Here is a 57,671-nt window from a genome sequence, read left to right as displayed (position 1 = left end):
CCGGGAAGGACTCGAAGTGGTCCGAATCCTCGAGCTGGCCTCCCAATCGTTGCGCAAGGGCGGTGTCCCCGTGGAGGTCAACGGCCACGGTGCACCTCCGCCCTTGTTCGAATCCCCGCAACCTCTGGCCGCCACCGCGGCCGCCTCCTGAACTTCACCCAACATGGCGCCCGGCAACCGCCAACCTCACATGCGTGGCATGCCACGGGCCCAAATAGCGCCATCAACCCCGGCGGTCGGCCCACTTTGGCGCATAATTTGCTTCCACCGGACCTCCGAGAGACCACAACGTCAACTTCGTCATGAACCAGCAACCCATCAAAGTCCCGTTCCTGGACCTGAAGGCGCACCACGAGCCCATCCGGGACGAAATCCGCCAGGCCATTGAACGTGTCATCGATGCCAATGCCTTTGCCGGGGGACCGTTCGTGGAGGCTTTCGAGAAAGACTGGGCCGCCTTCTGCGGGACTCGCCACGCCATTGGCGTCGGCAACGGTACCGATGCCCTCTGGCTCACCTTGCTGGCCCTGGGCGTCGGTCCCGGCGACGAAGTCATCACCGTCCCCAGCACCTTCATGGCCACGGCCGAGGCTGTCTCATTTTGTGGCGCCCGACCCGTCTTCGTGGACATCGAGCCGGTGACCTACACCATGGACCCCGCCCGGCTCGAGCAGGCCATCACCCCCCGCACCAGGGCCATCATCCCTGTCCACCTCTTTGGCCAGGTGGCGGACATGGACCCCATCCTCGAGGTCGCGCGCCGGCACGGCATCCCCGTGGTTGAAGACGCTGCCCAGGCCCACGGCGCCACCTACAAGGGCCGTCGCGCCGGCACCTTCGGCATCGCCGGCTGTTTCAGCTTTTACCCCGGCAAAAACCTGGGTGCCTTTGGCGAAGCCGGCGCGGTCGTCACCAATGACGCCGAATTGGCCGACCGCATTCGCTGCCTCCGCGATCACGGTCAGGTCCGGAAGTACCACCACGACCACATCGGCTGGAACGCGCGCATGGACGGCATCCAGGGCGCCGTCCTGCAGGTCAAGCTCCGCCGATTGGCCGCCGCCAATGAGGCACGCCGCAACCATGCCCGCCAGTACGCCCGGTTACTGGCCGACGTCGAACAGGTGGTCCTGCCCGTCGAAGCCCCGGGGCGCACCCACGTTTACCACGTCTATGCGGTGCGGGTGTCCGACCGGGACGAGGTCCTGCAACGGATGGGCCGGCGCGGCATCGCCTGCGGCATTCATTACCCCATCCCCGTACATCGTCAGAAGGCCTACCAGCACCTCGGTTACGGCGAGGGCAGTTTCCCCGTGGCCGAGCAATGCGCCCGGGAGTTTCTGTCCCTCCCCATGTATCCCGAGCTCCGGCCCGAGCAGGTCGAACTCGTGGCGACGGAACTTCGGGCCTGTTTGGATGAACTGCGTCCCCGATCTCATGCTTGTGCAGTCTGAACCTGCTCCTGCTGCAGCCGCGTACCCCGGGTCTGAACCGCCCCCCAAGGGGGAACCGGCTCTCACCGACGCGGTTCGCGTTTGCGACCCGCGGGAGGACCCTGACTGGGACGCTCAGGTGGCGCGCTTCCCGGAAGCCACCATCTTCCACACCCGCGCCTGGTGCCGCGTGTTGGCCGATTCATACGGCCACAGGCCGGTCTACCTCCTCCTTCGCAACAACGAGCCCACATGGGACGCCTGCCTGCCCGTCCTGGAGGTCCGAAGCCCGCTGACCGGTCGCCGCGGCGTGAGCCTGCCCTTCACCGATTTCTGCCCCTGCCTGTCCCGCAACCCGGCCCACGGGCCCGCCCTGTTGACCGCGCTCCTCCGCCAGGCCCGGCTCCGCCACTGGCGTCACGCAGAATTGCGTCAGCCGGGTCCGGTCATCCCCATCAGCCGGCCCTCCCTCCAATACCTGGCCCATACGGTGGACCTCTCCGGCGGACCGGAAGCCATGCGGGCCCGCATGGACAGCGCCGCCCGACGCAACCTCCGCAAAGCCGAAACCAGCGGACTCCGCGTGGAAATCGCCACCACCGAGGCCGCCCTGGCCGACTACTACAAGCTCCATTGCCTGACCCGGCGCCGCCACGGTCTGCCTCCACAACCGTGGCGTTTCTTCCAGAACATCGCCCGCCACCTCCTCCAAAACGACCTCGGCATGGTCGTCCTGGTTAGAAAAGACCAAACCGTGGTCGCCGGAGCCGTTTTCCTTCACTTCGGCCGCCAGGCGGTTTACAAGTTCGGCGCCTCCGACCTGGCCGCCCAACAATGGCGCCCCAACAATCTGGCCATGTGGACCGCCATGCGCTATTATGCACTGCGTGATTTTAGCCGGTTGCATTTGGGACGCACCTCCGTGGCCAACGAGGGCCTGCGCAGGTTCAAAACGGGCCTCGGCGGTCGGGAAGAGCCCTTGCCCGTCCTTTGCCTGGAGTCGGCCACCGGCAGTACGATTCCCAAATCCGACCGGACCGAGGGTTTCCACACCATGATCTTTCGCAGACTTCCGCTGCCCTGCCTCCGTTGGGCTGGGCAGCTCCTTTACCCGCACATGGATTAACCGATAACCAGCATGAAGCTGCCGCACTGTAGAACTGAGAGAGCGATATGAGTGATCCGATTCCCGTTCAGGCCCGGCCCGTCCACGCCAGCCCCGTCCCGGGGCTGAACGCCGCCGACCTGACCTACATGTTCTTCCGCCACAAGTGGAAGATCCTGTTCTGCTTCCTGCTCGGTGTCGGTGCCGCCGGCTTCATCTATTTCCGAAACCCGCCGTCCTACGTCACCGAGGCCAAGATCCTCGTCCGGTACATCCTCGAAAACCGGCCGGCCCTCACCAAAACCGAGGACGCTGACATCAAAACGCCCGACAGCCGCGGCGAGAACATCATCAATTCCGAAATTGAAATCCTCACCAGCCTCGACCTTGCCCTCCAGGTGGCCGACGCCGTCGGCCCGCGCAACGTCCTGGCCGCCTACGGCGGGGGCGAGGACCGCAACCGGGCCGCCGCCTACATCCGCCGTGGTCTCACCGTGAACGTGCCGCGCCGGAGCAACATCATCCTCGTCCAGTTCCGTCACCCCGACCCGGGCGTGGCCCGCCAGGTCCTCGATACCCTCCTCAAGACCTACCTCGACAAACACGTCAGCATCCATCAAGGGATCGGTGTCCTCGACGATTTCTTCGCCCAACAAGCCGACCAGATCCGCGCCCGCCTGGCCCAGACCGAGGAGGAAATCAAACGGCTCAAGGCCGAGGCCGGCATCATTTCCCTGGCCGATGCCAAGGCCGCCACCCTGGCGGAACTGGCCCGACTGCGTTCCGACCTGCTGACCACCGAAGCCCAGTTGGCCGAACAACGCGCCGCACTCAACCATCTGCTGGGCAGCGTCGGGACCAACGCGCTCGCCGCGGTCACCAACGCCTCCACCGTACCCCCCGAGATCGCCGAACAATACCGCACCGCAGTGGCCGAGCTGGAAGCGTACCGCCGCCGCGAAAGCGAGTTGCTCCTCCGGTTCGGACCGGAACACCCCTTCATCCGGCGTGTCCGGACGCAAATCGCCGAGGCCGACACCCGCAAGCGGTCCCTGGAACAGGAACATCCCGAGCTCCTCACCGCGCCGGTCGTGCCCGTCGCCGCCCCCACGAACACCAACGACCTTGCCCAGGCCGTGGCCCGTGTCTTGTCGTTGGAGGCCAAAATGGCCGTCCTCTCCAACCAGATCGCCCGGGTCACCGAAGACGCCAACCGCATCGCCGCGGTCGAACCGCGCCTGGTCGAACTGGAACGACGTCGCGAACTGGACGAGGCCAATCTGCGCTATTACTCCGCAACACTCGAAAAAGCCCGGGTGGAGGAATCCCTCGGCCCCGGCAAAATCACCAACATCAGCATCGTACAATCCCCGTCCCCGGCCGCCCGCGACGTCTTCGAGTTCGCCAAACCCATGGCCCTTTGCCTCGGCGGCGGGCTCGGTCTGGGCCTGGCCCTGGCCTTCGCCCTCGAACGCCTCTTCGGCATGGCCATTCGCAGACCGGTGGACATCGAGCGCAACCTGCGCCTGCCGCTCCTGGTCAGCATCCCCTACCTGAAACGCCGGGGACGCGGCTGGGGCAGTGCCCGCCCGGCCCGGAACGGACATGAGCCCACCCCCCAACCCGGCGGCAATGGTGCCGCGGCCGAATTACCCGTGCCCACCGGCCAGCGGGGCGGTCCGCTGGCAGTTGCCTCCGATCAGGATCCGCTCCGACCCTGGTTCGACGGACTGCGGGACCGCATCGTCACCTACTTTGAGATCCGCAACATGACCCACAAACCCAAGCTGGTCGCCGTCACCAGCTGTCACGAGGGCGCCGGCGTCAGCACCCTGGCCGCCGGCCTGGCCGCGTCCCTTTCGGAAACCGGCGATGGCAACGTGCTGTTGGTGGACATGAACGTCGACGGCGGGGCCACCCAACATTTCCAACACGGCAAACCCGTGGTGGGGCTCCTGGAGGCGATTGAAGAGGGCAGGGCCGACGATGCACTGATCCAGGACAACCTCTACGTGGTGTCGGCGGCCGCCACCAACGACCAGAAACTGCCCCGCGTCCTGCCCCGCCGCTTCGCCAACCTGGTCCCCAAAATGAAGGCCAGCCAGTTCGATTACATCATTTTCGACATGCCACCGGTTTCCCAGACCACCATCACCGCCCGATTGGCCGGGTACATGGACATGGTGTTGATGGTCGTGGAAGCCGAACGAACCGGCCAGGACCTGGCCCGGCGCGCTCACACCCTGTTGCAGGAATCCAAAGCCAACGTGACAGCGGTGCTGAACAAGAAGCGGGATTACGTCCCGGAACGGCTCCGGCAGGAGCTTTGATCCGGAAGCGCGGGCCGGGCACGCGGGTGCCGGCCGCGTGGCGCAGGTACGGTCCGGACGCGTCCGTCCGGGCCGGCCCGAGTGCATGGGACGCCCCGAAGTCCCACCGAACGCAGGACACGCGCAGGACACGGTCTGCGGCGGAGCGGACCCGGGGGCGTCAACAGCCCATGAGACAGACCAAGGGTTCGGGATTGGGTCAATCGCAGGACAGCCTGCGAATTGACGGGGGCGGAGCCCGCCCTTTTCCCGCCACCGGGACCGCGACAGACACCGCCCTCTCGTGCCCGGTATTCTTGCGGACGGCGGGGAAGGCCTTCCACCCGTCGAAACATCATGGGCGGGGCACAGTCCCCCGCGCCCGTTTATTGGGCGGCGCACGCCGCCCGGGAGGGGCGCAGTCCCCTGCGCCCGCGTTCTTGCGGACGGCGGGGACGCCGTCCCTCCCGTGCCTCTGGCGGAACTCCGCGCCCCTCTCTGTGTCCTCCGTGTCTCCGTGGTGAAACCAAAAACCTGCGTGTGCCCGCCAATTCTTGCAGACCGCGGGGACGCGGTCCCTCCCAGGGAACCATCGTGGGTGGGGCACGGTCCCCTCTGCCCGGTTATTGGGCGGCGCACGCCGCCCGGGAGGGGCGCAGTCCTCTGCGCCCGTGTTCTTGCGGACCGCGAGGACGCGGTCCCTCCCGTGCCTTTGGCGGAACTCCGTGCCCCTCTCTGTGTCCTCCGTGTCTCCGTGGTGAAACCAAAGACCTGCGTGCGCCCGCCAATTGTTGCGGACGGCGAGGACGCCGTCCCTCCCGGGGAACCATCATGGGAGGGGCACGGTCCTCCGTGCCCAATCATGCAACGCACGGCTTGGGCCCCGTGTCTTCCCGGGCACGGATCGCGGGTTCACCCCCGACCTTGTATTTGCGATTCCCGCTTGTTCTTCCGGGAAACGGATCTCTCCGGTTCAACCCGGGGCGGTGTGTGTCTCCGTCGTGAATCAGGGAAAAACCTTGGTGTCCTTCGGGGTGGACCATTGATCGCATGCTGCGCAATCGTATTTGGTACACCCTGAAACCGTTCCTCCCCTACGGTTTGAGGCTCGCCCTCCGGCGCTGGTATTCCCGACGTCGGCGCCGGCGCATGGCCGATTGCTGGCCCATCCTGCCGGGCTCCCAACACCCGCCGCAGGGCTGGCCCGGCTGGCCCATGGGCAAACAGTTCGCCTTCGTCCTCACCCATGACGTCGAGGGCTTCGACGGCATCGGCAGGTGCGAAGCCCTGATGGAGCTTGAAAAAAACCTCGGCTTCCGCTCCTCGTTCAATTTCATCCCCGAGGGCGAGTACCATCTCTCGCCCATGCTACGGGACCGGTTGGAACGGAACGGCTTCGAGATCGGCGTCCACGACCTGCACCACGACGGTCACCTCTTCCGCAACCGCCAGCACTTCCAACAGGCCGCCGCCCGGATCAACCGCTACCTGCGCGAATGGCGCGCCGTGGGATTCCGCGCCGGTTTCATGCTCCACCGACTCGAATGGCTGCACGAACTGGACATCCTGTACGATGCGTCGACGTTCGATACCGATCCCTTTGAACCCATGCCGGACGGGGCGGGCATGATCTTTCCCTTTTGGGTCCCGGCCCCCACAGATCCCAACCGTGGCTACGTCGAGTTGCCCTACACCCTGGTCCAGGACTCAACCCTCTTCCTGCTGCTGGAGGAAAAGTCACCCGAAATCTGGCTCCGGAAACTGGATTGGATCGCCGAACACGGCGGCATGGTGCTGGTCAATGTACACCCGGACTATATCCGGTTCCCGGACGAACCGGATGATCCGTTCACGTTCCCGGTCGAGTATTACGAACGCCTGCTGACCTATGTTCGGGACCGTTACGCGGGCCGGTACTGGCACGCCCTGCCCCGGGAGGTCGCCCGATACGTACGCGATCTGCCACGCCGGCCGCAGCATCGTCGGCCTCTCCGCGTCGCCATGGTCACGCATTCTGTCTACCGGAGAGACAACCGCGTGATCCGCTACGCCGAAGCACTGGTGGAGGCCGGCAATGAAGTCGAGGTGCTGGGACTGCGGTCCTCCCCCGACCTCCCCAAATCAGAACGGCTCCAAGGCGTGCAGGTGCGGCGGCTCCAGGACAGGTTCAGCAAAACGGAAAAAGGTCCCTGGCCGATCCTCCGGAGCACGACCGGTTTCTTCATCAAAGCCGCCCTGCACCTGGCTCGCGAACATCATCGCCGGCCCTACGACCTCATCCATGTCCACAACGTGCCGGATTTCCTGGCGTGGACCGCCTTGTACCCGCGCCTGCGCGGGGCCCGCGTAATCCTCGACATCCACGACATCCTGCCGGAATTCTTCTGCGGCCGGTTCGGGTACTCCACCTCCTCTCCGCTGTTCCGGCTCCTGACATGGATCGAACGTCTCTGCGCCCGGTGCGCCGACCACATCATTGTCAGTAATCACCTCTGGCACGCCACCTATGCCGCCCGTACCGGTACGGCGGATCGATCCTCCGTGTTCATCAACCACGTGAACATGAGGGTGTTTCGGCCCGACCTGCGGGTGAAATCGCAGCCCGGCCGGGCGCCCATCCTGATCTTTCCGGGCGGCCTGCAGGAACATCAAGGGCTGGACATTGCGATCCGTGCCCTGCCCAAAATCCGACAGCGCTTTCCCGGGGCGGAATTGCACATCTACGGTGAAGGCCCCATGCGGGAACCCTGGGAGCAACTGGCCCGGTCGCTGCACCTGGAGGGTGCCGTCCGATTTCATCCACCCGTCACGGTGCAGGAAATCGCGCGCATCATGGCCGGCGCAGACGTCGGGATCGTGCCCAAACGTGCCGACTCCTTTGGGAACGAGGCCTACAGCACCAAGATCATGGAATTCATGGCCTTGGGCGTGCCCGTGGTGGCCTCCGAAACGCGGATTGACCGGTATTACTTCAGCGACGACGTGCTGCGGTTTTTCCGTTCCGGCGATCCGGACGCCCTGGCGGAGGCGGTGGTGGACGTGTTGGAAAACATGGAGGAAACACAGCGGCGGGTGGAACGTGCGCTGGCCTATGCCCGGGCTGAGAGCTGGGAGGTCAAAAAGCACGAATATCTCGCCCTGGTCAGCCGCCTTTGCGGCTGTGCCGGGCCCCTCCCGGTAGCCGACGGTCCGGGCCATAGCCCACCGGGAGGGGCACAGTCCCCCGTGCCCGCGTTGTCGCGGACGGCGAGTACGCCGTCCTTCCCATGAAAGTATCATGGGAACGGCACAGTCCCCTGTGCCCGATCTTTGTGGCCTCCGTGTCTCTGTGGTGTTGATGAAATGAATGCCGCCGACCTGCTCGCGACTGTTCTGCGCCCTCACTGACGCGCCGCTCGGAGCTGGCACATCTTCTCTTTGCCCCAGAACCTCTGTGGTTGATCTCCGGGTCTCGGTGATGCCCCAATGCGATGGGATCGGTTGATCACAATTCTACTTCACCGCCTGCGGCGCACGTCCCGCGCCCCGCGCGGGGACCGCGTCCTGCCGATCCTCATGTACCACAGCATCTCGGACGATCCTGAACCGGGTGTACCACCCTACTACCGCCTCTGCACCAGCCCCTCGCGATTTGCCGAGCAAATGGACTGGCTCGCCACACATGGGTACCGCGGCGTGACGCTCTCCGAAGGGTTGGCCTGGTTGAAAGGGGATGATACGGAAACGAAGGACGCTGCCGGCGGGGATGGAACCCGACCGGTCGCGATCACCTTCGACGACGGTTTTCAGGACTTTTACACGTCGGCCTGGCCGGTTCTGCGCCGGTATGGCTTCGGCGCCACGATGTACCTGGCCACGGCATTCGTGGGTGACGAACGAAAGCCGTTTCGACCCCGGGGCGCCTCCGGGGTGCCGGGGGCGGCCGGCCGACCCTGCCTGACCTGGGCCGAGGTAAGGGAACTTGCCGATGGGGGCATCGAAATGGGCGCACATACGGTCTGGCATCCGGAACTGCCCCAACTAAGCGCTGCCGAACGGGAAAAGGAAATGCGCACGTCCAAGGAAGAGATCGAGGCCCGGCTGGGGCGTCCCGTGCGGAGCTTTGCCCATCCCTACGCCTTCCCCCGGGAACAACCCGACTACGTCCGGTGGTTCGGCGGGGCGTTGCGGCGGATCGGTTACGCCCATGCCGTCACCACCCGGGTGGGCCGGGCCCGGCCGGACGCGGACCCGTTTACGCTGCCCCGCTTGCCGGCAACGACGCCGACGACCCCCAACTCCTGGTTGCGAAGTTGGAGGGTGCCTACGATTGGGTCGGCCCCGTGCAGGCTTTGGTCCGACGACTGCGCCGGGGCAGGTCCAGCCGGCGGCGGTCGACCGCAAGTATCCCGGCAGCGACTGCGGATTCACCCGGTCCAAAATCGAGGCCGCATGAGTGACTACGTCGTCATTACCCCGGTGCGAAACGAGGCCGGACGATTTGGTCGTACCATTGAGTCCATGGTGCGACAAACCCGTCGCCCCGCACGCTGGGTGATCGTGGACGATGGTTCCACCGACGGCACGGCCGACCTGGCAGACGCGGCTGCGGGGCAACATGGCTGGATCCGCGTTTTGCACCGGCCCGACCGCGGCCGTCGTCTGCCCGGAACCGGGGTCATGGAGGCCTTCCATGAGGGTTGCCTGTTGGTTGCGGATCTCTCGTGGGACTTTCTGGTGAAGCTGGATGGGGACCTGGCCTTCGGACCGGACTATTTTGCCAGATGTCTGGAGCATTTTGAGCGCGACCCCCGACTGGGCATTGGAGGCGGATTGATCTGCCGTCGTGTGCAAGGGCGATTGGTACCGGAGGTCCTGGACGACCCTGCCTTTCACGTGCGCGGTGCCACCAAGATCTATCGGCGGGCGTGCTGGGAGCAGATCGGAGGGCTGGTCCGATGGCCCGGCTGGGACACCGTGGACGAGCTGAAGGCCAACATGCTGGGCTGGCGTACCCGCACGTTCCCCGAGTTGCCGGTGGAACAGCTCAAGGACACCGGGAGCGGGGATGGTCGCTGGCCCAACTGGGTAAAGAACGGCGTGGCCAATTACGTGGCTTGTTATCATCCGTTGTTCATGCTGGCCAAGTGCCTCCGACGCTCGTTCCGAAGGCCGCTGCTGCTTGCCGGGATTGCCCTCGGATGGGGCTACCTCAGCGGTTACCTGCGACGCCTGCCCCGCGTAGAGGAACCGGCCTTTCGGCACTACGTGTGGCGTCAACAGTGGAACCATCTCCTTGCCCGCCCCAGCCTGTGGTCCGAGCGGCTGCGGCTGCACGACGATGGGCCTCCGCCCCCTGAGTTGTCTTCCGGTGCCGCCTCGAAATCCACCCTGACCGCACACTAATTTGTCCACGGCCCGGTGCACGATCGCGCCCGGGCAAGAACATGCCCGATCTGTTACTGGATACCCGCCCTGTGGAACGCCGCTCTCCCCCGGACCCCTCGACCTTGTTCCGGTGGTCGCCACGACTTAGGGCGCGTGCGATAGATAACGAACAGTTTCGACTGATACTGACCTGGTGCGAACCGGACGCGCTTTGGGAACCTGCGACGAACAGAGAAGGGGCAGTGTGTGCCGTCACCGGATTCCTTGCCCTCGACGAAGAAGAGTGGACCAGCGCAGAGGCAGGAAGCTCGGACGATCTTTGTGGTGGCTTGGCAGCCCGCGCGGTTCACCATCGGTACCGTGAGCGGGGCACCCCGGGGTGGGATCATTTGAGCGGCAACTGCGCCATTGTGTTGTTCGATCCGGTTCAAAGCGTGCTCCATTTGCGCACCGATCCCGCCGGATGTTTTCCCGTCTTCGGTTGTGTGGTGGACGGCTACCCCGTCTGGGCGTCCCATCCGGACGTTCTTGCAGCCGTGGTGGACCGGGCCCATCGTGTGGATGAGGTTTCACTGGCTGAATTCATTCAGGCGAGCACCGTGACGCCGCCCTGGACCTACTACCAGGGGATCGAGGCGTGTGAAGCAGGCTCCGTTTTCACACTGGATTTGCGCACGCGACGATTGACCTCCCGACGGTATTTTTCGTTCGAGTACCGGGCTGACCCAAACCCTGATCCGGACGCGCTGGCGGAGGAGCTTGCTGCTGCATGGCGCAAAGCCGTCCGACGACGATCGTTGCCCCGTCTCGGGCGAATTGCGGTGGCTCTCAGTGGCGGGCTTGATTCGCGACTCGTCCTCGGCTGCATGAACGATCCCTCCCGCGCATTTGCATTCACCTGCTACGACGCGCCCAACCGCGAGTTGGCCACCGCCCGGGCCATCGCCCGAGCCGCCGGAGCCGGGTTCCATCCCATTCAGCGGCCCACCGATTACTACGGAGAACACGCCCCCATGGGGGTGCGCGTCTCCGGAGGGATGGGAACATTCGCCAACAACCACTTCCTCGGGGTGTTGGAGCCCCTCCAGGCTGCCGGCCAGCAGATGCTGTTGACCGGCTGTTACTGCGATTATTTGTTCAAGGGCCTGCCGCTCAACCGCAGGATTCGTTTTTGGGACGGGCATGAGGTCCTGGCCCCATACCGCCATCAGTTCTACTTCGACCACTGGGTCTTTGATACGGCGCTGGCAACCCGGGCCAGGGAACGCTGGGACGTCCGCTTCCCACCGGAACTCCGTCAGGATCGCAGCGACCCTGCGCTTTTCCGGATCGAAACCTTGCGCACCTTCCCTCTCTACCATGAAGGCGACAATCAGCAGCGTCTTGTGCCCCAGCGGCTCGTGGGGTGGTCCCCGCCCGCCACCGATCTCGAGGTGCTGAAGGTGTATTGCCGGGTTCCCTCACGACTGAAACTGAACCGCGACCTGTTCCTGCGGACCGCCCGGCGTTTGCTGGCCAACTCCCCGTTGATCCGCGTTCCGGATGCGAACACGGGCGCCCCACTGAACGCGCCAGCGTGGCGGGAAGCCCTGAGCTGGCAGTGGCTCCGATTCCAACGCAAGTTGAGGTTTCTGCGAACGTCCATTGCCTCGGACGGTTCCTGGCCCGATTGGACCCGGTATTACCGGCAGAGCCCCGCTCTGGAACACCATTGGCGATGCGCCGGGACCGACCTGCACGACCTCATCCTGTGCGTCACCGGCTGGCGACGTCTGCCGGAGCGGCCCGCCGATTTCCCGCCGGAACAGTGTTTTCTTTTCGTTCCTCTGTTGACCCTCAAACTTTGGTGGGCACACCGGGCATGCTCCGGCGGTTCGCCAAACTGACGATCAGTCTCGGGCTGGGCTTGGTCGACCGGCTGCAACCGCGGAGAGCTGGTCGGGGCGTGGTGCTCTACTACCACGCCGTACCCGGCCGGCACCGGCACCGCTTTGCCCGCCAGATGGACCAGCTCCGCAAGCGGGTACAACCCTGGGCTCTGGATCAGGAGCCGCCCCGCGCCGCCCATTGGGTGGGCATCAGTTTCGATGACGCGTATGTATCCGTTTTGGAAAACGCGGTGCCGGCCCTCCTGGAACGGGGCCTTCCCTTTACGGTGTTCGTGCCGACCGGCAGCCTGGGGGATCGACCGCGGTGGATCCGGTCCCCTGCACACCCGCTCTGGAACGAGCAGGTAATGTCCAAAGCGGACCTGCGCAAACTGGTTCGCTTACCCGGCGTGACCATCGGCTCGCACACGGTCAATCATCCGCGGCTGACCCGGCTGACACCCGGAGAGTTGGAATCGGAGTTGCGGGGCTCGAAAGCAGCCCTGGAAGACCTCGTCGAACGTTCGGTTGAGTTGCTCAGCTTTCCCCATGGCGACTGGAACGAAGCGGTGGTGGAGGCAGCCCGGGCGGCGGGGTACAAGCGCTTGTTTGGTATCCAGCCGGCATGCCTGGATGGCGGCCCGTTGCCGCCCGTGGTGGGCCGGGTGGCGGTCGAGCCCGATGAGTTCCTCCTGGAGCTCCTTCTTAAACTCCGGGGTTGCTACCGCTGGTTGGCCCGGGGATCGGAGTTCCAGACCAAGGGGCAAGGCGAATGAGTGTTCCTGCACTGAGTAAACACGTGTCGAGTCGCACCGGGTTGCACTCCTCATTCCAGCGGCTCGAGCCGAAGGTCTGGAGCCCGTTGCTTGCGGAATTCGCAGACGGCAATTTTTATCAGACCTGGGCTTACGGCGCCGTTTCCTGGGGCCGGAACAACCTCCTCCACCTCGTCATTCGGAACGGACAGCAATCCCGGGCCATTGCCCAGGTGCGCACCATACGGCTGGGCCGGTTTTGGGGCGTTGCCTACGTGCGTTGGGGCCCCTGTGTGCAACGGCGGGGGGAGGCTTGGGACGCCGTGGCATTTCGGGAAGCACTGGCGACACTGGCAGCCGAATTCGTTCAGCGCCGTCGCTGGGTATTACGAGTGATCCCCAATGTCTTTTGGGAGGACCCGGCGGCCGGGGAAGCTGCGCACGTCTTTCAAGATCTCCACTTCAATGCGGTTGGTGTGAAGGCCGTATATCGCACCGCCCGTGTGGACCTGACACCTCCCCTGGAGGTGGTTCGGAAGCGCCTGGACGGCAAATGGCGCAATCAGCTCAACGCTGCCCAGCGCAACGCACTCCAGGTGGTGGAGGGAGATGCCACGGACCTCTTCGACCGTTTCATCCAACTTTACGACTCCATGATGGAGCGGAAGAGGTTTGAAACGACGGTGGATGTCCGGCAGTTCGCCCGCATGCAGGAGCAGTTGCTTCCCACCGAAAAGATGAGGATTGCCCTCGCCACGCGCGGGGACGAATTGCATGCCGGCGTGGTCGTGACCGGCGTGGGTGAAACCGGCATCTACCTCCTGGGCGCCACGGGGGAAGCCGGCCTCAAAAGCAAGGCATCCTACCTCCTCCAGTGGAGGATGATCGAGTTCCTGAAGGCACAGGGATGCCACTTTTATGACCTTGGAGGGATTAACCCGGAGGGAAACCCGGGCGTGTATCACTTCAAATCCGGTATGGGAGGTCAGGAGGTGCGCCAGTTGGGTCGGTATGAACTCGCAGCCTCTGAGGCCCGGCGCAGGCTCTTGCATTGGGCAGAATCGCTCCAGCGCCTCCTCCGACGTTGGCGCAAGCGATGAAATCCTCGGGCCGAAGTCGGCCATCTCTCCCGATGTCCACCATGCCCTCGACATCCACCGCCCTGACCATCATCATTGTCAACTGGAACGGAGGGGAAAAGCTTTTGCGGTGCCTTCGCTCCATCCGTGCCAGCCGAACTTCTTTTCCCGTCAAGGTCATCGTGGTGGACAACAACTCGACCGACGGGAGCCGGGAGCGGGCCGCCGCGGAGTTTCCCGAATACCACATCGTAAACACCGGTGCCAACCTCGGGTTCGGGCGCGGAAACAATTATGCTCGCCCCTGGGTGGACACGCCGTTGGTGCTGTTTCTCAACCCGGATACCGAACTCTTCCCGGATACATTGGAGAAGGCCGTCCACTCGCTCCTGAGCCGCCCACGGGTCGGCATTCTGGGATGCCAGATGCGGGATCCGGACGGCACCGTCCAGGAACTGGGCCTGCAGTGGTTTCCGACCCCGGGCCGCGTGTTTCTGGAACTAATGGTGCCCGGCTGGTTGCGCCGCGGCCTGCCCGGTCGGTGGCTCTGCCACGACCCCCTGCGGAGCGGGCCGGTCCGCAAGCTGTACGGTGGGTTCATGCTGGCACGGAAAGAGGTCTTGGACGCCGCCGGTTGGTTCGACGAACGGTATTTCATGTATGCGGAGGACGTGGATCTTTCCCGAACCGTCCGGGCCCTGGGCTGGGAGCTGTTTTATGATGCCGGGTGTGCAATCATCCACGCCTGTGGCGGAGCAAGTCAAAATGCCCCGAGCGGTTTCTCCGTGCTCATGAAGCAACGTTCCGTGGAGCAACTGATTGAAAAATACCAGGGCCGGTGCGCCGCTCGATGCCATCGTCGGCTGGTGGCCCTGGCTGCAGCCCTGCGATTGATCGCACTCCGGCTTTCAGGATCCGGCCAGAGATTGGAAAACGCCCGAATCCGCAGCCGTCTCCTTTGGGATTGGGCGTGGCACGGGCGTGAGGCCACGATCCCGAAGGGCCCGGAGAAACAGACCCGTCAGACCGGGTTCATCCCTGCAGACCCTGCCATCGAGAAGACCCCATGACGCCACTGGCCTTGTTGTTTTTGCTGGCTGCGGTGATGGCCATCTGGACCCTGCCCCGCCAGTGGGCTCCGGTCCCCCTCCTGGCCGCAGCCTGCTACATGACGCTCGGACAGGGCATCGAGGTGGCCGGACTGAATTTCCCTGTCATCCGACTGGTATTACTGGCCGGAGTGGTGCGCGTCTTGATACGCGGGGAGCGACCTGCCGGGGGGTGGATCGGCATGGACAAGCTGTTCCTCGCCTGGGCGGCGTGGGCAATTCTCGTGAGCTTCTTTCACAAACAACCCGGGGCCACCCTTCAGTTCCACCTGGGAATGGTCTACAACGCCCTTTGCGTGTACTTCCTGTTGCGATGCTTTTGTCAGGATGAGGAGGACGTCTATCGCCTTGTTCGGGTCAGCGCATGGATCCTTGTCCCAGTCGCCCTGGAAATGCTCCATGAACAGGTGCGCGGACAGAATTTGTTCGCCGTGTTCGGGGCGGTGCCGGATGAGCCCGCAGTGCGGAACGGCAGGATCCGTTCTCAGGGGCCCTTCGCACATGCCATCCTGGCCGGAACCGTCGGAGCGGTTTGCATTCCCATGCTGGTGGGGCTCTGGCGCAGGTATCCCATCACCGCGAAGGTGGGCTTGGCGGCGTGCGGCCTGATGGTGTTGGCGTCAGCCTCCAGCGGGCCGCTGCTCAGCGTGCTCTTCAGCCTTGCTGCCCTGGGATTATGGCGCTGGCGTTATTGGACCCGCCAGATGAGGATCGCAGCAGTGCTTGGTTACATCCTTCTGGACCTTGTGATGAAGGCGCCCGCCTACTACCTGATCGCGAGAATCGATCTCACGGGCGGCAGTTCCTCGTACCACCGCGCAGCGCTGATCCAGGCCGCAATCGAACATTTCTCCGAATGGTGGCGCACGGGCACCGATTACACACGCCACTGGCTCCCCTACGGCGTCCCGTGGAGCGAGGACCACGTGGACATCACCAATCACTACTTGGGTCAGGGGGTCAAAGGCGGGCTGCCGTTGATGCTGCTGTTCATCAGCCTGCTCTGGTGCGGGTTCCGTTACGTCGGGCAGGCAATGCAAAACCTCCGCGGTCGGGATCCCGGGCGGGAATTCTTCGCCTGGGCGGTGGGAGCCGGTTTGTTCGCCCATGCGGCCAGCTGTGTCTCGGTTGCGTACTTCGACCAGTCCATCCTGTTCCTTTATTTGACACTGGCCCTCACCGCTGCCCTCAAGGTGAACTGGGGATGGGCACCTGCCAGTGCATCCCGGGCCGAAAGGGCGGCCTCCTACGACCTTCCAGCCGTGACGCCCACCGAACCTGCGCTACCGGGAGCAGGGGCCTCGGGATGGGTTCCGGCTTCATCGGGCCCACATGAAAAGCCCGGCATCTGAAAACTGGCCGTCCTTCCGGCACGCGAGATGCTTAAGTTCCGGAGGACACGCGATGAGGTGAACTGGGCATGCGAAGACGACCGCCGGAACTCAACTCGGCCGGGACGCGGCGACTGCGCCGGATTTTCCAGGTCCTCCTTGGTCTGTGCGCATTGACCGAGGTTCGGGCTGCCACCATCCGGGTGCCGCAGGATCAGCCCACCGTTCAGGCCGCCATGAACGCGGCCCAGCCGGGTGATGTGGTTCTGCTATCGGCGGGTCATTATAATGAGGCCGTGACGAGCGTACGGGGTGGTGCCCCGGACGCCCGTATCGTGCTGGATGGCCAGGGCCACGCCACCATCCGCCAGTTCACCTTCCGTCATCCCTGGATTACGGTCCAAAATCTGCACATTACCGGCGTGACCCAGGCATATTCGCACCTGGTGTATTTCGATCGCGGAGGCCATTTTGGTGTGCTTTCCAACTGTGTCGTGGACGCCCGGCTTAGTCCGAGGGTGTACGGAATTGGCTGGAACAGCCCGCGCACAAAGCCGTTTGGCGAGGGGGAAGCAGCCAGTTTCTGTCTGGTAATCAGCAACGAGGTGCGCAACGTCCTTGGCATCACCATGGTCAATGTCATGGGCGACTCGAACCGGGTGGTGGGGAACTTTATCCATGACGGTGGTGCCGTGGACTTTTTCCGCGTGTTCGGGCGTGGCCATTACATTGGGTTCAACGTTTGCTCGAACAACTACATCTATGAGGGCATTGGGAACCACCCGGATTTTATCCAGACCTTCGGCAACAACGGGGACGGGAGCATGGGTCATGTGATTGAGGGGAACTGGGTAATTGGCGTCTGGGGCGGACAATTGACCCAGTTGGAGGGCAACCTGGTCCCCGAGATCCGGGACTGGACATTCCGGAACAACGTCTTCGTGGACATCGCCCTGCAGGCCAGTTGCACCATTCCCGAGGTCAAATACTTCAACAACATCTTCTATCGTTGCAACAAGACCAACGGTGGACATGCATTGTCGTTTGGCACGCGGGCTTATACAACCTCCTACAGCGGGCAATCGGGGACCAACTACGCCCATGGCTGTCAGGTGATCAACAACATCTTCCTGGACTGCGGTGACTCGCGGATCACGGTTGGCTGGTACGCCTTTGCGCAAAATCTGACCAATGTGGTTGCCGACTACAACTACGTGGCCAAGGCCGGATTTGCACCGGTGGAACAGGACCCCTTGCAGCGACCCATTGGTAATCCCGGGGGTTGGGCCACCTGGGGCAAGTGGTGGGAGCCCCACGGGATCAATGGCGGCGATCCCGACTTTGTAAACCTTGCAGTCCTGGACTTCCGACTCCGCGACGGGAGTCCACTAATCGGTCGAGGACTCAATCTGGGCGGGCTCTTTGCCACCGACATTCTCGGGCGCACCCGTTCCGGCGCATGGGACATCGGGCCCTACGTGTATGAAGAAGGGGGTGGATCACGGCAGGTTCGGCCACCCCGCATCAGGTTCATCGGTCCTCCCGGTGAACCGCGAAATCTGTAGCTCACGGCGGGGCTATTGCCGGAGCAGTGGCCTGCGTGGAGAGGTCGCAGGCGGGTTGGGACTTGACATCCTTCCTGTGCGCCCCGGACTGCTCGTACTGCGCAGTGGCGCTTCCGTGGTTCAGTCTGAGGCTGCCGTGGGCCACCGCTTCAGCACCTGCTGACTCTCCGGATGCGAAGACCGGACAGCTGCGCGGGAAAGGTTTTGGCCAAACGTCAAAAGGAGGCTACCCCCTTCAGCGCCCCGGGGCATCTTCCCAACGAAGGACACAATGAGATCCGCATCCTCGATACCGCAGGGTTGCCCTGCGCCCGTATCCTCAGCCGGCAAGGACCTTCATTGGGGGGTGTGCTCGGAGTTTGAAGCTTCCCCGTTTGGCCAGGCCGAGTGGGACGCGGCGGTCGAGCGATTGGGCGGCTCCGTCTACATGACGTGGGACTGGTTGCGCACCTGGTGGGCGTTTTATGGCCGGGGGTGCACGCTCCGGCTTTTCTGGTTCGAGAAGGACGGGGAAGTTGTCGGACTGCTGCCGCTTTACATTCAATGCGTGGGCCCCGGGCCCCTGGGCATAAGGGTGGCGCGGCTGGTGGGTGCAAACATTCCGCCCAAGGTGTTTGATCCGCCCATGCATCCCGATTTCGTGGCGTCTTGCCTGGCAATGGCATGGGGACGTCTGCAGCAGGAGTGTGATGTGCTGAGCCTGGGACCGGTGTCCGAAGCACGAGAGGGATGGAGACGTACCATTACGGCACCCGATGAAATGGGGAGCCCATCTCCTTTCAAGGCGGCGCAGGCCGAGGTTCATACGCTGTTCCCGTTGCTGCCGTCCTATGAGCAGTACGTCGGCGCTCTGGGCAAGAATGAGCAGAAGAACCGCAGAAAATACGAGTTGCGGCTGTTGCGAAAGGAATATCCGGTCAGATTGGTCACGTGGACGCAGCCAGGACCGGAGTTGGAGCGTGCATTTGAGCGGTTCATCAACCTGCACTCGCGGCAATGGCGCGCGGAGGGCCTTCCCGGCCACTTTGGCGCGTGGCCACGAGGCGCCGAGTATAATCGCAGCCTCGTGGCTGCTCATTCAACTCGTGGCAGGGTCCGAATCATGGAGCTCTGGGCGGGGGAGGAGCATATTGGCGGACAGTACGCGTTCGCTCACGGCGATCGGTGGTATTGGGAACTGCCCGCCAGAGCGCCGGACGAGCGCTGGAGTCGGTTCAGCCTGGGCCCCACCGTGCTGATGCTGTTGATCGCGGAGGCCATTCGGGAAGGATGCAAATGGGTGGAAGGCGGCCTGGGACACTACGAATACAAGCTGCGTCTCGGTGCCCGGGAATATCCGGTGTGGGTCCTGCGGTTTGCGAAGCGGGGTGCGGGACCGACCGCTCGGCGGCTCCTTGCACGCATGATCCAGGGAGCGCTGCGGGTGGGTTACCATAAGCTGTGGTACAGGCGCATCCAGCCGAGACTGTCAGAACGTTGGAAACGGCCCCAGTGGAGCCTATGGCTGCACTATGACTACTAAGGATCTACCAAGAGTCTTGTATTCGTCGCGCCGCAAGGTTGCGGCTGGGCTTCCAATAGCGCTTGCCGCAACAATGGCCATGACGTGGGGCGCCACGTATCACGTGGATGTCCGTGGAGACGACGCCGCCGAGGGTACGGAACAGGCTCCCTGGCGAACCATTCAGAGGGCCGTTCAGAGCGCGCAGCCCGGTGATACGGTCCTGGTGCACAGTGGTGTTTACCCCGAGCGGATCACCACCATTCGTGGTGGCAGCTCTGAGGAAGCGAGGATCCGGTTCAAGGCCATGGGAACGGTCGAAATGCGCGGGTTTATCATCAACCATCCTTATGTGACGGTGGAGGGCTTTGACATCACCGGCCATTCGGCCGCGCAGAACCTGGACGCGTACGTACGAGTCAATAATGGCGGCTACGGTTTTGAGCTTCTGGCTTGCACCATTCGCGATGGAATGGCGATCAAACGAGACGACATCGAATTTGTGCCGCCGGACCGCATCCGGAGCCCCGCCGGCGGGTTCCTGCAGGCGGGCTTCCATCCCGGGCAAACGATCCTCGTTATGAGAGGAAGTAATCAGGCAGTTGCGAACGCCGGCAGCTTCGTCGTTGCGGAGGTAACTGATACCGAGCTGCGGCTGACCAGCCAAACGATACAGGCCGAAGGGCCCAAGCCTGTGTACATAAGCGGAAGCGCCCAATACGGACTTTTGACCGGGAGTGGTACGGCTGACTGCAGATTTCGAAGCAACCGTCTGAGCAACCTCAGTTATCGCTATGTATTCCTGCAGGGTGTCGGCCATTGCTTCGAGTATAACGTCATCGAGAATAACAATGGATGGGATTTGCTATTTTGGACAGGCACCAATCACATTGTTCAGGGCAATTGGTTTCGGAACCTCGGTTGGGGGGTCTACGAGCCGTCACCCGACATTTTCGACAATTGGCCCGTGCGTTACGAGAACATCTGGTTTACGAACAATTTTGTTCAGAACGTGATCGGAGTGATCAATGCGCAGAAGCGGAACGCTACGGTCAGTGGGCCGCTTTTTATTCGTCACAACGTATTCATTGATATCGGATGGTTAAGTCTAGTGTTCCCAAACACGATTGTCGAGCACAACACCTTCTTGCGGGTGGCGAAGCGCTCGAATGTGGCTGTCCAACGTGAGAGTCATCCCATCATCGTGGATGCGCAGAACTATGCAACGAATGTCGTGATTCAAAACAACCTGTTTGTGGACTGCGGACAACCTGCTGGAGCTGTCAGCGAGGATCAGGTGGGCTGGTACCGTTTCATTGGCTCCACAGAAAGCGCGGTGCTGGGCGGCAATTTTGTTGCGGGGGCGCCCCCACTGTATGCTGCAAAGTCGAGCTGGCCGGAGTCGCCCGACTTGAACGGAGGCGATCCGGGATTCCGTAACGTGGACGACCCCTTGGGGCCGGATGGAGTTCCGTTCACGGCCGATGACGGTTTGCGGTTGAGAGCTGATTCGAGGCTCCTTGGCGCAGGTGTCGGTGGAGCGACGATTGGAGCCTATGAGCTGCCGTACGTGGAGAGTGTGACTTTGGACATCGTAAGGTTGAACGACCGCGAGGTGGGAATCAGGTGGCCGCGCTCGATCTGGAATTGGACGGTCGAATGGGCACCGAATCCTCAGGGACCCTGGTCGGTAGTGGCCCGGCCGGTGGAAGCCACGGAAAGCGGATGGCAGGTGCGGGTGCCTGCGGATGAGCCCGGGATGTGGTTCCGGCTTCGCCGATGAGAACCTGCAGGTGGGGGGGCCGGTTCATGATCATCGGCAGATGTGCGCCCGGGGGTGCAAAGGTTCGTGAGGCCTTGAAGTGTCAGCCGTTGAATTGCTCAAGTGTTGGAGCATTCAGGTGGATGCGGTCTCAAATGGGATGAGCAAAGTGGACGTTGGAGGGCGACGATAAGCGGGGAAATGAGTTCGGGGCGCGTCCTGCCTGCTGGAGAGTACGTAGCGCAGAGCCGCCGGGATTGTCCGGCCCATTCAAGATTGTTGGAGTGGATGTGCTTCCACTGCTACCGGTGGAGGTGCCTGAGGCCCGCGGTGCGTGAGCTCCTCCGTCGGTTTGACGGGGGAGTCATGTTTTCAGCGACCTGGCGACGCATTGCGCTGCATTACCATCGGGTTGAATTTGGGGAGTTTTCATACGGGCCGGACCTCAAACCGGGAAGCTTGCCGCCGGGCACCAGGGTCGGCAGATTTTGCAGCATCGCGGAGGGGCTGGTCGTGCTTCGTAGAAATCATCCGGTGGACTTTGTGTCCCAGCATCCCCTGTTTTATCGACGGGATCCGGGGTGGATCCCGGAGGATGTATTGCCGGATCCGGAGAAGAACCCTCTGGTGATCGGCCATGATGTTTGGATCGGTGCGAGGGTAATCATACTGCCCGGATGCAGGTCCATTGGCAACGGCGCAATCATCGGCGCCGGTGCCGTGGTCACGCGCGACGTCCCTCCGTTCACGGTTGTGGCCGGAGTTCCGGCCAGGCTCGTGCGCAAACGTTTTGCACCGGAGGTGGAGGCCGTTGTCGCCGCTTCGGAGTGGTGGTGGGAACCGTGGGAGAGAATTGTGCAGCATCTGGACCTTTTCACCGGGCCGTTGGAAGGCGAACGTTTGGAACGTTTCCGAAAGGCCTTTCCCGCGCGGACCAGACATGAGGAGCGGGCGGCGACGGTGCATCCTCCTGGCGCAGGCTGACTGGTACCCCCGCTGGGCGTCTTGATGAAGAGTATGTCAGTGCGTCGGCAAGCATTCAAGGGCACGGCCTGCGTGGCACTGGGCGAAGGCGTTGGCTATGGAGCCTCGTTCGTCCGGAACATGATTCTGGCCCGCGTGCTGAGCAAGGCCGACTTCGGAATGGCGGCCGTGTTCGGCATGGTCATGAGCCTTTTGGAGCTGACGGCCAAGCTGAGTATCGGCCGCTTTCTGGTCCGGGACAAGGAAGGGGATGATCCCGAGTTCGTCGCCACGGGACATACATTGCAGGCGATGGCGGCGGCGGTGAGCGCAGGCCTGATTGTATCCGCCTCACCTTGGTTAGCCCGTTGGTTCGGGGTCCCGGAACATGCCTGGGCCCTGATGGTCCTGGCGGGTGTTGTGCTGCTGCGCGGCCTGCAACACCTGGATACGCAGCGATACGAACGGCACCTCAGATTCGGACCTTCGGCTTCCGTGGAGGCGATTCCGCAGGTGGCCATGACTCTGGCTGCCTGGCCGGTGGCCTGGTGGCTGGGTGACTACCGTGCGGTCCTGGTCCTGCTGATCGGCAAGGCCGTCCTCAGCCTGCTGCTGTCGCACCTTCTGGCGGAGCGACCGTACCGATGGGTGTGGCACGGGGCCTACGCGCGCCGAATGTTGGAATTCGGGTGGCCGCTGGTCCTCACGGGGTTCCTGATGTTTGGGATCATGCAGGGGGACCAATTCCTCGTGGCCACGTTCTATTCGCTGTCGGACCTTGCGCCCTATGCCGCCGCGGTCTCGTTGGTCATGGCGCCACAGTTCGTGTTTGGCAAAGTGTTCAACTCCGTGGCGCTGCCCCTGGTGGCGCGGGAGCAGGACGATCCGGTCGCGTTTGCGCGGCGTTATGGTCAGGTTATGGCCGGGATGTTGCTTTACGCGGCGGTGTCCACCACGGCGTTGATGGTGGGCGCAGAGGCCTTGATGCGGCTGGTGTATGGGCCGAAGTATGTTGGCGCCGGTCTGGTGATGAGTTGGCTGGCAGCCGTGGCCGGTTTCCGTGCCCTTCGTATGGGAGTGGCGGTGGCAAACATTGCCCAGGGCGACTCTCAAAGCCAACTGCTTGCCAACCTGGGGCGGGCGGTATCGCTTGGGCCGGCCTTTTGGCTGGCGTGGCAGGGGAAGCCGCTTTGGATGGTGGCGGCCTGCGGGCTGGTCGGTGAGGGGCTGGCTACGGCGGTGTGTGTATGGCGCCTCTGGCGGTTGCATCGGATTCCGATCCCACTCACCCTCCGACCGGCGTTGATGATGGTGATGGTGGCCGCCGCGAGCGGGATGCTGGGATACTGGGTGGCCGACCTTCCTGCGTGGGCGGGCGTGCTTGCCACGGCAGCAAGCTCCTTGGTTGCCGGCATGCTGGTGGTGCTGTCGATACCTGTGTTACGGCGCGAAGCCGTGGTGTTATGGCAAGGATTGCGGAGCGCAGGAGCCCTAACGGCTTTGCGTCGGTGGATGGATGGGCAACCCGTGCGGGCTCCCGAGGCATGTCAGGGACCGTCCTGATGCCGGTTTCCGGGAGCGGTGGAATCCGGGGTGTGAGAGTCGGCATTCCTGGAGGGGCGCCCAAACTGGCCGCAGAATCGGCCATTGATCCGGAGCCGGGGCGGGCTCTTGAAGGGAAGGATCCGGTGCACCCCTGCGAGACAGTATTCGGGGTGTAGACCCGAGGCAGGCGCGTGGCAGAACGCCAGCCGTTGGGTCGGCTCAAAAACCCGCAGAGTGTGGGGAGGTCACGGTGGATTTTAGCTGGAACCAGGAACAAAAGCGTTTGTTTTCAGAGGTGGAGTCCTTCGCCAGGGCCGAGCTTTCGAGGGACTTGGTGGAGGCGGATCGGGAGGGGTCGTTCAATCGGGGTGGCTGGGAGGCGATGGGGCGGTTCGGACTGCCGGGACTCCCGGTGCCCCGGGAATATGGCGGTCTTGGGTGTGATCCCCTGACGACCGTTGGCTGCTTGGAGCGGCTTGGGTACGCCTGCGCTGACAACGGGCTGTTGTTTTCGCTTCATGCGCACCTGTGGACGGTGGTCGTACCCTTGCTCACACTTGGAACACGGGAGCAGAAGGAGAAGTGGTTGCCCCGACTGTGCCGGGGCCGCGGCATTGGGGGCAATGCAATGACCGAGCCGAATGCAGGTTCGGATGCGTTCGCGTTGCAAACCACCGCGCAGAGGCAGGGCGACGGCTACCTGTTGAACGGGCACAAGTCGTTCGTGAGCAACGCCCCCGTGGCGGACGTGCTGACAGTGTACGCCACCCTGGATGCCCGGCTGGGGCCGGCGGGGATCACAGTATTCCTCGTGGAGACCGGGACGGCCGGCGTATCCGTCCGCCCCATCAACAAAATGGGCTTACGCACGTCGCCCACGGGTGAGGTGAGCTTTGCGGATTGCTGGGTTCCAGCGGATGCCCGACTCGGCGACGAAGGGGCGGGAGCGTTTGTCTTTACGCGATCCATGACCTGGGAGCGGGGCTGCATTCTCGCGAGTGCAGTGGGTGCCATGCAGCGGGTTTTGGAAATGTCCGTGAAATATGCCCGCCAGCGGAGACAGTACGGTCAGGCCATCGGCAAGTATCAACAGATCGCTTCCCGTCTGGTTGCCATGAAGGAGCGGCTCGAAGTCGCAAGGCTTTTGCTCTACCGAACTGCCTGGTTGTTGTCGGAAAAAAGGCCGGCCTACCTGGAAGCCGCCCTGACGAAGAAGTACATTAGCGAAGCCTGGGTGGCAACCTGCGAAGATGCCATCCAGGTGCACGGGGGGCTGGGGTACCGCGTCGAAACGGGGCTGGATCGGGAACTGCGCGATGCATTGGGCAGCCGGATCTACTCGGGGACAAACGAAATCCAGTGCAACTTGATCGCCTCGCTGTTGGGGCTTTGAACGGTTGTCCCCGGGGGGTCGATACTTCCGCCCGCCAGCGGTCTGGGCGGCAGGATGTTTCGCGGCGGGGTGACTGTTTGCGAAAGGAAATCCATGCAATATCTTTTGCCGCATCTGTTGGAACGCTCGGCGGAGCGTCATCCGAACCGCACTGCGGTTCGCTTCATGGGCCGCGGGTGGAGCTACGGCGAGCTGGAGGCCCGCAGTAACAGGCTGGCGCGTCTGCTGCGCCGGAGCGGTGTGCGCCCGGGGGATCGCGTCGGGCTGTGGCTGCACAAGTCCCTTGAATCGGTGCAGGCCGTGTATGGAATCATGAAGGCCGGCGGGATTTACGTGCCGTTGGACCCGCAGGCGCCGGTGGAGCGAGTGGCGTACATCATGAGGGACTGCGGCGTGCAGGTGGTCATCGTGGATGCCGCCCATGCGGAACTCACGTCCGCTCTGTTCGGCGCGGGGGCACCCTTGCGCGTGGTGGTTTCCATTACGGCTGAGATCGAATGGGAGCATGGGGGTGGCGTGCCGTGCAGCGTCCCGGGCCCGCAGGCGATTGATGCCGAGGAGGACGGGCCGGTGGACCCGGGCACGATCGAGACCGATTTGGCGTATATCCTCTACACTTCGGGTTCCACAGGAACCCCAAAGGGAGTGATGATCACCCATCGGACATGTCTGGCGTTTGTTCATTGGGCTTTCCACACGTTCCGCCTCGGCCCTGACGACAGAGCGACCAGCATGGCACCGCTGCACTTTGACCTGTCCACATTTGACCTTTACGCCACCGCGATGGCCGGGGCGACGGTGGTGATCGTTCCGGAGGGGCTGGCGGCGCTGCCTGTGAAACTGGCCGACCTCTGGCAGGACGAAAGGATCACGATAACCTACATGGTGCCGTCGATCCTCAGCCTTCTTGTCCAATACGGACGCCTCGAGTGTCATGATCTCGCATCGCTGCGGCTGATTCTGTTTGCCGGCGAGGTCTTTCCCGTCAAATACCTCCGAAGGCTTGTGCGCGCAGTCCCGCATGCGGAGTACTACAACCTGTACGGCCCCACCGAGACCAATGTGTGCACGTACTACAAGGTGACGCCGCAGGATGTGGCAGAGGATGCCCCTGCCGCTCTCCCCATCGGGCGTGCATGCGAAAACACACAGGTGTTTGTTCTGGACGGCAGCGGGAAACGTGTGGAGACGCCGGGGACGGAGGGTGAACTTTGGGTGCGGGGTCCCACTGTGGCGCAGGGCTACTGGGGTGATCCCGAGAAGACCGCACGATCGTTCCTGCAGAATCCCCTTCAAGACAGATACGCGGAGCTGGTGTACCGGACGGGAGACATGGTCAAGCTGGCCGAGGACGGAACCACGTTGCTGTTCATTGGGCGAAGAGATCACATGGTCAAGAGCCGCGGATACAGAATCGAACTTGGGGACATTGAGGCCGTTTTGTACCGGCATCCTCTGGTCAAGGAAGCTGCAGTGGTGGCGATACCCGATGATTTCGTGGGCAACCGGCTGCAGGCATTTGTCGTCAGCTTCGAGCAGAGCCAGCTTCCGCCGGCTGAGCTGGCAGCATTCTGTCGGCAACATCTGCCGCCATACATGGTCCCGGAGAAATTCCATTTTCTGTCCGCGCTCCCGCGGACCTCGACCGGCAAGACGGATCGTCCGGCGCTTTTGGCGCTTCTGGGGTCCAGTGCACCGCCGCGAAGGGCTGAAGGCGACGGTGGCGGCATGAAGAGTGATCCCAGGGCTTCCGATTGATGAAACGAGCACGTGAACTGAAACCGACCATGGAAACTCAAACCTTGATCGAACGATTTCTGGTGGAGGAAATCCTTGTAGGAACCCGCGAGGCCCTCGGCGCAACCGAGCCGCTGGTAGGACCCGGCGGATTGCTGGACTCGCTGGGATTGCTGCGCCTGATTCAGTTTCTGGAGGAGACCTTTCAGATCAGGGTCGGCGACGGCGATGTGGGCGAGGAACACTTTGGAACCTTGGAGCGGTTGGCCCGGTTTGTGGATTCGAAACGCGCCGAAGGAGAACGCTCCTGACGTCCGCATAATAGCCGCGGCTGGTGGGGGGACCGCCGAGCGGAGATAAAGCCTGCAGCCCATGCCGGCGACGTCGCAAAAGTCGGAGGGTTTCAGCTCATGGTTGGGGCGCTGCGTTGCTGTACGGGTGTATGGCCGTGTGAGCCGCGGTTTCCAGGCATCGTTGCGTCGGCTGGTGATGCGTTTGGAGGGAGGACCGGTGTATTCTGTCAGCGTCCGGGAGATCCTGAAGCGCTACCACGGCGTCACGGTGGGCATGTACACCATCGGCCCGTGTGAGGCGGGTCCCGACAACTTTGCACCCGGGACGGTGATCGGGCGTTATTGCTCGATCTATTACACGGCGCGGGTGTTGGAAGAGGACGGGCCCGCGGGATTGGTGCGGTGGGGACCGGCATGGGTCCCGGGCGCGCCCAGGTCGGCACCGCTGAATCTGAGGAAGGAGGGAACGGTCGTGGGCCACGACGTTTACATCGGCCACAATGCGGTTCTGTTGCCCTCCGTCTCAAGGGTGGGACATGGCGCGATTGTAGGTGCGGGGTCGGTTGTGCGCGAGGATGTGCCGCCCTACGCTGTGGTCACGGGAAACCCGGCCCGGGTTGTACGGTACCGGTTCCGGCCGGCGACGGTGGAAAAGTTACTTTCCGAACAATGGTGGTTGAAATCCATCGACGAATTGATTGATCTCGGGATTCAGTTGAACCGGCCGATTGAGGTCAACGAGGGCCGCTGAGGTGACGCCGGGTGGAGGACTGAATGCATCACGCTGCGGAACAGGGGTCGTTGGATGGGATGCTCGGGCGCGCCCGTTGGTTGCTGCCACTCTACAAGAGGTGTGGGAGCGAGACGCTGCGCCGGCCACTCCGAAGGTGCATTGTCCAATGGGAGGGCGGTCCTGCCTTTTCGCTGACCATCCGGGAGATTCTATGGCGTTATCATGGTCTGCATATCGGCGCATATAGCCATTGGCCGTGGCGAGAGAAGCCCGGCGTATTTCATCGGGGCACGCTTGTCGGGCGGTATTGCTGGATCGCAGACACCGTCCGCACATTTACGCGAAACCATCCCTCCGATTTGTTGTCGACCCATGGGTTTTTCTACAATCCGGAAATGGGAAAAGTGTCCGGTGCCGCCCTGACCTTTGGCGAGTTGGAGATCGGACACGGCGCGTGGCTGGGGCATAACGTGATTGTGGTTCCGCCGACCCGGCGTATCGGAGTGGGTGCGGTGGTGCAGCCCGGCTCGGTCGTATGCATGGACGTACCGGATTACGCTGTCGTGAGCGGGTTTCCTGCGCGGGTGGTCGGGTGGCGGATCTCCAAGGCCGAGATCGCAGCCTGCGTAGCTTCCCGTTGGTGGGAACGTTCTCCACGGGATCTTTTCGAGACGATGAGCGGTCGGCCCGGTGAACAGGCAGCGCAACCTGCCGGGCATGATCGGGAGACGGAAAGCTGATGCCATGGCGTCGGTGCTCATCGGAGCTGACCTGTGTCCCATTGGTGAGAATCTCCCGTACTTCGAACGCGGTGATGCGGAGGCTTTGTTCCATGATCTTTTGCCGCTGTTTCGGGAGGCAGACCTGGTGGTGGCCAACCTGGAGTGCCCGCTCATCGAACACGAGTCCCCCATCCGGAAAACAGGACCCATATTTGGCGCGCCGGTACATTGCGTTGAGGCCTTGCGTGCCGCCGGGATCGGGCTCATCAACCTGGCCAACAATCATATCATGGATCACGGGGAAGCGGGTCTACGGTGCACCATGGAGGTTTGCCGGAGGGCCGGCATTGCCACGGTGGGCGCCGGCTTGAATCTTCACGAGGCGGCCCGTCCACACGTAGCCGACCTGGGGGGTCTGAAGGTGGGTTTCGTGTCGGTGGCGGAACGGGAGTTCTCCATCGCCGGCCCCGCCGCTCCCGGCGCCAACCCCCTGGATGTGATTGACCTGGTTCGGCGGGTCAGGACCGAGGCGCACGAGTGGGACCACTGGATTGTGCTCTATCACGGAGCTGCGGAATTTCAGCCCGTTACTCCGCAAGTTCAGCGGGTATGCCGCTTCCTGGTTGATTTGGGGGCGACCGCCGTTGTGGTCCAGCACCCGCATCAGCTCGGGGGATGGGAACAGTACCGTCACGGCTACATTGTCTACGGCCAGGGCGCGCTGGTGATGGACGAGCCGATTTACCGGGACAAACCGGGTTTTCACGAGGGCTTCCTGGTGCGGTTGCAACTGGAGCGTGGAAAAGCGGCGGTCATGGATTGCATTCCCTTCCGTCAATCCAAACCACCTCCGGGTGCCCGGCTGCTGGACACGGCCGACGCCTCTGCGTGGTATGAACGGATGGAAGCACGGAATCGGCGAGTCGCTGATCCGGCCTTGGTGGAGGACGAGTGGCTCAGGTTTTGCCAGGAAAACCGGCATGACGCGATCAGCACGGTGCTCGGCCATGGCCGGATCCTGCGATGGTTGAACCGCAGGGGATGGGTGGAGCGGTTGTGGCCGGGCGAGAGACGCATGCGCGGGGTCAGAAACATGATCCTGTGCGAAACGCATCGGGAGATGCTGCAGACCGTGTTTGACCGTTGGTGGTATCCCCCGGGAGGTGAGTCGTCGTGAGGGTTGGCATCCTGGGCACGCCGGTGAGTTCGGGCAACCGGGGCGTGATGGCGCTGGGGGCCTCGCTGGTTTCCCTTTGCTTTCGGGCGGGTGCAACGGATGTGGTGATGTTCGTGGGACATCATCAACCCTGCGACGTGACCTTCCGCGTCGGTGATGAACTCCGGAACGTGCGCGTGGTGAATTACCGGCTCTCGCCCCGGGCACGGCTGCAGGAGCACCTTGCCTGGATCCTTTGCGCTTCCCTGTTGTATCGCGCCGTGCCATGGCCGCCGCTGAGGCGCTGGCTGAGTCGTCACACGCCATGGATCGCGGCCCTGGAGGAGGTGGATTTCGCCGGAGACATCCGGGGCGGGGACAGTTTCAGTGACATCTACGGGTGGCGCCGCTTTTTGCTCGGGTTTGCGGCGGCCTGGACGGTGATCTGCATCAAGGGCGGGCTGGTACAGTTCCCCCAAACTTACGGGCCTTATGGGCGTTGCTGGGTGCGTGTTCTGGCCCGGTGGTTGTTGCGTCGGGCGCCGGTCATTGTGGCGCGGGATCGGGAAAGCCAACGGGTGGCACAGAACCTTGTGGGCAACACGCGCCGGGTGTTGCTCAGCCCCGACGTGGCCTTTGCCCTGGAGGCGCGCAGACCGGACCGGATCGAGCTGGACCCGCCACTGCCCGGCAACGTGGGGGGTATCTTGGGCTCCAGCCCGCCCATAGGATTGAACGTGAATGGCCTCATGTACAACGGCGGCTATACCCGCGCCAACATGTTCGGGCTGAGGCTCGATTACCGGGCTTTCCTGCCGCGCCTTGTGGAGGCCCTGTTGCGGGAACACCCGGGTGAACTATGGCTGGTGCCGCATACATATGCGCCTGCAGAAAGCGTGGAAAGCGATCCCGAGGCCTGCCGACTCGTGCGCGATGCACTGCCGGAGCCCCTCCGCGGGCGGATTCGGCTGGTGACCGGCCGGTACGATTGTCAGGAGCTCAAGGGCGTGATCGGGTTGTGCGATTTCTTCATCGGTTCGCGAATGCACGCCTGCATTGCGGCCTTGTCCCAGGGCGTTCCCACGGTGGGCGTGGCCTACAGTCGGAAATTTGAAGGAGTGTTCGAATCGGTGGGCGTGCGCGACTGGGTGGTGGATGGACGGACAGCAAACGATCGGGAGGCGGTGGATCGCGTGCTCCGCTTGTACCGGCGGCGGAACGAGGTTCGTGCACCGTTGCAGACAGCCGCGGCGCACGCGCGTCAAGAATTGGACCGCATTTTTCGTGATTTGCTCAGGGTCGCGGCCGGCCACGGCCTTGAAGGAGGCTCGGAGGCCGAATCGACCCGATCGGCCCCGGCCGCCATTGCAGGACGAGCCGGTCGGGGTTGAATGGCTGCGTTCTGGAGGATCAGGCCGACAGGGAATTGCCCCACGTCCCGGGGACTCAGTACCTTCGAACGCCGGCCTTGCGGAGCCGGCATGATAAATGCTGAGGTGTACCGGGCAGGGTGTTTGTGCCCGGATTTGGGACAGATTGGGAAACCTGCGATGCAGGATGCGAATGGCAGCTTGACCAGTGGAGGGATCGGATGAAAGACGGACGGCAATTCGGTTTGAAACGGCCCGGTTTACGGTCATGGGCTATCTTGATTGTCGTTTGCTTGTGGCCAGGGACCGGACCGGCGGCGATTGTGAACATCACGGACCAACGGTCGCGTGTGTCCGGTCAATGGTTGGAGGCGGGATCGGACTCCGACGGCAACGCCTGGAAGGAAACCGGCCTCTTCAACCGGGCTTCCACCAGCACGGATCTGCTGTTTTGGAACCAAAGCTTCGGTTCACAGGGTTGGTCGTGGTCGAGGGGGGCTGTGGGCCCCTTCTCGCTCTGGCTTGCCGCGGATGCAGCGCCGTGGACGTTGCCGCTCCCGGATGGCGGTGTGGGGAGCCTGCCCGGCACCGGCGCTTCCGTGGCGGCCGAGTCCCGGACGCGGTTCCTGTTCAACGCGCCGGAGATGGCCTTCACCCTGCAGGCCGAGGCATGGTGGAATTACAATGCCCGGGAACAGAACGTGAGCCTTGTCCTGCGGGATCTGACCTTGGACGAGGTGCTTTTGCAGTGGCAGTTGATGGATGCACCCGTCTCCGCCTGGTCGGAGTCCTACCGGTTTAATGTGAACCCGGGGCACGAGTACGAGATGGTGCTCAGCGGTTGGGTGGAGGCCTGGGACGCGAAGAACGCGGATTTGCGATTGTGGGTGGGATGGGAATGGCCCGGGGGGGAACTGAGGATCGCACGTGTGCCGGACAGTGGCAGTGCGGCGGCGTTGTTGATCCTCGCCCTGGGCGGGCTCTGGACCCTCCGCCGTGTCACGTTGACGAGCAAATGACGGGAGGGCGCGGCCTTGCGGCCCGCCAAGACGCCGTACCTCCCGGGGAACATCGTGGGAGGGGCACAGTCCTCTGTGCCCCACACCTTTAGTTGGTCCTTCCTGCATTGACCGCGTGTCTCGCCCGGAGCGCGACAGGGTTGCTGGACCGTTGTTATGCCCTTGGCACTGAATGGAGTCTTCCTCCAACCGATGACCCACGGCGAATACGCGGCTTACGAACGCTCCATGGGGGCCACTGTGGTTGAATCGGACGGGATCTACTGGCGGCGGGTGCGACCCGGCTTCTACCGTCCCTTGCTCGTTTTCGAGCCGCTGAATCATTTGGTTGTGCGTCCACCCTGCGGCGCTAGCTGGGGTGGGTGGCAGTACGCCGTGTGCGATCCGGAATGGGCAAACGGGTCCATCAGCTTTTTGGTTTTCAAAAGCGTTGCAGGATACGATCTCCATTGTCTGGAGAAGAAACGCCGCTGGGAAGTTCGCACAGCCGAACGCGTTTTCACCGTTCGACCCTTGAACGGTCCTGAGGAGCTTTCCGCAGCGTACCCGGTGTATGTCGATTTTCAACGTCGCACGGGGTACAAGTACAGATCCGACCGTTTGGATCCGGCCTGTTTTGCCCAATGGGCACGGCAGGTGTTCCAGCACCCCGGGGTGTTGGTGCTGGGGGCGTGGCGTGAGGACTGCCTGCGGGCGGTGAGCGTTCTGCAACGGGTGGGGCGCACCCTGATTTATGCGACGTTTTTCGCAACCGGCGAGGCCCTTCGACGTCACGTTGCCAGCCTGATGTTGCACGGTGTCCGTGTCCTCGGTGCTCGTTTGGACGGTGTGGCGCAAATCTATGCAGGGCTGCGAAAGGGCGGAGGGGAGAAGTCGGTGGATGAGTTCTACCTCCAGCGAGGCTGTGAGGTGGTAACCTTGCCGGCGCGGCTGCACGTGCACCCCGTCACCGGTTGGCTGTTGAGGACCTTCCGTCCGGATCTCTGGCGCCGGCTCCTCGGGCAGCCGGTAAACGAGGGGAACCCGCCATCAACACAGACGGCGGCCGCAGGCGCGCCGGTGTCCTTCTCTGTCGACTCGCACAGGGACTAGAGCACGCAAGTAAGGCGCAGGATACGCGTAGAGACCCAGAGGACAAGTGACGCCGCTCATTCTAGTCGTTAGAAACCACAGAGAAGGGCACGGTCCTCCGTGCCTGTTCACTGGGCGGCGCACGCCATCGGGAGGGGAGCAGTCCCCTATGCCTGTGTTCTTACGGACGGCGAGGACGCCGTCTCTTCCGGGGAGCATCGTGGGATGGGCACAGTCCACTGTGCCCGTTATTCTTGCGGACCGCGCGGACGCGGTCTCGCCCGCGATTCGATGTGGCGGATGGCCCCTTCACCGCGACAACTAACGGTACCGCGAGCGAACTGCATCATGGAGCTATGGAAATCGGCGGCACATTAAAAGTGCCTTTGTTTGTGGTAACGTTGCATCTATGAGTGGGTTACACATTGATTCCGTGCAATTGGTGCCAATGACCCAGGAGGAGTATGCGGCGTATGAGAGGGCAATGGGGGAGGTTATTGTAGAAGCTGGCGGCATTTACTGGCGCCGGGTCAGACGTTTCTTTTATCGGCCGCTAGTCGCTTTTGAGCCGATGGACAAAGTAGGCCTCCGCGGCCCCAGAGGCGCGCGACTCGGAGGATGGCAATACGTGGTTCAGGATCCGGGCGAGGCAAACAGCTCCATGAGTTTTCTGATGTTCCGGAACATTCATGAGTACACGTTGCAGAGCCGGAGGAGAAGGCGTCAGGTTCGTTCCGCTGAGCAAATCTTTGCGGTTCGGCGAATCGAAGAGCCAGAAGAACTTATTTCTGCTCATCCTGTGTATGTGGATTTCCAGCGCCGCACGGGTTACAAATATCGGGTGGATCGCCTGGACCCGTACCGTTTTTCTGAGTGGGCGCGCGAAGTGTTCCGGCACCCAAAGGTGATCGTGCTTGGGGCTTGGAAGGACGAGCGGATCCACGCGGTTGAAATCATTCATCTCGTTGGTGATACCCTCAACCTGGGTGGCTTTTTTGCCACGACCGAAGCACTCCGGGAAAATGTAGGGAGCCTGGTCCTCCATGCTGTACGAACGCTTGCCGCCCGTTCTCCCAATATCAAGCAGATTTTCGCCGGGCTTCGGAAGCAGGGCCCGCAGGCCTCCGTAGACAATTTTTACCTTGAACGCGGCTGTGAGGTGGTAACCTTGCCGGCGCGGCTGCACGTGCACCCCGTCACCGGTTGGCTGTTGAGGACCTTCCGTCCGGATCTCTGGCGCCGGCTCCTCGGGCAGCTGGTGGAAGACCCGAAACCTGTTGCGCCGGCCGTGGCCGTCAAACCTGATGCCGAGGAAGTGCCCTGACAAGGTGGGTGGCGGGTCGATTCGGCAGGTGCATTGCGAAATTGCAATGACGCGCGCGGTGCGGACGTTGCAAGCCGGAGCACGGGTTCGGCTCACGGAGTAATGCACTCGCGATCCTGGTTTGGATGGACGCTTCCCTGGCGGTCTACCGACCCCGCGACATGGGTCCGTCGCCTGGCCGACGTTGCATGGTCCAACTCGGTTTATCTACGCTTGGACCGCCCACTTTGCAATCGTGAGGAGTTTTCGGAGGGAGTTGCTCCGAAGGGTTCCGGGTCCTATCGGGTCATCGGGCGCTCCCTTGGGCAGTTGAAAGTGTGGCGCTCGGAACGGATCGGCTGTGACGGCTGGCTTCCTTTGGAATGCTTCCTGGATAGCTATGCCGGGCTGGAGCTGGTGTACACGGTTTGGAACGGGAGTGAGCTTGCACACTTGTGCTGGGTCGCCCGACAGGGGCAAAAGACGAGCCTGCCCCGAATTCAGGTCCCGCAAGGTGAAGCCGAGGTTCGCGGTGCGTACACTTTTCCCCGGTACCGGAACCGCGGTTTGTTCCGCATTGCACTTGCCCGGATTCTGAATGACCTGGCCCAGGAGGGGGTTCAGCGGGTCTTTGCCCATGTACGCCCGGAGAATACGCCGTCCATGAAGGCGTTTTGCCAACTGGGCTTCGAACCCCGCGCTGTTTGCGAGGTGGTGTGCCGCCTGGGTTGGCGTCGGGTGCGATTTCGGGACCCTCATGGCCAAGGACTGTCTCCTGCCTTGGTATGTTAGAGGGAGCATTGAGCATGGATGTTCCCTATTGCGCTGCGGCTGCCGATCCTTTGCCCCGGAATGGGCCACTCCCCCGCGGGTTGGATCCGGACGAAGCCGTTCGCTGGGAGGGCTTCCTGAGAAACCATCCCTTGGGACAGTACCAGCAGTCGGTGCGGTGGGCCTGGATCAAGGAAGGGGAGGGTTGGAGATCCCGGTTGGTCACCTGGAGTGACTGCAACGGCTCCATGGCCGGGGGATTCCTGCTCCTCATCAAAAACACCAGGTTCGGTCGCGTCGGTTTTGTCAACAAAGGGCCGGTGCTGAAGGAAGAGCACCCCAACTCGATCGGCCTGGCCATGCAGCGCCTGTTGGACACCGCGGCTTCCGAACGGGTTCGGGCCCTGATCGTCCAGCCCCCGGACGAGAGTCGGATTGCCCCTGCCGATTTCCGGAGCCATGGGTTTTGCCGTGCTCCCGTACCGGGGATCATTGACGCAACCCTGATTGCCTCCCTGGAAGGGGGACAGGAAGGTGTGCGCAGCCGGCTCGGTCGCACCGCACGGAGAGAGGCCCGACAGGCGCAGGACCGAGGGGTCCAGACGGTTGAGGGTACGCGAGCGGACCTGCCCGTGTTTTTCGAGCTCATGTGCGTGACGTGCCGCAGGCAGGGTGTGCGACCCAACCCCGCTTCGGTTGAGGCCCTTTACAGACGGTGGGATGCTTTTACACCTGACATCCGCCTTTTCCTGGCAACGGTGAAGGGTGAGGCAGTTGCCGGCCTCCTGGTCCTGCGGTTCGGAGACCGGTGCGTGTTCGAGAAGAAGGGATGGAATGAAAAGTTTCCGGAGGCGCATCCCAACACCCTGTTGAACGTGGAGGCCATGATGCGGGCTGCGGCCTGGGGATGCCGCGTTGTGGACTTTGGCGCCATGGACCGTTCACTGGCGGAGCAAATGCTTGCAGGAAAGGCGGTGGAGACCGAGGTTGCAGCTACGCGTTACGCCTTCAATCTACGGCTGGGAGCTCGCCCCGTATTGCTTCCCGAAGCGCGGGTGTGGATTCCATGGAAGTGGCAACGGCCCTGGCTGGATTGGTTGCTGTCGGTCCCTGCGTTTGCAAGGCGACTGGAACGCTGGGTTGCAGCCTGATGAGGGAAGTCCGACCTGCATTCGAGACCTGCTTTTCAAGCCCTTATGGCCGGCACTACAACGTTACACACCACTGTTTTGGAGGCGTCCGAGCGGGCTTTACACCACTGTCGGTTTCCCCGAATCGCATGTCGGCAGAGTTAACACTTCAAGAATATTCGCAACCTATTGATCTCCAAGTAGATGCGAGATCGAAGATCTGTTTATCGGGTTTTTACCCGAGCCAAAGTGTCGGCGGGCTTTACAGTTTTTAGGTCCAGTTGGTCATGTTCGCATAGGCTCTTCAAATCTTGCAATGTCTAAACTACGTGCAAGTGCTTGATGTATAGGATTTTAGTGATGGTCGCGGCGTCTGTATACGGGTCGCAAAGGTCATGCTGGCACGCAACGTGCTAAAACTATGGTGTAAAGGCAACACGGCGAACAGGAGAAAGGAAGATTGACCATGAAAGCGTTAAGAACGTTGGGTGCGGTTGGATTGGCGGCAGGGATGGTGGCCACGGCTTCGGCCGTGCCTGCGCCTGATGCTACGGGCATAACCGTGGTTCGGACGTCGGGTTATTATGATACCAGCTACGGTGGCGGTGAGTTCACCCTGAAGGGGTCGCCCTGGGCAAATCCGGCACATTACGCCTCTGCGACCTTGGTGGTGGGTGGGTTTCAGACCTTCTGCTTGGAGCGAAACGAGTTCCTCTCAGGCCAGCCCTTCGACGGGTGGTTAAATACCGCGGCAGTTGCCGGTGGTTTGGCCGGTGGGTCTCCGGACCCCATTTCCATCGGCACGGCTTGGCTGTACAAGCAGTTCGCTGAAGGCAACCTCGCTGGGTACGATTACACACCCGGACCCGGCAGGGAGGCATCAGCCCGCGCGCTCCAAGAGGCGATCTGGATGTTGGAAGATGAATTGGCCGTCAACTATGCCAACCCATACATCAGCTTGGTCATCGGCAAGTTTGGGGGGTTGGCCAACGCCAAAGCGGATTACACGAGCGTCAGCGCGAACTACACCGTCCGGGCGATCAACCTCTATAGTGCGGACGGGACCAAGAGGCAGGACATGCTGGTGTATCTGCCGGATGGTGGGATGACGTTGATTCTGATGGGCGGTGGCCTGTTGGGCCTGGCCCTCATCCGCCGGAAGGAATAAGCTAACGCGTCGCAGGTTGCCTTTCGGGTGGCGCTTCGGCAACGAAGCGCCACCTCTTTTCATTGGAGCAGAGCCCCCTCCGGATTTCCCAGGCACCCAAAGCAGTGGGCGCCCTGGTTCACGACCCTCCAAAACGACCGCGAAAACCGGCTGGATCGCGTCCCAAGGTCCCTAAAGCCGGGCGCTAACAATCGAAACCTGGCCAATCCATCTCTTTCCTTCCAATCACCCTTGTGGGGCGCCCTTCGTGGTGAAACAAGCAAGCGGGTGGTACGGTACCCCCCGTGGCATACACCAGCCAATGGGCACGGGGGATTGTGCCCATCCCACGATGGTCTGCTGGGAGGGACGGCGTCCCCGCGGTCCGGAAGAATAACGGGCACAGGGGACTGTGCCCCTCCCCGCGGCGCGTGGCCGCGCAAACCGGGAGGGACGGCGTCCCCGCCGCCCGCAAGAACGCGGGCGCAGAGGAGTGCGCCCCTCCCGGGCGGCGTGCGCCGCCCAATGATCAGGCACGGGGGACCGTGCCCCTCCCCTGTGGAGGTCCATTTGCGGAACGGCTCCGTCAACTGTTCTGTGCCTCTGTCGTTTTTGGGGAGGCTGTGCGCGTCGACAGCAGGTTTCAAGACCCCGACCCGACCATCCCAAAGTGTTAAGTTTTCCAGAACAATGTCGGCCAAGTTTACACGGTGGCAGGTTCCTTAAGGCGCTGGTAATCAGTGACATGCGCATCAGCGGCCGTCTGTACTGTCGGCCAGGTTTACACATCGCCCGTGGGCCAAGATCACGCAATTTGACGCGTTGTATCGTAACTTGCTGCAAATCAGGATATTAAAGATCGCGTGGGACCATGAAGGGATCTTTCTGGTAAGTTGGCACGGCATTCGCTGTGGGCGTTGCGAAACCCGGCGGCGGCTTGGCCCCTTCCCAAGCCGTTGGCGTGGGAGGCGACGCGGCCGTGGCGGGCGCGTCGGGCGGCGTGGGTTCATGGAGCGGAACAGCTGGCCCGCCGGGTCAAACCTAATCTGCGAACGACCATGAAACTGCGAACGCTGACCTGCATGACGTTGTTCGGGCTCTCGAACTGGTTGGGAGCTGTACCCATCTCGATCACCGATCCCGGTGTGCCTTACAGCCAGGACTTCAACTCCCTGGCGGCCTCTGGTACAGGCCACAGCTTACTTCCCGTTGGTTGGTTTATCCACGAAACCGGGTCGAATGCGGACGGACTTTATCGTGCAGGCACGGGCAGCTCAAACATCGGCGATACGTACAGTTTCGGTGAAGCCAACTCAACGGACCGTGCCCTGGGTGGGTTACGGAGTGGCAGTTTGGTCCCAACCTTTGGCGCGCAATTTGTGAACGCCAGCAGCCAGGTCATCACGGCCATGACCATCTCCTATTGGGGTGAGCAGTGGCGGCTGGGTTATGAGGACCGGGTGGACCGATTGCTGTTTTCTTATAGTTTGAATGCGACCTCCCTGGCCGACGGCACTTGGATCCGAGTTCCTGACCTCGACTTTGCCTCGCCGGACGTGTCGGACTCGGGACAGAAGAATGGTAACGATTCGGACCACAGGTATCAGCTCACGTACACGATTACCGGGCTTTTTATCCAGCCGGGCGACGGATGGTGGATCCGCTGGGAGGATTACGATGCCTTTGGCGCTGACGATGGGTTGGCGGTCGATGACCTGGTCATCACCTTTCAGACCTTGGGAGGGCCGACCACGGTTCCCGACGGCGGGTCGGGCTTTGCGTTGATGGTCACGGGCATCCTCGCGACCGTCCTGTGCCGTCCGCGGGCGCGGCAGTTGGTTTAACCCTCGCCGCGCCTACACCGCAGAGGCACAGAGGACACGGAGGAAAAGCACAGAGACATTTTGTGGTGAAGGTGTAGAGGGGAGGGGCGCTGTCGCTGCGCTCGCGGTCTTGCGGACGGCGAGTACGCCGTCCCTCCCAGGGATCCGTTCAGGGAGGGGCACAGTCCCATGTGCCCGTTCGTTGGGCGGCGAACGCCGCCCGGGAGGGGCGCAGTTCCCTGCGCCCGTGTTCTTGCGGACGGCCAGGACGCCGTCCCTCCCGTGCCTTTGGCGGAACACCGCACACCTCTCTGTGTCCTCCGTGTCTCCGTGGTGAAACCAAAGACCTGCGTGTGCCCGCCAATTGTTGCGGACGGCGGGGACGCCGTCCCTCCCAAAAATCCCCTCAGGGAGGGGCACAGTCCCCTGTGCCCGGATTCGAGCGGACCGCGCCCCCGCGGGTGAGGGGTCTGCGCGAGCCGCGCGTCGGAAGCCCGGGTCGCCCGGGGACTGCACAATGAACCGAACGGATCCTCCGTGGCGTCTCTCTGTGTGCTCCGTGTCTCCGTGGTTGGTGCCAAAGAAGTCCGCCAGTTCGGTCTCAGTGCCTTGGAGGTTCCATGGCGTGGCGCCCCCGTGTTGCCGATGGATTCGGCGGAGGCGGACCATCCCGTCGAACGGTTTGCACCGAAGACAGACATGTACGGTGCCGGTACGCTTGCGGCCGTCTGGCATTGCCGTTCAGTCCATCGGCGGCCCTGAACGCATGATGCTCGCGTTCGAACCGCGGATCCACTACATCCGGCTGGTGCGTTCCCGAACATTCGCTCTGCCGAACCACCATGCCCGCGGTATCGCTCGCGCAGCAGTTGGGGTGATGAACGTTGCACGCCCGGGGAGGGTGTGTCGGGTTTTGCAGCATCCCGCACAAGCCCCCCAATTCCCCTGTGTTTGCGTTTCTCGGCATTGTGCGTCCGTTTTTTCGTGGAGTGTTTGTAGCTGGTTTTGACTGCATAGGTCCGTCCCATTGGTCCGGGGTGCCGGGAGGGGGATGACGCAGGTGGCGGGCGGGGCTTGGAGAGACAGAGATGTCCTGTGGGCTTGCCCGCCGTGGATTCCATGTTCCAAGATCTCACCATGCAAATCGCGATTGTTGGTCAGGGATACGTTGGGCTGCCTTTGGCGCTCCAATTCGCACGGTCCGGGGTGAAGGTGCTCGGCTTGGACATTGACTCTGCGAAGGTGGAGGCGCTGAACGCCGGACGCAGCTACATCCATCACATCCCGTCCGAGGCGGTGGCCGAACAACGTGCGGCCGGTCGGTTCGAGGCCAGCACGGATTTTTCGCGGGTCCGGGAGGTGGAGGCGGTGATCATCTGCGTGCCCACGCCGCTGAACAAGAATCGGGAACCGGACATCTCGTACATCTTGAACACGGGCCGTACCATCGCGCCGCATCTGCAGAAAGGCGCGCTGGTGGTTCTGGAATCGACGACCTACCCCGGCACCACGGACACGGATTTGCGCGAGGTGTTGGAGCAGGGGTCGGGCATGAAGGCGGGGGTGGATTTTCACCTGGCCTTCTCCCCGGAGCGGGAGGACCCGGGCAACCCGCAGAGTCGGGTGGCGGAGATCCCCAAGGTGGTGGGGGGACTGACCCCGGCGTGCTTGGAACGTGCCAGCGCCCTGTACCGCAAGGCCATCAAAACCATCGTGCCCGTGTCCTCGTGTCGGGCTGCGGAGGCCACCAAACTCATGGAAAACATCTTCCGCAGCGTGAACATCGCACTGGTGAACGAGCTCAAGGTGGTCTACAGCGCCATGGGTATTGACATTTGGGAGGTGATCGATGCGGCCAAGACGAAGCCGTTCGGCTACATGGCGTTTTATCCCGGGCCCGGCCTGGGCGGGCATTGCATCCCGATCGATCCGTTCTATTTGACCTGGAAGGCGCGGGAATATGGGAAGAACACCCGGTTTATCGAGCTGGCGGGCGAGATCAACACTTCCATGCCGGAGTACGTGGTCCACCGGGTGGCCGACGCGTTGAACGACCGGGGTCGGGCGGTCAAGGGGAGCCGGATCCTCATCCTGGGTCTGGCGTACAAGCCCAACGTGGACGACGACCGCGAATCGCCGAGTTACGTGCTCATGGACATGCTGCACCAACGTGGCGCCATCGTGGAGTATCACGATCCCTACGTGCCGGTCATCAAACCCACCCGGGAACACCCTCATTGGGCGGGGAAACGGTCGGTGCCCTGGGACGAGGCAACGATCCGCAGCTTCGACGTGGTCCTTATTGCCACCAACCATGCGTGTGTGAACTACCGGCAACTGGCCGAGTGGGCGGATTGCATCGTGGATACCCGCAACGCCATGCGGGATTGTCCGACCCGACCGGGCCAGGTGTGGAAGGCCTGATGCACGGCGCCGCCCTGGTGCTTGCTGGTTTCCCATGGCGGCAAGGCGACCCAAAAGACCACGGAGACGCGGAGACACTGGGGACAAACACGGAGTCATTTTGATCCAGGGGCACCGTCCTTGACAACCGACAATGTTGTGTGGGCGAACGCCTACCGGGAGGGGCGCAGTCCTCTGCGCCCGTGTTCTTGCGGACCGCGGGGACGCGGTCCCTCCCAAACAACCATCGTGGTAGGGGCACGGTCCTCCGTGCCCGCTGTTCGTGCGGGCGCTGGGGACGCCGTCGGTCCCGAGGTATTCTTTGAGGAAGAGCCGCCGTTATCTGTGCCGGGATTGCTGCTCACCGCACGAACGCGGTATCTCGCGTGCTGTGCGGGAGGTGGGGCACGACCGTGGTTGTGTGGTGCCCGGTGGACTTCGGTGACGCTGGCGGTTCCATGGTGTGGTTTGAATGGGGCGGCATGTGGCTGAGCGCAACGGGCGAGGAGGTTTTGGACGCTGTGCGTGACACGAGGGTCTTGGCGGAGGCCGGTGGCTCCGGAAAGACACCGGGCCTTGCCCTGCGGAATGCGGATGCCGTCCAGCGAGGATTCATTCGTTCATGGGTCCAGCCATGAGTGATCCCACTTCCACTTCCCTGTTCAGTCGCATTTCCGACACGGCGCGGCTCTGGCGGAATCCGGAGGGCCGACCGGTCGAACGTGCCCTGGTGTGGTTTGCCGTCTACGCCGTGGTGCTGACGTTGGTGTTTTTGCGGCCGTTGTCTGACTATGCGCGATTTGCGTGGCGGACGGAACTGTACTCGCACGTCTTTCTCGTGCCGCTGGTGAGCATTTACCTGATTCGACAGGGCTGGGCGAGTCGACCCGGGCGGGTGCGGGGGTCGCCGGTTCTGGCCATTGTGCCGGCTGTTTTGGGCGGGGTGGCCCTGCGGGCCGGAGGGTGGCTGGGGCAACGGGGCTTGTTGCCGGAGGCGTGTGACCAGCTTCTGTGGCCCGTGCTGGGTTGGTGGTGCTTCCTGTGGGCGGGGTTACTGGCCCTGGTGGGCGCCGGGTTTGTTCGGGCCTATCTGTTACCGGTTTTACTGACGGTGTTTGTGCTGCCGATGCCGTCGGGGCTGCGGGATGCGGTGGAGATTTTCCTTCAACACGCATCCGCGGAGGCTGCCGCATGGATGTTCTGGCTGACGGGAACGACGCTGTATCGAGACGGTTTGATCTTTCAACTGCCGGGCCTGACGATCATGGTGGCCCAGGAATGCAGCGGGGTGCGGTCCACGTATGTGTTGTTCATTGTGAGCTGGGTGGCGGCATACTGGTTCCTGCGTTCGCACGGTTTGCGCGCGGTGTTGGTGGCGTCGGTGATCCCGCTGGCGATCCTTCGCAATGCCTTTCGCATCGTCACCATTTCGTTGCTGACGCTGCATGTGGACCCGCGGGTGATTGATTCGCCCTTGCACAGTCAGGGTGGGCCGATTTTCTTTGCGCTTTCTTTGATTCCGTTCCTGGCGCTGGTATGGGGATTGCGGTGGTGGGAGCAGCGCCGGGCTGGGGCTGGCGGCCCGGCACTGGCCGCGGCCCCGGGCGGCGTGGGCGCCGGTGTGACCAGCGGTATCGGGGCGGGCGACCCACCCCGGGCCGGGGACGGAAAGACAGGAGTCACGTCATGAAGGATCGGAGGATGCAACGAACAGTGTGTGGATGGGCCGCGGCGGCGGTGTGCGCGGCCTTGATGGTGTTGACGGGCTGTTCGCGCGAGGCGCGCGTCCAACGACATCTCAACCGCGCGGAGCGACTCTATCAGGCGGGGGATTACGACCGGGCCGAGATCGAATACCGGAACGCCCTGAAATACGGGGGGACGAACCGGACTGCCGTGGTGCGGCTGGGGTTGATCCTGCACCAGGAGGGTCGGTTGTTGGAGGCCCATTCGGTTCTGCGCATGGCCGCCGAGCTGGATCCGGACAACGCCGATGTACGGGTCGCGTTCGGGCAGTGTCTTCTGGCCCTGGGCAACGTGGGCGGTGCCCGGACGCAGGCGTTGGCGGTCCTGACGCGCGCGCCGGCGAATACCGAAGCGTGGCTGTTGCTGTGGGACGCCACCCTTTCGACGAATCACCTGGCCGAAACGCGACAGTGGCTGGAAAAGCTGGCGGGGTCGGCGGATCGTTGTGCCGGCTATCACCTGGTCTGGAGCGGTGTTCATGCCCGGGAGGGGGACCGCGCGCGGGCGGAGGCTGCGGTGCAGCGGGCCCTGGAGGTGGAACCCAATTCGCCGGCGGCCCACTTTGCCCGGGGGACATGGCTTGCGCGGGCGGACAAGATTCGTGAAGCGGAGGAAGAGTTCAAGAAGGCGGCCGAACTGGGGCCATTGCGGTCGCCGTATCGCCTGCGCTACGCGGAGTTCAAGGCGGCCACGGGGGACCGGACCGGCGCGCGGGCGATCCTGGAAGAGCTGGTGAAAAAAGCGCCCGATTTTTTGCCGGCATGGACCGAACTGGCCAAGCTCGAGCTGGCGGAGCGGAATTGGGATGCGGCGGATCAGGCGCTGCGGCGGGTCCTGGTACGGGATCCGGTGAACCTTCCGGCGTTGTTGTTGCGACCGCAACTGGCGGTGGCCCAGGGCCGCTACACCAATGCCGTGGCGGAGCTGGAGAAGATCCTCAAGCTGATCCCCAATCATCCGCGCGTGCTGTATCAGATGGCCCTGGCGTCGCTGATGGTCAACGACGTGAGCCGGGCCATCACCAGCCTGGAACAATCCCTGGAAGCCGCTCCGGACAATGCCGAGGCGGTGGTATTACTGGCGGAGCTGCGGCTGCGTCGGGGCGATCCCGGCGGGGCCATTCAGCTGCTTGAACCATTCGCCGCCCGGCATCCGGAGGCATGGCAGGCACGCTTGCTCCTGGCCCGGGCTTATCTGGCCCGCAATGAGGTGGACCGGGTGTTGAACGTGTACCGGGCGCTGGCCCGGGATTTCCCGACCAATCCGACGCCATGGTTGTTGACGGGTCTGATCCAGCGGGAACGGGGTCAATTGGACACGGCTCGTCAGGCATTTGAAAACGCCGTGCGGATCCGACCCGGCTACCTTCCGGCGGTGGAACAGTTGGTTCAGCTGGATCTGATCGCCCGGCGTTTCGATGACGCACGGCGCCGTGCGGAGGCCGAATTGGCCCGGCATACCAATTCGCCCCTGCCCTGGATGCTGCTCTACCAGGTGCACCTGTTTCAGACCAATCTTCCGGAGGCGGAACGTGCCCTGTTGAAAGCCGTGGAGGTGGCTCCCGATTACCGGCCCGCCCACGCGGAGTTGGCGCGCATTTACGTGGCCACGGGCCGTCAGAACGAGGCGGTGGATCGCTTGCAGGGGCTGGTCAAGGCCAACCCGAAAGACATCGTCTCACTCATGCAACTGGCGCTGCTGCACACCGCGCTGACCAACTACGCCGAGGCGCGCAAGACCTACGAACGGATCCTGGAGATCCAGCCCCGGTATGGACCGGCCCTGAACAACCTGGCCTGGCTGCTTGCGGAGAATCTCAACGACTTGGACCGTGCGTATCAGTTGGCCCGCCAGGCGGTGGACCTGCAACCCGGCGAACCCGCCAGTGCGGACACCCTGGGTTGGATTCTGTTCCGGCGCGGCGAATATGCCCGGGCCCTGCCGCTGCTCCAGGAGAGCGCCCGGAAGTTGCCGGAAGAGCCGGAGGTCCAGTTTCACCTCGCCATGACGCATTACATGTTGGGTGAGGAGACCGCGGCGCGGGTGGCCTTCCAAACCACCATCCAGTTGCGACCTGACGGGCCCGAGGCCCAGGAGGCGCGGCGTCGGTTGGCGCTGCTGGATCTGCAGGCGCAGTCGGTGGATGACGCCCGGCTGGCCGAGTTGGAGGCCCGTGCGCGGAAAGACCCGCGCGACCCCGTGTTGTGGTCACGGATCGCGGAAGTGTATGCGATCCGCGGGCGCTGGGCACAGGCCGTGGAGGCGGGGCAGAAGGCGCTGGAACTGGTGCCCGACTCGGTTGTCTTCATGACCAAGGTGGCCCGGTGGATGGGTGAAATGCCGGACCGGCTGGATCGTGCCATTGAACTGGCCCGGCGTGCCCGGGATCGTGCCCCGGACGATGCGCAAGCGGCTTACACGCTGGCTCGGTTGGTGTGGCGCAAAGGGGATCAAACCTGGGCTGCCAGCCTGTTGGAAGAGGTCGCGCGCAAGCTGCCGAACGACCCGCGGGTATGGTACGACCTGGCCTGGGCCCGTTACAGTCAGGGGCGGGTGGCCCAGGCACAGCAAGCACTCCAACAGGCTGCGCAACTGCGACCGGATCCCTCCTTGACCCGGCAGATCGAGGAATTTCAGCGTGCGATTGCCTTGGCGGAAAATCCGCCGACCACGCCGGCCGAGGCAAGTCAGTTGCGGCAGTGGGCCGTCTCCAGGACCAACGACGTCCCGGCGTTGGTGGCGTGGGCGGCGTTGGAGGCGCGATCCGGGAACGCGGCGGAAGCGGCGCGGCTTTACGAGGCCGCACGTGCCGTGTTCCCCAACTTCACGCCGGCCCTGCGCGAGCTGGCCATTCTGTACGCCGGACCGCTGAAGCAGCCGGACAAGGCTTACGAGCTGGCGTTGCGAATCCGCGAGAACGATCGAAATGATGCGGCGATTGCGCGGATTGTGGGGGTGCTGGGCCTGCAACGGGGTGACCTGGCCCGGGCGAGTGCGGCCCTGACCGATTATACCCGGCAACGGCCGGATGATGCGGAGGCGTTTTACCAGCTCGGCCTGGTGCAACGTCAGCTAAAACAGCCGGGGCAGGCACGCCAGTCACTGGAGCGGGCACTGGCCCTGGCACCCAACGCGCCGTTTGCCGCCGAAGCGCGGAAGGTTTTGGCTGAATTGAAGTGACTTCTTGCGTCGTGGGAAAGGACCAGCGGACCACCCGGACCGCCGACGTAAAACCATAAAAGCACCGAGCGGGAAAAGAACCTGAGGAACGCAGAGGACACGGAGAAGAATTTGGAGGATGGGTCGCCACCCTCAGCACCCGAGTTCTTGCGGACGGCGGGGACGCCGTCCCTCCCAAAGATCCACTCAGGGAGGGGCACAGTCCCCTGTGCCCGGATTCTTGCGGACCGCGGGGACGCGGTCCCTCCCAAGCGACCATTGTGGGTGAGGCACGGTCCTCCGTGCCCCGTTATTTGGCAGCGCACGCCGCCTTTGGAGGGCCGGCGTCCTCGGCGACTGAAAGCGATGGGCGGGCGAACGCCTCCGGGAGGGGCACAGTCCTTTGCGCCCGTGTTCTTGGGGACGGCGAGGACGCCGTCCCTCCCAGGGATCATTTAGGGAGGGGCACAGTCCCCTGTGCCCGCTATTCTTGCAGACCGCGGGGACGCGGTCACTCCCAGGCGACCATCGTGGGTGCGGCACGGTCTTCCGTGGCCGTTTGTTTGAGGTATCACAGAGAAGGACCTTCGGGCGGTTGAGGTCCGGACCCGGTTTTTAGGGTGTTTTTCTGGGTGAGCGGGCCGCTTTCCCGGCATGGGAAAGCGGCCTTGTTTTTTTATGGGCGCCGGGGCAAGGGCCTGTATGGGCCCGCCCGGGGAGCGGTAGCGCGGCACGTCAAGGGCGAACGTGAAAGCGGCGGGCGGTGCCGGACGAGCTGGCATTGAGGCCGTTTGCGTCTGGTTTAGGTGCCGGGGAGCGGTCGGCGTGGAAGGGGCGGTTCGCGCGAGGGAATGCGCCCTTTTTCAAAGGCTGGTCAGGCTTGAGAACGTACCGGCGAGGTTGGCGGGCAGGGGGTATGAGGGATTGGGGCAATAAAATTGGCTCCAGAGACAGGACTCGAACCTGTAACCCGCCGGTTAACAGCCGGCTGCTCTACCATTGAGCTACTCTGGAACCTCAGTGCGCGGAAAATCTAGCGAAGTCGGGTCCGGACGTCAACGGGGTCTTTGTGGGGGACCGCGTTTTGCTTGGGTCGCGCCCGGCCGTTGCCTAAGCTGCAGTCGTGCACTGGGACAAGGTGAGCGTAATTGGTGTAGGGTTGTTGGGCGGGTCGCTGGGGATGGCGCTTCGGCGCAAAGGGTTGGCCCGTCGGGTGGTGGGTTATGTGCGGCGGCGTCAGGCAGTGGGGGAATGTTGCCGGGCGGGGGCGGTGGACGAGGCGACGCTGGATCTTGGCGAGGCGGTGGCGGGGGCGGATTTGGTGGTGTTGTGTACGCCGCTGGGGCAGATGCTCCCCCTGGCACTGGCGATGCGGGGGGCGTTGAAACGGGGTGCGGTGGTGACGGATGTGGGGAGTGTGAAGGGGCCGGTGGTGAAGGAACTTGAACCGCTGATCCGCCGTGCCGGGGCGGAGTTCATCGGGAGTCATCCCATGGCGGGCAATGAGAGGACGGGCGTGGGGGCGGCGCATCCGGATCTGTTTGAGGGTGCGGTGACGGTGTTGACACCCACGGCGCGCACGAGCGGACGTGCGTTGAGGGAGGCGCGGCGGTTGTGGGCGGCGTTGGGGGCGCGGGTGTTGGAGATGTCTCCGGACCGGCACGACCAATTGGTGAGCCGGTCGAGTCACCTGCCGCATGTGGTGGCGGCTGCGCTGGCGGCCCTGGTGCTGGCGTCGGGGCGGAGGAAGGAGCAGCGGGAACTTTGCGCTTCGGGGTTTCGGGACACGACGCGGGTGGCATCCGGTTCTCCGGAGATGTGGCGGGACATTGCGCTGGCCAACCGCCGGCACCTGGACCGTGCTTTGTGCGAGTTGGTGCGGGAATTGGAGGCGGTGCGTCGGTGGCTCGCCGCCGGGGACGGGAACGCGTTATACAAGTTCTTCCAAGTAGCCAAAGAGCGGCGGGATGCGTGGTGCCGGGGGCGCGGTGCCCTGTCGTCTCCGGAGTGAGGTGGCGTGTGCGGGGCGGGTGATGGCTGCGGGTGATGAACCCGGTTTTGTGTCGGCCGGTGCGCCGCCTGGAGGAATGGGTGCGGATTTTCATGGCATTACCGGAAATCATTGAGATCGAGCCGTTGAGCGGGCCGGTGGTGGCGCGGGTGACCGTGCCCGGATCGAAGAGCTTGACGAACCGGGCGTTGGTGCTGGCTGCGCTGGGGTCGGGCGAGTTTGTGTTGCGGGGTGCGCTGTGGAGCGAGGACACCCAGGTAATGGTGGAGGCGCTGCGGCGGTTGGGGCTGGAGCTCCGGGTGGAGCCGGATCCGGGCGAGCAGGCGAATCGGACGATTCGGGTTCGGGGCTGTGGGGGGCGGGTGCCGGCGGGCGGAAGCAGGTCGGCTCCGTTGGAGTTGTACGTGGGCAATGCGGGGACGGCGGCGCGGTTTTTGGCGGCGCTGGTTGCGCTGGGTCGGGGCTGGTATCGGCTGCATGGGACGCCCCGGATGCACGAGCGGCCACAGGGGGCGTTGTTTGCGGCGTTGCGGCAGTTGGGTTACCGGGTGGAGACGCCGAACGACCGGCTGCCTGCGTTGATCGAGGGGGGCGGGCCGCGGGGGGGTGAATGTGCGGTGGGCATAGGGGAGAGCTCGCAGTTTGCGTCGGCCCTGTTGCTATGTGCGGCGGCGGGGGGATGGTCGGTACACGTATGTGGCGAGGACCCGGAGGAATCGCCCTATGTGGCGATGACGCTCAGGTTGCGGGAGCGGTTTCCTGCCGGGGGAGGCGAGTTTGAGATTGAGCCGGACGCGTCCAGCGGGAGTTATTTTTGGGCGGCCAACGATCCGGCATGGATCTGGCCGATGCTGGATGGGGACCCGGCCGTGTTGGATCCGTCGCGTTGGCCGGTGCAGGTACGGCGCTGGCCGTCGCCGGAGATGCAGGTGGACGCGCGGTTTCCCGGGGTCTGGCAGATGATGTTGGCCGCCGGGCACGCCGGTCGGGATCATTCGCGGTGGATGGAACTGGAGATTTCGCGGGCGCGCGACCTGGGGGATGCGATCATGACGGCCGTGGTGCTGGCGCCGTTGTGCGGGGTGGTGTGCCGGTTCACCGATCTGGGGCGGTTGCGGTTGCAGGAATGCGAGCGGGTGGCGGCCCTGCGCACGGAGCTGACGCGTTGCGGGGCGCGGGTGGAGGAGGTGGGAGACACACTGACGGTGTGGCCCTCGGCCCTGCACGGTGCGGAGATCCGGACCTACCAGGACCATCGCATGGCGATGTGCTTTGCCATTCTGGGATTGAAAGTGCCCGGGATCCGGATTCACAATCCGGCCTGCGTGGCCAAGACATTTCCGAATTTTTTCGGGAAACTGGCTGCGCCGCCTCCGGAGGGCCTGGGCGTGCGGATTCGTGACGCCCGAACCGGTGCGGTTCTTGCCCCGGAGCAGTTAATGGTTGGCGGGGCTGACGAGTGAATGGGCGGGACCTCTTGCCGGTCGGCCGCCCGGGGAACGGGAACCTTGGAATCGCCCATTGTCATTGCCATTGACGGGACCAGCGCCAGCGGCAAGAGCACCAATGCCAGGTTGGTGGCGCGGGCGCTGGGGTATGTGTATGTGGACACCGGCGCGATGTACCGGACGCTGGCCTGGTACTGTTTGAAGCTCGGTGTGGATGTGAAGGATCCCGAGGCGGTGGCGCGCGTGTGCCGCCGGTGGAAGACCGAACTGCGCTGCGTGGACGGGCAGGTGCGGCTGTTGGTGGACGGGTATTATCCCGAGCGGGAGATTCGAACGGCGGAGGTGAGTGCGGCGGTGCCGTATGTGGCGGCGGTGCCGGCGGTGCGGCGCTGGATGAAACGCAAGCAACGCGAGTGCATCCGGTTCGGCAACCTGGTCATGGAAGGGCGCGACATCGGCACCAACGTGTTTCCGGAGACCGAGTTCAAGTATTACCTGGACGCGAGCCTGGAGGAGCGGCATCGGCGTCGAGCCGCCGAGGGCGTGCAGGAGGACCTGGCCGCCCGGGATCAACGGGACAGTCAGCGCAAGGTGGCGCCGCTCATGGTTCCCCTGGGTGCCCGGGTGATCAACACCTCCGGGATGACCCCGGAGCAGACCAGTGCCCTCATCCTGGAGGACATCCGGCAACGGTTGGCGTCCCGTGGGGCCGGCGAATCCACCTCGGCATGAGCGGCGTGAGCCGGATGGAACCGATCTACCGGGTCAGCTGGCGGTTTTGCCGGCTGGTGTTTCGTGTGTATTTCCGATGGCAGGTGGACCATGCAGATCGGGTGCCGGCGGAGGGCGGTGTGATCCTGGCGCCCAATCATGCGAGTTACCTGGACCCGCCCCTGGTGGGGGCGGCGTTAACCCGGCCGGTGTCTTATCTGGCCCGGCGGAGCCTGTTTCGGTTTCCTCCCCTGGGGTGGTTGCTGCGTCAGTATCGGTGCATTCCGGTGGATCGGGACGCTGCTGCGCCGGCCGGGCTGCGGACGTTGTTGGAGCATTTGCACGCCGGCGAGGCGGTGTTGTTGTTTCCGGAGGGGACGCGGAGTCCGGACGGCGGTCTGCGTCCGGCGCAGGTGGGGCTGGGGCTGTTGGTGGTACGGAGCGAGGCTCCGGTGGTGCCGATCCGGATCTTTGGGACCTACGAGGCGATGAGCCGGCATCACCGTTGGCCGCGGCCGCGGCCGGTCCGGGTTGTGTTTGGTGAACCGCTGCGATTCGAGGCGCAGCGACGGGAAGCGCGCGATGCCGACCGCGCCCGGCTCAAGGCGCTGTATCAGGAGATCGCCCGGATCTGGGAGGATGCGGTTCGTCGGTTGGGTCCCAACGGGGTGTAGGATTACTGCGCGGTCGGGCGGTGGGATCTCCGTGACTGACGCGGAGTGTCAGGGATTCGGGGACCGGGGTGGCACGTTCGGGTCTGGTTCCACGACCCGTGTGCCCGGTCGTTTATCCGGTTGAAGTTGCCATGGCGGGTCGAATGGGCCCGCTGCGATGCCGGGTTGTGTTCCGGGGGTGGTGATGTTCTGGCGTCGAGGACGGGGGCCCGAAGCGGCGGCTTTTTGACAGGTTGAGACGTTCCGGGCAGACTGGTATGGGCGCCATGAACGTTTGGGAGGCATATGAGGAGCTGAAGAGTTCGTTGGGGCCGGAGGCATCCCAAAAGGTGGCGATGGTGCTGGATGCTCTCATCCAAGAGCACGTGCGCACCAGCGTGCGGGAGGCCCTCGACCCCGTGCAGCGGACTTTGCAGCAACTGGCCGAGGAACAGGTCCGCACCGAACGGCTGTTCCAGCAGGTGGACCAACAATTGGCTGAGCTTGGCGTGGCCCAGAACCGCACCGAGGCTCTTGTGCGGGAGGTGGTGGAAGCGCAGAAACGGACGGACGCGCGGTTCGAAGAACTGGCCGGGGCACAGAGACAAACAGAGGCTTTGTTCCGGGAGCTGGCCGAAGCACAGAGACAAACGGAGGCTCGGTTCCGAGAGCTGGCTGAGGCGCGGAGAGAAACGGCGGCTCGATTCCGGGAGCTGGCCGAGGCGCAGAAGCGAACTGAGGTGCGGTTGGAAGAGTTGGCCGGGGCACAGAAGCGGACGGAGGCTCGTTTGGAGGAACTCACGGTGCGTGTGGGTGAGTTGGCCGAGGCGCAAAAGCGCACGGAAGCGCGGCTCGAAACCCTGGCCTTGCGCGTCGACGAACTGGCGGAAGCACAAAAACGCACCGAGACACGCGTGGAAGAACTTGCCGAGGCCCAAAGGCGAACGGAGATGCGGTTGGGAGAACTGGCCGAGGCACAAAAACGCACAGAAGTGCGGTTGGAGGAGTTGGCTGAAGCGCAGAAGCGAACTGAGGTGCGGTTGGAAGAGCTGGCCGACGCACAGAAACGCACGGAAGTGCGGTTGGGAGAACTGGCCGAGGCACAGAAACGGACAGAGGTGCGGTTGGAAGAGTTGGCGGAGGCGCAGAAACGCACGGAAGTGCGGTTGGAAGAGTTGGCCGAAGCGCAGAAGCGAACTGAGGTGCGGTTGGAGGAGTTGGCCGAGGCGCAGAAAAGCACAGAAGTGCGGTTGGAGGAGTTGGCTGAGGCGCAAAGGCACACGGAAGCCCGATTGGACGAGACCAACCGCCAGTTGGGGGGCCTTGCCATGACCCTGGGATACACCTTGGAAAACAGGGCGTATCAGGCGCTGCCCCCACTGTTGGAGCGCGAGCACGGTGTGCGGCTGGTGGAAAGACTGCGTCGGGGTTTCCTTACCGACGTGGAGGGCTCCGCGTTGGAGGTCAACATTCTGGGTCGGGCGGAGCGTGGCGGTCAGCCGATCTGGGTGGTTGGGGAGTGCAAGGCACAGTTGTCCTGCAATGACGTGGACCGTTTTTTGCGCCGGCGGGTGAAACGGTTGGAGCCGGTTTTGGGTCGCGTTTTTCCCGTGATGGTGGCGCACATGATCAGCGCCCCTGAGGTGCTTGACTACGCCCGGGGCGAGGGTGTGGCGGTTTATTTGTCGTTCCAGTTCGAGGGTTGAAACTCCGAGCGACGGGGTGGGACAGGTTGTCTGACGTCTGGTTTCGCCGGGGTGGAAGGTAGCGGCCCGCTTTAGGAACACCGCAGCTTCGGCATGGTGGGCCGACCAGCACGCCGGCGTTATGGAACGGATTTGAGCGCCGGTTTGCCGCGCCGGCCCTATCGCGAGGCGTTTGCCCGGTCATTGCGGAAACCGGGCAGTGTCGCCGGCTCCACCCGGGACGGGTGCCCCGCGGACTTACGCGCGCCATCGTCCCCACCAGGCGTCGAAGGTTTCCGCCGGGCGAATCTCGCGGACGGTGCGGCCGTCGTGCCACAGCACGGGGGCAAACCCGTGGGAGAATCGGGTCTCCCAGGACAGGTTGTAGGCGCCGGCGTCGAGCCAGACCAGGAAATCGCCAGGGCGGATGTTCTCCGGCAGAGGGCTTTCGGCCAGGACATCGAAAGTCATGCAGGTGGGGCCGGTGATCACGGTTGAGACGGCCCGACCCCGCCGGGCGGGATGGCTCAGGACGGTATGGGTTTCCCAGGCGCTGATCATGGCATGAAGAGTCCGGCCACCGTCACAAATCACGTAACGAATGCGGCCGCGCGGTTTGACATCCAGTACCCGGACCACCAGCGCTCCGGCAGGGGCGCAGAACCACCGGCCGTTCTCCAGCCAGTATTCCTTCAGGGCGGGAAACTCTGCGCGGGCACGCTGGAGGATGCGGGCAAATTCGGTGAGAGAAAAACGATGCGCGACGTGCCGGCCGGTGAGGTCTTTCACATGATCCGTTGGCCAACCGCCGCCACAGTCCACAAACCGCGGGAACCATTGCAGCTGCCGGCAAACGGCGGCTGCCCCGGTCAGGGCGGCAGCGTAGAGGTTGGCCGACTCAATCTGGGTGCCGAGATGGAAATGGAGGATTTCGGGTTCAAGTCCTGCCCGTCGGAGCCTTTGAAGGGCTGTTTTCAGCTCGGGCACGGTCATCCCAAACTGGCCGGGTCGGTCCCGGGCGTTCGACCGGGCCATGACCGTTGGTGTCAGGCGAAGGCCCACCCGCCAGCGTTGTTGCCGGGCCCGCCGGACCAATGCGGCCACTTCATGGAGGGAGTCAAAGTTGACGTTCAGTCCGGAGTGGGGGAACGAGTCGAGCCAGTGGTGTTTGGCCGGGCCGTTGACGAGGATGGAATCGGGTGGGAACCCCGCGGCAAGTGCGGCTTGCAGTTCGAACTCGCTGACCACCTCGATGGGACGGCCCTGGTCGCGCCACCATTGCCAGAGAGTCGGCAGTGGGAGCGTTTTGGCGGACCACCAATGTCGGACCGGCAGGCCGGTCAGGGCCCGGTCTGCCGCCTCGCACCGGGCCTGAAAGGGTAGCAGCGAGAACAGGTGGAACGGGGTGGCAAACCGCTTTGTCAATGGCACCACCAGGCGGAGCCAGAAGTGCCGGCGCCACTTCGATTCGGCGGACGAACCCGCCGGAATCCGGCGGCGTGCGGTGGAGCGGGACGGGTCAACCTGGTTCATGGCCGTGGCAGGGCCAGGAGGTAATCGCGGAACAGGTCGTATCGCGGCTCGAGCGAATCGTAGGACTCGGGCAGGTGATCCAGTGCTTTCAAGCTGTCGGGTTCTTCCGGCTGGAACCCGAGCAGGCGTTCGATTTCCTCCGGGAACTTGGCCGGGTGCGCCGTTTCCAAGAGCACGGCGGGGGCGGCGGGCGGCTGCGTGGTGTGCAGGTAGTGTTGGTAACCGCGCCAGGCTACGGCGCCGTGGGGTTCGAGCAGGAGCTGGTGGCGTTCCCAGGCTTCGCGGATGGCGGTCCGGGTCTCCTCATCGGACACCGAAACACTGAACAGGTCCCGGCGCATGGCGTCGAGGTCGGGTTGCTCCCGAATGCGCCCGGATTCGTCCATCCAGCCTCCGTAGACTGCCACCAGCCGCGCCAGGTTGCTCGGGTGCCCCACGTTCATGGCATTGGAGAGGCAGGCACGGGAGGGTACGACCTTTTCATAGCGACCGGTGGCGAGGTAGCGCGGGAACTCGTCATTGGCGTTGACGGGAACGATGAGCCTTCGGACCGGCAATCCCATGCGACGGGCGATGACCGCGCCCATCATGTTACCGAAATTGCCGCTGGGAACGACCACGTCCACCGGTTCGTCCGGGTCGGCCACCCGCGACGCTGCGTAGAAGTAGTACACGGTCTGGGGCAACAACCGCCCGATGTTGATGGAATTGGCCGAGGAGAGGTTCAGCCCGGCCAGGGCCGGGTCGGCGAAAGCCTGTTTCACAAGCGCCTGACAATCGTCAAACTTCCCCTCGAGGGCCACGCACCGGATGTTGTCGCCCAGGGTGGTCATTTGCCGGCGCTGGCGGTTGCTGACCTCATGGCGCGGGAACAGCACCACCACCCGGATGCCGGGCACCCGATGAAATGCGCTGGCGACGGCGGATCCGGTGTCGCCGCTGGTGGCGGTCAGGATGGTCAAAGGGCGACCGTCCTGAGCGACCAGGCGGGCCAGCACGCGCGCCATCCATCGGGCGGCGAAGTCTTTGAAGGAGGCCGTGGGACCCCGGTCCAGCCGGAGGATCCAGACGCGGTTCATGCCCTGGACGGGTTCCAGGGGCACGGGAAAGTCGTAAGCCTGTCGGCAGAGGGTTTCCAATTCATCCCGGGTCAGGAGCCCCTCGGTGTAGGGTGCCAGCACCTCGGCGGCGATGGCGGCGTAGGGCAGGCTGGTGAAGTGGCGGCGGACCTGGTGGTCCACGACCGGAAAGCGTTCGGGCAGGTAGAGGCCCCGATCGGGTGCCTGTCCACGCAGCAGGGCCTCCCGCAAGTCCACCGGCGGAGAGGCTCGATTGGTGCTGTGGTAGCGAATCATTGCGGTCGGGAGATCGTTCAGCTCAGGGATTCCACGCGGAACCGGACCGGGGGCGCCTTGACCACCGGCAACCGGCCGATGCGGGCCAGCGCCTTGCGCACGGCTCCATCCGGCGCCTCATGCAGCATCAGAATCAGCGGGACCACTTCGCCGGTATGGCCCTCCGGTTGGATCACCGAGGCAATGCCGATTTTTGCCTGACCAAACACGGCCGCGATGCGGGCCAGGACACCGGGCCGGTCCACCACGCTCAGCCGTACGAAGGATCGGGTGACGATCTCGTCCATGGGGACCACGCGGATTCTGCCGGGTACTTCCACGAAGGCAGGTCGCCGCCGGCGTGTGCCGAGGCGAACGTCCAATGCGGCGTCCGCAAGATCACTGAGCACGGCGCTGGCCGTGGCGTCCTTGCCGGCGCCCTGGCCGTAAAAGAGGGTGTCGCCCACCACGTCACCCCGGACGAACACCGCGTTGAACACTCCTTGCACGCCCGCCAGCACGTGTGCCGACGGGATCAACGCCGGATAAACGGAGACTTGCACCTCTGTTGGGTCCTCGTCTGACTCCGGAGCGTTCAACTGTTTCACGATGCCGAGCAGCTTGATCGTGTAACCCAACTGGGCGGCAAATTCGAGGTCCAGCGGTGTGACCGAACGGATGCCTTCCACGTTGATCCTGGAGGCGGGGATCCATGTGCCGTGGGCCAGGGAGGCGAGGATGCCGGTCTTGTGCTGGGCATCGTGGCCGTCAATGTCGAGGTCCGGGGGCGTTTCGGCGTAGCCCTGGCGCTGGGCTTCGGCCAACACGGTCGGGAAATCGGCCCGATCCCGCGCCATGCGGGTGAGGATGTAGTTGCACGTGCCATTGACGATGCCGTAGAGGGCCCGGATGCGGTTGCCCACGAATCCCTCTCGAAGGGCCTTGATGATGGGGATGCCGCCGCAGACGCTGGCCTCGTAGTAGAGGTTGGTGCCGTGCCGTTCCGCCTCTCGGAACAACTCCGGGCCGTGCGCGGACAGCAGGGCTTTGTTGGCCGTGATGACCGGTTTGCCCAGACGAAGGGCCGTCAGGACGATGGTCCGCGCCACGGTTGTGCCGCCCACCAGCTCCGTGACCAGGTGCACTTCCGGGTCCTCGACCACGGCCCGCCAGTCCGTGGTGAGGAACCGGTGCGGGATCGGGTACGGCCGCGGTTCGTCCACGGCTTTGACGGCCACTTTCCGGACTTGAATGCGGACACCGATGCGGCGGGCCAGGACCTCTCCATTTTGTTGCAGGGCGTGAAACACCCCGCTGCCCACCGTTCCGCCTCCCACCATGCCGAGATTCAACACGTCCATAACAGCCGCCCAAGTTGCCGGGAAGCCCTGCAACGGACAATCCCTTTTGCCCATGTTGACGGGCGCCCCTGAATCCTTAGCCAGCCGTTGGGGCGGGGTGCCAAAGGGTGTTTTCGAATCGGAGGAGTCTCTAAACGAGATCTGGGAGGGCTCCGGGGCTCATCGGGGAGGGGTCGTCCGGGCTCCGGAAGGGCTGCAGGGCCGTGCCAGGGTGGTCTTTTTCCCAGATGCGGGCATGCTCCGCCCTGGCCGCCAGGGGCGGTCGGC

At 63.6% G+C, this 57,671-nt stretch carries 41 protein-coding genes and 1 tRNA gene (1 of these 42 running past the window's edge); 38 read left to right on the top strand and 4 right to left on the bottom strand.

Features of this window, described 5'->3' with window-relative positions; genetic code table 11:
• The 33 genes from G4L39_RS07615 to G4L39_RS07455 form a co-directional block, all read left to right on the top strand.
• Window positions 1-151 carry the 3' portion of a Gfo/Idh/MocA family protein gene (locus G4L39_RS07615; RefSeq protein ID WP_165107185.1) on the top strand. The gene continues 935 nt to the left of window position 1, outside the view, so only the last 151 of its 1,086 coding nucleotides appear in the window; its start codon lies beyond the left edge, outside the window; the stop codon is at window positions 149-151.
• A gap of 151 nt (window positions 152-302) precedes the next feature.
• Entirely contained in the window at window positions 303-1,454 is a 1,152-nt protein-coding gene (locus tag G4L39_RS07610; RefSeq protein ID WP_165107184.1) for a DegT/DnrJ/EryC1/StrS family aminotransferase, read from the top strand.
• Window positions 1,438-2,559, top strand: a complete 1,122-nt coding sequence (locus tag G4L39_RS07605; protein ID WP_165107182.1) for a lipid II:glycine glycyltransferase FemX — start codon at window positions 1,438-1,440, stop codon at window positions 2,557-2,559. The genes G4L39_RS07610 and G4L39_RS07605 overlap by 17 nt, the downstream gene beginning before the upstream one ends.
• Before the next feature lie 47 nt (window positions 2,560-2,606).
• On the top strand, window positions 2,607-4,868 hold the full coding sequence (locus G4L39_RS07600) for a GumC family protein (protein WP_165107181.1): 2,262 nt from the start codon (window positions 2,607-2,609) through the stop codon (window positions 4,866-4,868).
• Window positions 4,869-5,897: 1,029 nt separating this feature from the next.
• Window positions 5,898-8,117 (top strand): glycosyltransferase, encoded by a 2,220-nt coding sequence (locus G4L39_RS07595; protein ID WP_165107180.1) that lies wholly within the window; start codon window positions 5,898-5,900, stop codon window positions 8,115-8,117.
• Between the two features lie 195 nt (window positions 8,118-8,312).
• A complete protein-coding gene (locus G4L39_RS07590) occupies window positions 8,313-10,232 on the top strand; it encodes a polysaccharide deacetylase family protein (protein WP_165107178.1) in 1,920 nt (639 codons plus the stop codon).
• Between the two features lie 41 nt (window positions 10,233-10,273).
• Complete coding sequence (locus G4L39_RS07585) at window positions 10,274-12,100, top strand: asparagine synthase-related protein (RefSeq protein ID WP_165107177.1); 1,827 nt, start codon at window positions 10,274-10,276, stop codon at window positions 12,098-12,100.
• A complete protein-coding gene (locus G4L39_RS07580; RefSeq protein ID WP_165107176.1) occupies window positions 12,076-12,858 on the top strand; it encodes a polysaccharide deacetylase family protein in 783 nt (260 codons plus the stop codon). Before G4L39_RS07585 ends, G4L39_RS07580 begins: the two co-directional genes overlap by 25 nt.
• Complete coding sequence (locus G4L39_RS07575) at window positions 12,855-13,937, top strand: lipid II:glycine glycyltransferase FemX (RefSeq protein ID WP_165107174.1); 1,083 nt, start codon at window positions 12,855-12,857, stop codon at window positions 13,935-13,937. Before G4L39_RS07580 ends, G4L39_RS07575 begins: the two co-directional genes overlap by 4 nt.
• A gap of 41 nt (window positions 13,938-13,978) precedes the next feature.
• Entirely contained in the window at window positions 13,979-14,986 is a 1,008-nt protein-coding gene (locus G4L39_RS07570) for a glycosyltransferase family 2 protein (protein WP_165107173.1), read from the top strand.
• Window positions 14,983-16,377, top strand: coding sequence for an O-antigen ligase family protein (locus tag G4L39_RS07565; protein WP_165107171.1), 1,395 nt, complete (start codon window positions 14,983-14,985; stop codon window positions 16,375-16,377). Before G4L39_RS07570 ends, G4L39_RS07565 begins: the two co-directional genes overlap by 4 nt.
• A 68-nt stretch (window positions 16,378-16,445) precedes the next feature.
• Window positions 16,446-17,921, top strand: a complete 1,476-nt coding sequence (locus tag G4L39_RS07560) for a right-handed parallel beta-helix repeat-containing protein (protein WP_165107170.1) — start codon at window positions 16,446-16,448, stop codon at window positions 17,919-17,921.
• Between the two features lie 346 nt (window positions 17,922-18,267).
• A complete protein-coding gene (locus tag G4L39_RS15785) occupies window positions 18,268-19,443 on the top strand; it encodes a GNAT family N-acetyltransferase (RefSeq protein ID WP_205880860.1) in 1,176 nt (391 codons plus the stop codon).
• Window positions 19,444-19,522: 79 nt separating this feature from the next.
• On the top strand, window positions 19,523-21,205 hold the full coding sequence (locus G4L39_RS07550) for a DUF1565 domain-containing protein (protein WP_205880859.1): 1,683 nt from the start codon (window positions 19,523-19,525) through the stop codon (window positions 21,203-21,205).
• A 492-nt stretch (window positions 21,206-21,697) separates the two neighbouring features.
• Window positions 21,698-22,168: a CatB-related O-acetyltransferase gene (locus G4L39_RS15415; protein ID WP_343203318.1), complete on the top strand. Its 471-nt coding sequence runs from the start codon at window positions 21,698-21,700 to the stop codon at window positions 22,166-22,168.
• A gap of 33 nt (window positions 22,169-22,201) precedes the next feature.
• Window positions 22,202-23,710 (top strand): oligosaccharide flippase family protein, encoded by a 1,509-nt coding sequence (locus tag G4L39_RS07540; protein ID WP_165107164.1) that lies wholly within the window; start codon window positions 22,202-22,204, stop codon window positions 23,708-23,710.
• 232 nt (window positions 23,711-23,942) lie between these two features.
• Complete coding sequence (locus G4L39_RS07535; RefSeq protein ID WP_165107163.1) at window positions 23,943-25,085, top strand: acyl-CoA dehydrogenase family protein; 1,143 nt, start codon at window positions 23,943-23,945, stop codon at window positions 25,083-25,085.
• Between the two features lie 93 nt (window positions 25,086-25,178).
• Window positions 25,179-26,843, top strand: coding sequence for an amino acid adenylation domain-containing protein (locus G4L39_RS07530; protein ID WP_165107161.1), 1,665 nt, complete (start codon window positions 25,179-25,181; stop codon window positions 26,841-26,843).
• A 29-nt stretch (window positions 26,844-26,872) separates the two neighbouring features.
• The gene (locus tag G4L39_RS07525; protein ID WP_205880858.1) at window positions 26,873-27,133 is read left to right on the top strand and encodes a hypothetical protein; all 261 of its coding nucleotides are present in this window, start codon (window positions 26,873-26,875) and stop codon (window positions 27,131-27,133) included.
• A 61-nt stretch (window positions 27,134-27,194) separates the two neighbouring features.
• A complete protein-coding gene (locus tag G4L39_RS07520) occupies window positions 27,195-27,866 on the top strand; it encodes a CatB-related O-acetyltransferase (RefSeq protein WP_240893865.1) in 672 nt (223 codons plus the stop codon).
• 23 nt (window positions 27,867-27,889) lie between these two features.
• Window positions 27,890-28,588 (top strand): LbetaH domain-containing protein, encoded by a 699-nt coding sequence (locus G4L39_RS07515; RefSeq protein ID WP_165107158.1) that lies wholly within the window; start codon window positions 27,890-27,892, stop codon window positions 28,586-28,588.
• Between the two features lie 4 nt (window positions 28,589-28,592).
• Window positions 28,593-29,747 carry a CapA family protein gene (locus tag G4L39_RS07510; protein WP_165107157.1) on the top strand — a complete coding sequence of 385 codons (1,155 nt, stop codon included), beginning with the start codon at window positions 28,593-28,595 and terminating at the stop codon, window positions 29,745-29,747.
• Window positions 29,744-31,117 (top strand): polysaccharide pyruvyl transferase family protein, encoded by a 1,374-nt coding sequence (locus G4L39_RS07505; protein WP_165107156.1) that lies wholly within the window; start codon window positions 29,744-29,746, stop codon window positions 31,115-31,117. Before G4L39_RS07510 ends, G4L39_RS07505 begins: the two co-directional genes overlap by 4 nt.
• A gap of 302 nt (window positions 31,118-31,419) precedes the next feature.
• Window positions 31,420-32,115 carry a VPDSG-CTERM sorting domain-containing protein gene (locus G4L39_RS07500; RefSeq protein WP_165107154.1) on the top strand — a complete coding sequence of 232 codons (696 nt, stop codon included), beginning with the start codon at window positions 31,420-31,422 and terminating at the stop codon, window positions 32,113-32,115.
• A 156-nt stretch (window positions 32,116-32,271) separates the two neighbouring features.
• The gene (locus tag G4L39_RS07495) at window positions 32,272-33,207 is read left to right on the top strand and encodes a hypothetical protein (RefSeq protein WP_165107152.1); all 936 of its coding nucleotides are present in this window, start codon (window positions 32,272-32,274) and stop codon (window positions 33,205-33,207) included.
• 388 nt (window positions 33,208-33,595) lie between these two features.
• On the top strand, window positions 33,596-34,510 hold the full coding sequence (locus G4L39_RS07490) for a hypothetical protein (protein ID WP_205880857.1): 915 nt from the start codon (window positions 33,596-33,598) through the stop codon (window positions 34,508-34,510).
• A gap of 102 nt (window positions 34,511-34,612) precedes the next feature.
• Window positions 34,613-35,281: a GNAT family N-acetyltransferase gene (locus G4L39_RS15915; RefSeq protein WP_425485739.1), complete on the top strand. Its 669-nt coding sequence runs from the start codon at window positions 34,613-34,615 to the stop codon at window positions 35,279-35,281.
• Between the two features lie 14 nt (window positions 35,282-35,295).
• Window positions 35,296-36,411, top strand: coding sequence for a lipid II:glycine glycyltransferase FemX (locus G4L39_RS07480; RefSeq protein ID WP_165107146.1), 1,116 nt, complete (start codon window positions 35,296-35,298; stop codon window positions 36,409-36,411).
• Window positions 36,412-36,856: 445 nt separating this feature from the next.
• Complete coding sequence (locus G4L39_RS07475; RefSeq protein ID WP_165107138.1) at window positions 36,857-37,558, top strand: hypothetical protein; 702 nt, start codon at window positions 36,857-36,859, stop codon at window positions 37,556-37,558.
• A gap of 1,037 nt (window positions 37,559-38,595) precedes the next feature.
• On the top strand, window positions 38,596-39,381 hold the full coding sequence (locus G4L39_RS07470; RefSeq protein ID WP_165107136.1) for a PEP-CTERM sorting domain-containing protein: 786 nt from the start codon (window positions 38,596-38,598) through the stop codon (window positions 39,379-39,381).
• A gap of 1,116 nt (window positions 39,382-40,497) precedes the next feature.
• Window positions 40,498-41,784, top strand: coding sequence for a nucleotide sugar dehydrogenase (locus G4L39_RS07465; protein ID WP_165107134.1), 1,287 nt, complete (start codon window positions 40,498-40,500; stop codon window positions 41,782-41,784).
• 613 nt (window positions 41,785-42,397) lie between these two features.
• Complete coding sequence (locus tag G4L39_RS07460; RefSeq protein WP_165107133.1) at window positions 42,398-43,453, top strand: exosortase/archaeosortase family protein; 1,056 nt, start codon at window positions 42,398-42,400, stop codon at window positions 43,451-43,453.
• An 11-nt stretch (window positions 43,454-43,464) separates the two neighbouring features.
• Window positions 43,465-46,689, top strand: a complete 3,225-nt coding sequence (locus tag G4L39_RS07455) for a tetratricopeptide repeat protein (protein WP_165107131.1) — start codon at window positions 43,465-43,467, stop codon at window positions 46,687-46,689.
• A gap of 918 nt (window positions 46,690-47,607) precedes the next feature.
• Here the strand turns inward: G4L39_RS07455 and G4L39_RS07450 are convergent.
• A tRNA-Asn gene (locus G4L39_RS07450) sits at window positions 47,608-47,682 on the bottom strand.
• A gap of 109 nt (window positions 47,683-47,791) precedes the next feature.
• Here G4L39_RS07450 and G4L39_RS07445 point away from each other — a divergent pair.
• The 5 genes from G4L39_RS07445 (at window position 47,792) to G4L39_RS07425 (ending at window position 53,197) form a co-directional block, all read left to right on the top strand.
• Window positions 47,792-48,679: a prephenate dehydrogenase/arogenate dehydrogenase family protein gene (locus G4L39_RS07445; RefSeq protein ID WP_205880856.1), complete on the top strand. Its 888-nt coding sequence runs from the start codon at window positions 47,792-47,794 to the stop codon at window positions 48,677-48,679.
• 35 nt (window positions 48,680-48,714) lie between these two features.
• On the top strand, window positions 48,715-50,142 hold the full coding sequence (locus G4L39_RS07440; RefSeq protein WP_165107128.1) for a 3-phosphoshikimate 1-carboxyvinyltransferase: 1,428 nt from the start codon (window positions 48,715-48,717) through the stop codon (window positions 50,140-50,142).
• Between the two features lie 45 nt (window positions 50,143-50,187).
• The gene (gene cmk / locus G4L39_RS07435; protein ID WP_165107126.1) at window positions 50,188-50,859 is read left to right on the top strand and encodes a (d)CMP kinase; all 672 of its coding nucleotides are present in this window, start codon (window positions 50,188-50,190) and stop codon (window positions 50,857-50,859) included.
• Complete coding sequence (locus G4L39_RS07430) at window positions 50,856-51,512, top strand: lysophospholipid acyltransferase family protein (protein ID WP_165107124.1); 657 nt, start codon at window positions 50,856-50,858, stop codon at window positions 51,510-51,512. Before cmk ends, G4L39_RS07430 begins: the two co-directional genes overlap by 4 nt.
• A gap of 266 nt (window positions 51,513-51,778) precedes the next feature.
• On the top strand, window positions 51,779-53,197 hold the full coding sequence (locus tag G4L39_RS07425; RefSeq protein WP_165107122.1) for a coiled-coil domain-containing protein: 1,419 nt from the start codon (window positions 51,779-51,781) through the stop codon (window positions 53,195-53,197).
• A 237-nt stretch (window positions 53,198-53,434) separates the two neighbouring features.
• On the opposite strand, the gene G4L39_RS07420 is transcribed toward G4L39_RS07425, so the two are convergent.
• From G4L39_RS07420 to G4L39_RS07410, 3 genes are read right to left on the bottom strand one after another with little or no spacing between them, the layout of a single operon-like run.
• A complete protein-coding gene (locus G4L39_RS07420) occupies window positions 53,435-54,709 on the bottom strand; it encodes a diaminopimelate decarboxylase family protein (RefSeq protein ID WP_165107120.1) in 1,275 nt (424 codons plus the stop codon).
• Window positions 54,706-56,064 (bottom strand): threonine synthase, encoded by a 1,359-nt coding sequence (thrC, locus tag G4L39_RS07415; protein WP_165107119.1) that lies wholly within the window; start codon window positions 56,062-56,064, stop codon window positions 54,706-54,708. Before thrC ends, G4L39_RS07420 begins: the two co-directional genes overlap by 4 nt.
• 17 nt (window positions 56,065-56,081) lie before the next feature.
• A complete protein-coding gene (locus tag G4L39_RS07410) occupies window positions 56,082-57,404 on the bottom strand; it encodes a homoserine dehydrogenase (protein WP_165107117.1) in 1,323 nt (440 codons plus the stop codon).
• Window positions 57,405-57,671: the final 267 nt, after the last annotated feature.

Source organism: Limisphaera ngatamarikiensis (genome assembly GCF_011044775.1).
Taxonomy (GTDB): domain Bacteria; phylum Verrucomicrobiota; class Verrucomicrobiia; order Limisphaerales; family Limisphaeraceae; genus Limisphaera; species Limisphaera ngatamarikiensis.
Note: the sequence above shows the minus strand (reverse complement) of the source record. Positions and strands in the feature narration are given on the sequence as shown.

Coding starts and splice junctions, on each gene's coding strand:
- G4L39_RS07570 (WP_165107173.1), top strand. CDS start 13,979: ATGCCCTCGACATCCACCGCCCTGACCATCATCATTGTCAACTGGAAC.
- G4L39_RS07425 (WP_165107122.1), top strand. CDS start 51,779: ATGAACGTTTGGGAGGCATATGAGGAGCTGAAGAGTTCGTTGGGGCCG.
- G4L39_RS07540 (WP_165107164.1), top strand. CDS start 22,202: ATGTCAGTGCGTCGGCAAGCATTCAAGGGCACGGCCTGCGTGGCACTG.
- G4L39_RS07510 (WP_165107157.1), top strand. CDS start 28,593: ATGGCGTCGGTGCTCATCGGAGCTGACCTGTGTCCCATTGGTGAGAAT.
- G4L39_RS07520 (WP_240893865.1), top strand. CDS start 27,195: ATGCCGGCGACGTCGCAAAAGTCGGAGGGTTTCAGCTCATGGTTGGGG.
- G4L39_RS07460 (WP_165107133.1), top strand. CDS start 42,398: ATGAGTGATCCCACTTCCACTTCCCTGTTCAGTCGCATTTCCGACACG.
- G4L39_RS07515 (WP_165107158.1), top strand. CDS start 27,890: ATGCATCACGCTGCGGAACAGGGGTCGTTGGATGGGATGCTCGGGCGC.
- G4L39_RS07610 (WP_165107184.1), top strand. CDS start 303: ATGAACCAGCAACCCATCAAAGTCCCGTTCCTGGACCTGAAGGCGCAC.
- G4L39_RS07600 (WP_165107181.1), top strand. CDS start 2,607: ATGAGTGATCCGATTCCCGTTCAGGCCCGGCCCGTCCACGCCAGCCCC.
- G4L39_RS07575 (WP_165107174.1), top strand. CDS start 12,855: ATGAGTGTTCCTGCACTGAGTAAACACGTGTCGAGTCGCACCGGGTTG.
- G4L39_RS07530 (WP_165107161.1), top strand. CDS start 25,179: ATGCAATATCTTTTGCCGCATCTGTTGGAACGCTCGGCGGAGCGTCAT.
- G4L39_RS07490 (WP_205880857.1), top strand. CDS start 33,596: ATGAGTGGGTTACACATTGATTCCGTGCAATTGGTGCCAATGACCCAG.
- thrC (WP_165107119.1), bottom strand. CDS start 56,064: ATGATTCGCTACCACAGCACCAATCGAGCCTCTCCGCCGGTGGACTTG.
- G4L39_RS07595 (WP_165107180.1), top strand. CDS start 5,898: ATGCTGCGCAATCGTATTTGGTACACCCTGAAACCGTTCCTCCCCTAC.
- G4L39_RS15915 (WP_425485739.1), top strand. CDS start 34,613: ATGCACTCGCGATCCTGGTTTGGATGGACGCTTCCCTGGCGGTCTACC.
- G4L39_RS07470 (WP_165107136.1), top strand. CDS start 38,596: ATGAAACTGCGAACGCTGACCTGCATGACGTTGTTCGGGCTCTCGAAC.
- G4L39_RS07420 (WP_165107120.1), bottom strand. CDS start 54,709: ATGAACCAGGTTGACCCGTCCCGCTCCACCGCACGCCGCCGGATTCCG.
- G4L39_RS07480 (WP_165107146.1), top strand. CDS start 35,296: ATGGATGTTCCCTATTGCGCTGCGGCTGCCGATCCTTTGCCCCGGAAT.
- G4L39_RS07430 (WP_165107124.1), top strand. CDS start 50,856: ATGAGCGGCGTGAGCCGGATGGAACCGATCTACCGGGTCAGCTGGCGG.
- G4L39_RS07585 (WP_165107177.1), top strand. CDS start 10,274: ATGCCCGATCTGTTACTGGATACCCGCCCTGTGGAACGCCGCTCTCCC.
- G4L39_RS07550 (WP_205880859.1), top strand. CDS start 19,523: ATGACGTGGGGCGCCACGTATCACGTGGATGTCCGTGGAGACGACGCC.
- G4L39_RS07560 (WP_165107170.1), top strand. CDS start 16,446: ATGCGAAGACGACCGCCGGAACTCAACTCGGCCGGGACGCGGCGACTG.
- G4L39_RS07590 (WP_165107178.1), top strand. CDS start 8,313: ATGCGATGGGATCGGTTGATCACAATTCTACTTCACCGCCTGCGGCGC.
- G4L39_RS07455 (WP_165107131.1), top strand. CDS start 43,465: ATGCAACGAACAGTGTGTGGATGGGCCGCGGCGGCGGTGTGCGCGGCC.
- G4L39_RS07465 (WP_165107134.1), top strand. CDS start 40,498: ATGCAAATCGCGATTGTTGGTCAGGGATACGTTGGGCTGCCTTTGGCG.
- G4L39_RS07580 (WP_165107176.1), top strand. CDS start 12,076: ATGCTCCGGCGGTTCGCCAAACTGACGATCAGTCTCGGGCTGGGCTTG.
- G4L39_RS07440 (WP_165107128.1), top strand. CDS start 48,715: ATGAACCCGGTTTTGTGTCGGCCGGTGCGCCGCCTGGAGGAATGGGTG.
- G4L39_RS07495 (WP_165107152.1), top strand. CDS start 32,272: ATGCCCTTGGCACTGAATGGAGTCTTCCTCCAACCGATGACCCACGGC.
- G4L39_RS07475 (WP_165107138.1), top strand. CDS start 36,857: ATGAAAGCGTTAAGAACGTTGGGTGCGGTTGGATTGGCGGCAGGGATG.
- G4L39_RS07410 (WP_165107117.1), bottom strand. CDS start 57,404: ATGGACGTGTTGAATCTCGGCATGGTGGGAGGCGGAACGGTGGGCAGC.
- G4L39_RS07525 (WP_205880858.1), top strand. CDS start 26,873: ATGGAAACTCAAACCTTGATCGAACGATTTCTGGTGGAGGAAATCCTT.
- G4L39_RS07565 (WP_165107171.1), top strand. CDS start 14,983: ATGACGCCACTGGCCTTGTTGTTTTTGCTGGCTGCGGTGATGGCCATC.
- G4L39_RS07605 (WP_165107182.1), top strand. CDS start 1,438: ATGCTTGTGCAGTCTGAACCTGCTCCTGCTGCAGCCGCGTACCCCGGG.